This window comes from Streptomyces sp. NPDC034111, assembly GCF_055575375.1.
Map to the genome: position 1 here is coordinate 1 of NZ_JBVIST010000022.1, position 55,035 is coordinate 55,035.

Consider the following 55,035-nt stretch of genomic DNA (forward strand, 5'->3'; position numbering starts at 1 on the left):
CTTGCGGATCTCGCGTCCGGCAGGACGGATGCGCAGGGCCACGAAGCGTGAGTACATGCGTTTCACCCCGCTGCGGCCGCTGCCGGGCCGGGAGCTTCCGCCCCATAGCCGGCCAGCACCAGGGCCGTGGTGGCCAGTACAGGGTGCGCGCAGCGCATCGCGTGAGCGACGCCGAAGGCGCCCTCGACGGGCACGCTCGGCCCGGTCACTGAACGAGCGGGCGGCCCCGGCTCATCGACGGCTCGCCGCTCACTGGTTCTGTCCGCGAGTCTCGGCAGCAGGTGTTCAGGACTCTGGGAGGCACCCTGCCTGGGCCGGAGTCGATGTTCACGAGAACGGGAGGCACCCCGTCGGCAGTACCCCGGGTGTGAGCATTGAGGTACTGGTTATGGAGGTTCACTTCTGTCCGTTGTACGCCGCGTTGAGGTGGACGCAACCCTCCCCCCGCACACACGCGTTTCGCCACCAGCGAGGCGTGCTCTTCTGATTCGGCCCTCTGCGCTGCGTCTGTCGGCTAGCGTCCCAGCATGGAGATGGGGATAGACCCAGGTGAGGCTTGGGAGCGACTGCGTGCCAGCCGTTCGAGCCGGCCAGGAAGAGCTGGCGAGGTGGCCACACGCACCCGCGCGAGGACGTACTCCACGGCGCTGGAGCAGGCGGAGCAGATGTTTCGCGCTGCTCAGGCTGTTGGTCCGCAGACACGGCCCCTGCTGCTCTTCTACGGTCTCAGCCAGGCGGGCCGGGCTATTGCTGCCGCTGCCGTCAGCCTCGAGGATCAGGCCTGGAATCTGAAGGCGCACGGCATCAAAGCCATTGGGCTGGACAAAGACTTCCCGGATATCACCTTCCGCACCGATCCAGCAGGTACAGCAGGGAGCTTTGTGCGACTGAGTGAACTATTGGCCTCGCCGGTCTGGGTCAACGGCGCCTCGGTAAGGCTCGAAGAACTCTGGAATGCCATCCCGGGTAACGAGAGGTACCCACTGGCCGACCGGGAAAGATTTATGCCACTGCGCGCCGAAAGGGTTTTCCTCAGAGGCCCAGGTCTGCACATCGAAGTTGAAGCAACCGATTCAGTGGCGCACAGCGAAAGCGAAGCAGCGGTAGTTAAATTTTTGTCCTTCTATACCGGTGTCGCCGGGTACGCCGGCTTTGAAAAGGAGGGCGCACGGCTCATACTGCGATGGCTCGAGCCGGAAGTACCCGTGGAGTTGCCCCCATCGCTGACCAAGAAGCCGCTCAATCATTACACAGACGAAATTCTGCGCCAACTTTCGCAGGAGAAACGAAAGGATTTCAGCGACTACATTTCACGCATACTTGAGGCGCCTAAGCTGAGGGATGACCGCATGCGGGCTACATTCAACGCCATCGCTCGCAAGTATGCCCAGCAGCGGTACATTTTCCCGGCGCCCGTTGGATTGCCCACATCGTTGCATCCACTGATGGCGTGGTGGGCAGTGCTATACGCACTTTCCATGCTTGCCCGCTATCAGCCTGCCCAGTGGGCCAAGCACATCAACGTCGACGATAGTCGACGCGCCGTAGCGATCGAAAAGTTCTTAGAGCGGGCCATGGAGCATCTCCCGGTTCTGATCGCCGATGCTATTGACGCGGTCGCGATTTCGGAGTAGGTCTGGCGGTGACAGTCGCGGCGTATCGTGAAATGGTCGCGGATGCATATGCCTGGAAGTCCCGGCAAGAATTATCTTCGAATCCCTCGGCAAGGTTAGCTGTGACGGGCGAGCTTGCACACAGCTCTCGGCGAGTTCCTCCTCGCCGTCAAACCCTTCGCTCAGGGCCACACGGTCCGTCCGTCCCGAACCGTCAGCGGATTGGGCCGGTCCTCTTCGTAGAACCTGATCCAGCCGATGTGGACGGAGCCGTCGAACCGCCTGTGGCGATCACTGGTCTTGGTCGCCAGCCAATCGAGCAGCTCACCGAGCCGGCCGCAGTCGTCCGGGTGGATCTCCTGTCGAGCGGTCAGTGCCCAGCCCTCGTCCCGCCGGGCCAGCACGGAGGTGAGCGCTCCGCCCACCTTCCACGCCGCGCCACGGCTGCCCAGGAGCGGCGCAGGGTGGTCCTCCGTGACGAGTTCGCCGAGGTCGTTCTCCACCACGATCGGAAAACGGGACACGATGCTCAACCGCTCCGGCTCCGGACCCAGCCCGAGATGCCATTGGAGCTCGGCGACCTCCCTCTCGGAGAGTTCGTCGCGCAGGTCCATCGCAACCGAGACTTCGTAGATGTCCGCCATAACGGCACCGTACCGACGGGGTACGACACTCCAGCCGCCGCAAGCACGGCGGCGAGGACGACGGGAGAGTCGACGGCCTCGTGAGGGCCTGAGGGGCCCCAACGTGCCCCAGCCTTTGCTGGGCTGGTGCCATTGAAACGGCGACAGCCGAGCGTCCCCGCGTGGATCGCGAACGGGCTGCCGCAGACCGGCGGGCACTGAGAGGCGTGGGTACCGGCGGGGTGACAGGGGATTCGGGCTCCCCGGCGAATTCGCGCCGGCACCCTGGGCTCGTATCGGGCGACGGGCCTGGGGTCAGCGAGGGCCGCCGTCGTGGCAGCGGTGTCAGCGCTGCCGGCGCGAGGCGGCGGGGAGGACCGGTGTGGTGGGCCCCGCAGCTGCTGCGTGCCGGACGGCTGGGACCTTGCTGGGGAGAGAGGCGTGAGGGCTGCGTGCCAGGGCAGCTGCGGTGCGCGGGGCTGGCCGGGCACGGTGCGGGAGTTGGACGTCCACGAGGAATCGGTGACGGTCGGGGATCTGTTGTGCCTGGCGGACCACCGGGGTGGTGTCGGTGAGTGCGGCGGCCGAGGCGGTGATGAGGTGCTCGGGGGTGTAGCTGCTGAAGTACGCCTGCCAGCTCGGCCCGGAGATCGGGTCGGGGGCGGCGGACATCCGCCACAACGACTTCTAGGTACGGATCGCGGCCGCACCAAATGACTTCATGTGACACAGCACGGACTTACGGCCTGTCATGGTTGATCGGTGAGATGGCCAGCAACCAAACAGCTGGGTGACACATGGCGATCATTGCGCCTGCTAATGCGGTGTGCGGCTTGTTCATCCACGCCCTGGTGCCTGGAGTCAGCACCGATTCAGCACGACGGACCCCAACGGACCGCAAAGGGCGGTAGCGGAAGTCAGCACGAAGTCAGCACGGCCTGGCTTGGGCTCGTTCAGAGTGAACGAGCCCAAGCCGTTGACCTGTATGTTTGTCATCAGCTTCGGCGTCTGCTAATGGCCTGCTTCCCAGTTCGAGAACATCTGGCTCCGCACCAAGCGCATGAACGCCGAGGGCAAGATCGTCAGCGGCTCGGGCGGCGTCTGCTACCTCTACTGGCCCGCCAGACCCACACCGAACCAGCACCGCGTACTGCGGGAGCTGGGGATTCGCTGAGAGTGTGCCCGTTGAAGGTGGCCGCGTGGATGGGGCGTTCGGCGTCGGTGAGGGATCAGGTACGAGGCGGTGTTCGACGCCGGACGTAGAACAAGCTCACGCCGAGCGCCGCCACCGTCAGCACTTGGGTACTCGGTCGGGGGACACCTCGCCGCCGTCGCTCATGATGGAAGTGCTTTTGTCGATATAGCCGGATCCGCCGTCATAGGAGATCTTGTACGTCGCGCCGTAGCCGAATCCGGTCGCATCCACGTCGCCTGGGGTGTAGCACTCGACTGTTACCGGCGTGAGCGTGGTCAGCTCGGCGATCGGGTTCTGGCCCCGGGGATCAGCGTCCGGCCAGACCGAGACCTTGCCGTAGTTTCCGATCTTTCCATCGACGCCGCCGCACCCTGCCAGCACAGCCGTCGCCAAGCCGGCTGCTACCACCGACACCACCATGCGCCGTTTGCGATTCACTCGTGCCCCCGTCCTGTCCGCCCGCGCGGAATCCGTTGCGTAAAACCACTGGGAGTTCGATGCCTTGCCCACGGCACGGCCGCATCTTGTCGTTCAACCCGTGCGTCGGGTTCGGGTGCTGCCGTGGATGGGTTCCGGTAGGGCCGGCCGGTGGCGAGTTCGAGGTCTGAGGTGGAACGACAAGCTAGTCGCCCCCTCCTCCGCCACAGGAAGAGCCGCACGACGAGCCACAGGAAGAGCCACAGGACGGACTGGAACAGCCGCCGCCTGGATGGGGCCGCCGCCTGCACCTCGCCCCCGTCGGGACCAGTGCGCTTGTCGGCACCGTCCACAGTTCCTTGTCCGCGCTGAACCCCGCCTCTTCGATCACGGCCACGGTCCGCAGATGTGCGTCCGGGTCGTGATCGGGGGTGTCCGGCCCGTCGGGGTGGTGGTGTACGAAGTGTCCGAGCCGGGCGCACAGTTCGGCGTACAGCGCCGTGTGCAGAATGAGGGCGTGCCATCCCTCGTCGACCATGCGCGAAGGCCGGATGGACGTCGTCGGGAACTTCGCGGCGGCCACGACGAACTTGAGGGCTTCTTCCACGACGCGCCTGGCCGTAGGCTCGTCCATGCCGGGGTTGTTGTCCATGACGGTTGCGACGACACCCCTGAACGCGTCAGGAGCGAGTAAGTCACGTACTTCGTGCATGTCGTGTCTTCCTTCCTGGTGTGTTTCCTCGGGCGCCCGCTTCGGCCGTTCGACTGCCCACTGCCAGGACTGATCCGGCCGGGGCGAGAGTCGCTTCGCTGGGTCAGCCCACTGGCCGACCACTGCGTTGCGAGCTGTCCGCCGCGCTGGGCAGGGATGACTCCAGATGGTGCTTGAGGCGCTGAAGTGTGGTGCCGATGTTGGTGTGGTTGGCGTCGATGCGGTCAAAGACGCCGGTGATCAAGAGGGCGAGCGGGATGAACCACAGGGGCACCCGCATCCAGGCGGTCTCGGTGACGGTGCAGCCCTCCGCTGTGGGGGCGATGTCGTACTGCCAGCGGGAGATGGGGACTCCGAGCGGCGCCGTCACCTCGTAGGCGAAGCACCGGCTCGGATCGGCATCCGTGATACGGCAGGTGGTGACCCAGCGACGCAGGCCGTTGCGGTTGTGGCCGCGGAAGCGGGCGCCCACCGCCGGTGCGGTGGCTCCGTCCAGCCAGCGGGCACGGTGGGCCTCTTCGGCGAGACGGATCATGACGGGCGGATCGCTGACAACGCGATACGCATCAGCCGGGGTTGTCCTGATGGCCACCGTGCCGGTGGCTGCGGGGTCCGGGAATCGCGGAATGCGCGACAGGCGCAGCACGGGCATCGGAGCCTCCTCGACTGATGTAATCAGTGATTACATCAGCGCGCGGAGGGGCGGTCAATACCCTGCACAGTCCGGTCAGTTGGCGATGCCGAGGCCGAGGGTGTCCAGAACCTGCTCGGTCAGCTGCTCCGCCTGATCCGGCGGCAGATACCCATCAACGATCATCTGTGACAGGCCGTAGACGATCGCCTGACCCGCGAGAGCCACGATCGCGGGATCGCCGGGACGCAGCACACCGGCCTTCTGGTCGGCGACGATGATGTCGGTGAGAGACCGCTCGATGTCGGAGAGACGCTGGTGCAGTTCGGCGGGCCGACTGTCGCTGAACACCCTGGTCTTGATCAGCTCGAAGCGGCGCGGGTGGCGTATCGCGTAACGGACGAAGCCCAGGCCGAAAGCGCGCATCACAGAACCCTCGACGTCTGCGACCATGCCGAGCTGCCACTCCCCGAAGTCGACCAGGATACGGTCGGCGACCGCTGTCAACAGCGCCTGACGGTCGGCGAAATGCCGAAACGGCGCTCCTGGCGACACCCCTGCCCGGCGCGCGACTTCACGTACGGTCACATGCTCCGTCCCGCGCTCGTCCAGGAGCTCGATGGCCGCGGCGGTGAGAGCGGCGGGGAGGTCGCCATGGTGATAACCAGCGCGTTCAGTGGGCTTGCCCTTCATGTACGCAGTGCTACCACACGCGGAAGCGCGACTGACCGGCGCCCTGGAGCCGTCAAACGCTCCGACCTGGCCAGCTGGGCTGCCTACTCCTACTGCCCCTCACATTCGCGCTTCTCTTGCGGCTTGCGCCTCCAGCTGAGGTAGTCCTGCTTCGCCGGGGGAAGGCCGGCAGGCCCGCCAAATTGTTCGTCGGGCTCTCGACCGCGCCCGCGCGTGACCCAGCCACGGGGACCAGCGGCACCACCCCCGCCGGACCGTCTCGTACCCGGCCGCCCGCCCGGCCCACACGGGACGACACGAAACGATTGCCCTCTGGAGCTGAGGCGTGCCCCCGGGGCGGGGCCAAGAGTTATCAGCGTGAGCTGGCCGAAATCTTTCGGTGTCGAGCAGAATGCTGGGCATGACGGAGGACGCGCCCGAGGAAGACATCATCGAAGCCGCATGGCAGAAGCTGCTTACTGCCCATCGCGTGGACGGCCGGTTGCTTCGCGCCGCCTACGCCGAGCCCCGACTACGGCAGCTGTTCCCCTGGGTCGGCATGGGAGAACTGCACTTCAGCCGGTGCACGGAGATGCGTTGGACCTGGGACGTCCCGTTCATCGCCCCGATGATGGGCGGCGGCTTCTTCGTCAGCGGGCCGTCACGGTCCCAGAGCGTCGGCCCCGCCCCGACCGCGGAGGCTGCCATCGCGATGGTGGTCGAACGACTCCCGCCGGGCTGCGGTCGCGCCTTCGTCGGCACGCCGGAGGAACTGGCCGAAAAAGAACAGTCGGAGTAGTCAGGGCGGATGCTGCTAATAGACGTCAAGCCGTAGGAGCAAGGTCGGTTTGCGGGATTCGCTCGGTGCGTGTGCTGAGCGTCTTCGTGTGGAAGAGAGCACCGCTGCGGGGTACCGACGGAGCTCGCTGGTCAGGGCCTACCACCCTGGAGATTGAGACCTGGCGCCCTCGGCGGCTCTTCGCGCTGGCCTTGCGGCCACCCTGGACAGCCCTGACCGGTCGGGCTGGACTCGCTGCTGACCGAGATCACCAAGCTGACCGATGTGCGGAAACTCGGGCTACCCGAGGGGGTTCGCGGACCGTTCGGAGAGGGGGGTGGCCGCGTGGCGAGCGCGGGCGATCAAGATGTACCCCTCGGGCTTCCGCGACACGAGCGAGGACGTGCGACCCACCCTGCTGGCTGCGTTGAGCTTCTCCCGCCAGGCGGAGATCACTGACGCCTTGGTGGAACTGCTGGTAGCCCTGGTCCCACAAGATCAACGCCCGTGCCGAGCGGCGGGTGGAGAAGCGGCTCACGGCGGAACTGAAGAAGGTCCGCGGCAAGGAACTTCGCCCGCAAGAAGCGGCCGAAGTCGGCCCGCCGGCTCCGCGACGAGCAGATCGTGCCCCTGATCGAGCAGGTTCACGCCGAGTCGGGCGGCACATACGGCACCCGCCACCCTGAGCCAACGCAGGCCGTTCAAGATCTGCTACTGGGAGGACGACGGCCAGGACGAGCACGATGCCGACCAGGCACGCGGAGAGAAAGTGGTTCTCGCCGTGCGGCCTGTGCCGAACAGCGGAGGTGGACGGCCGCAACGAACGGATGCAGGCAGGCGCATACTGGGGGCAATGACAAAGCCGAAGCGTTATTTGCCTACCAGCCCCTTCAAGGCCCCGGTCACGCCGCCTCCCAAGCAGTTCGCCTTGGGCGACCGGGTCACACACGACATGTACGGTCTCGGCCGGGTGATCGGCATCGAGGATGGGATCGCGGTGCTTGTGGATTTCGCTCCCGCGCAAGAGCGGATCATGAGGCCGTACGCCAGGATGAATAAGTTGTAGGGCCGCCGTGCCCGGTCATGGCACGACAGATCCGCACCATGTACCTGTAACGAATGGGAGACCTCTCATCGACCTGACCTCGCTGTTCTCCACCCCGGACGGGGCGCCCCGCCGTGCCCCTGGAACGTCGCCGCCTCCGACGACGAACCCGTTCCTGGCTCCGGATTTTGGGGAGAACGAGAATTTCCTGCTCATGGATGCGCAAGCATCCGTTTCGAGCAAGGGCGCGGCACAACGCAATGGAGGCTAGCTCCGACCAGTGACAGTGGCTTCGGCAGCCGGCCACGAGCCGTCTCCGCTTCCGTTTCCGCGTCATTCGTGCTCCGCGCGCCTCACCGGAGACCACGCCGCAGGCCGTGTACGACATCAGCCGGCCGGTCTTCGGGTGCACGCGCTCACCGAGGAGCTTCAACGCCTCGACGGTTGACGAGGTCGAGCAAGCGCGTCCGGCGAGACCGCTCAGTCGGGGCAAGCCGGCGCGGCCCTTCCAAGCGATGGCGTATCAGCAGGGTGCCAGCGCTGGCGAGGCTGTTCTCCGCGGACGACACCGGATCTGGTACTAGCGGCAAGCGGCTTTGTCGCCCTTCACGTTGGCCGGGGCGACGGCCGTGCTTGTGCGCCCGTCGGCTGCCATTTGTGTCATCCACTGACGGAACTGGGCCTGGTCGTGCGGAGAAAGGTGGGGGTATCGGCTGCTGGGTTCGGGAGGGAGTGGCGGGAGGCCAGGGGTGACACCGGTCGCCGCCGCCAGGGTGAGCCTCGGTCCCGCCGCGCAGAGGTTGTCGCCGTCGACGAGCTCCATGACGATCCACGGCGCCTGATCCTCGATGACCACGTCGTGTACGGCGACGATGTGCGGATGCGACCGCAGCCGGGCGGCATTGCGGGCCTCGCGCTCGGCGCGCTGTAGCCGCTGCGTGTGCTCCTCATCGGATGTGGCCGGCGGAAGCCAGACCTCCTTCACCGCCACACCCACATCGAGGGTCTCGTCGCGAGCCTTCCAGACCCGGCCGAAACCCCCGCCTCCCATAACCGACTCCAGTCGGTACCGTCCGCCGATCACACGTCCCGGTTGTGTCTGCGCGGCCACGAACCCCCACTCGTATGCCCCAACGGCTCCAGCAGCTTACCCATCTGAGCCCCGCGAATCTCGCGCCTGGCGCAGCTCGGCCCTGCCCTGTGAACCTGCCAAGAACCCTGGAGCACAGGCGAGTTGGGACCGAGACTTCTGCTCTGGCCAGCCTCCACCGCCAGAGAGGGCGGTAAGCCTGGAGGCACGTCGTGCGGCGCCTCCACCTGCGGATAGTGGTCGACGGGAGGCGGGCCGCTCAGCTCCTCGACCAGCGACCTGCGGCATTCGTTCTGGCACCCAGGTGAGCCCCCAGGATCCGCTGATCGAGTCGGCTGGTCCCCACACGACAGGGCAGATTACGGGAACTGTTCGAGGGCGGTGATCCAGCGCGAGCGGCTGGCTGTGACCTGGTGTTTCGTGAATGCTGGGTAGTGGTGGGAGGGGCTTGTGACCGACGATGGCCTGGAAGGGAGGTGGTCGGGGTGTCTCATACCCGCCGCGATCTGGGGCCCGAGGATCTGGTGAGGGCCGCGCGCGCCTCCGGCGTGAGGGACGAGCGTCTGCTGCGCGCTCTCCGCGCGACCCCGCGCTCGGCCTTCGTCCCGGAGTCACGCCGTGCGTCGGCGTACGCGGACGCGCCGATTCCGATCGGTCATGGCCAGGTGACGACGCAGCCCTCCCTTGTGGCGATGATGGTCGCCGCACTCGGCCTCACAGGGGACGAGCGGGTGCTGGAGATCGGCAGCGGCCACGGCTTCCAGACCGCGCTGCTGGCACGCCTCGCGTCGTACGTCGTCGGCGTCGAGCGGTGGGCGGACATGGCCGAGCAGGCCCGGGCCAACCTCGCCGGCCAGCGCATCGAGAACGTCGAGATCGTCGTCGGCGACGGCACCCTGGGGGTGACCGGCCGGGCTCCGTTCGACGCGATCGTGATCTCCGCCGCCTTTCCGGAGGTGCCGCCGCCGCTGGCCGCACAGTTGCGGGCGGGCGGCCGTCTGGTGCAGCCGATCGGGCCGGGTGGCCAGGAGCGGGTCGAGCTGTACGAGAAAACGGACCAGGGGCTCGTTCGTCGCCGGACCGTCGCACTCGCTTGTTTCGTCCGCCTTTACGGTGCGCACGGCTATCCCGCGACGGCCCCGTTCGAGGACGCCGGCTGACATGGTGAGCGTGCTCGGCATCGACGCGTGTCCGGCCGGATGGCTTGCGGTCGGGCTCCACGACGGCCGTTTCGCGGAGGCACGGGCCGTCACCACCCTGCGCCCCCTCCTGGCCGGAGCCGCGGCCGGCGAAGTCGAGGTCGTGGCCGTGGACATGCCGCTGGGGCTCCTCGACACCGGGTGGCGGCGGGCGGACACGGAGGCGGCGGCCCTGCTGGGACCGCGGAGGGGGAGTGTCTTCCGGGTGCCGCCGCGCGCGGTGTGGCAGGAGGAGGAGTACGACGACGCGCGGAGCCGGTGCCGCGAGCTCACCGGGGCCGGGCTGAGTCGCCAGACCTGGGGGCTCGCCCGCAAACTCCGTGAGGCGAATGCTTGCTTGGCGGAGCCTGGGGGAGACCGGCTCTTCGAAGTGCACCCCGAAGTTTCGTTCCGGGCCCTGGCGGGCGGGACGGCGCTGCTTCCCCGTAAGAAGAGCTGGGCGGGGCAGACGGCACGGCGCTCGCTCCTCGCCGCGGCCGGAATCGTCCTCCCGGACGACCTGGGGGACGCGGGGCGTATGCCGCCGGACGACGTGCTGGACGCGGCCGCTGCCGCGTGGTCGGCCCACCGGATTGCCCGCGGGCGTGCGCGCTCCCTCCCGGATCCGCCCGAGCGCGATGCTGGCGGGCGCCCGGTCGCGATCTGGTACTGATCTGCGGCGTGGATGTGAGCCCGTCCACGACCGTCCACGCATGCGCGGGACCGGTCATTCGCGTCGGCGGCGTTCATTTCGGCGAGCGGGATGCGGTGCAGCCGGTCGAAGAGCCGCGCCTGCTGCCACCGCTCCAGGCGGCGTCAACAGATCGGTTGGTTTGGAGTCGAACTCCCTCTGGGGCAGCAGTAGTTGCCAGTCGAAGGCTGGGGGATCCTCGTGGGCTGCCAGTACCGCTGTACGCGGTGCGCGCCGCCGATTCGCGAGGAGGTGGTCCGTCCACAGAGGACCAGAAAGGTAAAGGCAAGGAGGTTACCCACTCCTTGCCACTCTCAACTTATAGCGCACTGGGGGCCTTGCGGCAAGGCCCCGGTCATGCCGCAGAATCTCCGGCCGAAGCCAGAATCTGCGGAAACGGGGAGTCGCACAGTGCGTGTGTTGTTGTCGACGTATGGGTCGCGCGGGGATGTCCAACCGCTGGTGGGACTCGCGCTGCGGTTGCGGGCCCTCGGCGCGGAGGTGCGGGTGTGCGGGCCGTCGGACGAGGAGTTCGCGAAGTTGCTGGGCGGTGTCGGCGTGCCGCTGGTGCCCTTCGGTCAGTCGGCGCGTGCGCTGACGACCGTGGCGCCGCCGCCGTCGTCGGCGGAACTGCCCAGGCGTGCGGCTGAGTTGATGGCCAGTCAGTTCGACGTGGTCACCGCGGCGGCCGAGGGATGTGATGTGCTGGTGGCGACCGGCGCGATGCCGGCCGCGGCCGGTGCACGGTCGGTGGCCGAGAAGCTGGGCATCCGCTCCGTGTCCGTGACCTTCCAGCAGCTCACCGTGCCGTCGCCGTACCGTCCGCCGCTGGCGTATCCGGGCCGGCCGTTCCCGCCGGAGGTGACTGACAACCGGGTGTTGTGGGACCTGGACGCCCGGAGCATCAATGCGCTGTTCGGTGAGGCGCTCAACACCAACCGGGCGTCGATCGGCCTGCCCCCGGTGGACAACGTCCGCGATTACGTCATCGGCGACCGGCCGTGGCTGGCGACGGACCCGACCCTGGACCCGTGGCAGGAGACGCCGGATCTCGACGTCGTGCAGACCGGCGCGTGGGTCCTGCCGGACGAACGCCCGCTCCCTGACGAGCTGGTGGCGTTCCTGGAGGCCGGCGAACCACCGGTGTATGTGGGCTTCGGCAGCATGCCCATGCGCGAGTCGACGGATGTTGGCCAGGTGGCCGTCGAGGCGGTGCGTGCGCAGGGCCGCCGGGTACTCGTCGGGCGCGGCTGGGCGGACCTGGCCCTGGTCGACGACCGGGACGACTGTTTCGTCGTCGGAGAGGTCAACCAGCAGGCGCTGTTCGGCCGGGTGGCGGCCGTCGTGCACCACGGTGGCGCGGGCACCACGACGACGGCTACCCGGGCCGGCGCGCCTCAGGTGGTGGTGCCCCAGATGGCGGACCAGCCGTACTGGGCCGGCCGGGTGGCCGAGTTGGGCATCGGCGCGGCACACGGCGGTCCGACTCCGACCACCGAGTCCCTGTCGGCCGCGCTCAAAACGGCCCTGGCACCTGAGACCCGCGCACGAGCGGCCGCCGTGGCCGGCACGATCCGCACCGACGGGGCGACGGTCGCCGCGAGGCTGCTGCTCGACGCGAGCAGCTGAGAAGGGCTGTCTGTGCTCGCGTGCACCACGCGGGATCGTCGAGCCAGGACCCAGACCACCAGAAGACCAGAACCCCAGAACCCCAGAAGATCAGAAGACAGACCAGAACCCCAGAGCTCCAGAAGACCAGCACGTCAGAACACGAGAACTTGCAGATCCTGGCGGTCTGAACCGGCAAAGGCCCGGGGCCACATCAGACGGAGCGTTGCCCGTCTTGGCCACCGGGTTCGTCACGCCGGTCCAGACGCCTTGCCGCGCGCAATGGTCGCAAGCGACCCCAGATCGGAGCCAATCGCCGTGAACCCCCTGACCACCAGCGCGTTTGACCTTCCCGACCACCTTTCCCCCAAGGCCGACCCGGCGCTGATCGCCGGCGATGAGCAGCACTTCGCGGCCATCGCGGAGTGCCTTGAGCAGTCGATCGCCGAGCTGTCCGACCGCCTCGATGCCGAGCGCAGGGCGCCCGGCGGCCTGGGGCGGCAGGCGATGGACCGGGACGCGGAGATCCACCGGCTGACCGCTCGTCTGCGCGCACTGCGTCGCTTCGGGTTGGACCTGTGCCTCGGACACATGGTCAGCGCGGACAACCCCGAGCCCGTGTACGTCGGACGACTCGGCCTCACCGACAGCGCGGGGCGCCGGCTGCTGCTCGACTGGCGTTCCCCCGCGGCCGAGCCGTTCTTCGGGGCCACCCACGCCAACCCGATGGGTCTGGCGAGCCGCCGCAGGTACCGCTGGACCGGCGGGCGGGTCAGTGACTACTGGGACGAGGTGTTCACCCCGGACGGGTTCGTCGGGCACGCCGCGCTCGACGACCAGTCCGCCTTCATCGCCAGCCTGGGCAGCAACCGGTCGGCACGGATGCGAGATGTGCTCGGCACCATCCAGGCCGACCAGGACGCCATCATCCGGGCGGGATCCCGCGGTGCTCTCGTCGTCGACGGTGGTCCGGGTACGGGGAAGACCGTCGTCGCTCTGCACCGCTCCGCCTATCTCCTCTACTCCGACCCTCGCCTCGGTCACCGCCGGGCCGGCGGCGTGCTGTTCGTCGGTCCGCACCAGCCCTACCTGGGTTACGTCGCCGATGTCCTCCCCAGCCTCGGAGAGGAGGGCGTGCAGACCTGCACCCTGCGGGACCTCGTCGCCGAGGGCGCCGGAGCAGCGATCGAGACCGACCCGGACGTGGCCCTTCTGAAGGCGTCCGCGGACATGGTGAAGGCGATCGAGCCGGCCGTCGGTATCTACGAGGAGCCACCCACCAAGGGGATGACGGTCTCGACCCACTGGTCCGACATCTGGCTGAGCGCCGACGACTGGGCCGCGGCGTTCGAGGCGGCAGAACCCGGCACTCCGCACAACGAGGCGCGCGACCAGATCCGGGAGGAGCTGCTCACGATCCTGATGGACAAGGACGACAGCGACGCCCCGCCCGCCCTGCTCCGCAGGTCGCTGTTGCAGAACAGAGAGCTGATCAGCACCCTCAACCGCGCGTGGCCGATGCTCGAAGCGGCCGACCTCGTCGGAGACCTGTGGTCGGTACCCGCCTACCTGCGGAAGTGCGCTCCCTGGCTCAGCCTCGACGACGTCCGGAAGTTGCAGCGTGCGGACGCCCAGGCCTGGACGGTGTCCGACCTGCCGCTCCTGGACGCGGCACGGCAGCGGCTCGGCGACCCGGAGGCGGACCGGCGCAAGCGCCGGCACGAGGCCATCATCGCCGCCCAGCGCGAGCGCATGGCGCAGGTCGTCGACAACTTGATCGACGCCGCAGCCCACTCCGGCGCCGACGGTGACGACGGCGAAGGCCTGGTGATGATGCTGCGCGGCCAGGACGCGCAGGTCAGTCTGGTCGACGACTCCGAACTGCCCACCGTCGACCCGGACCTCCTCGCCGGCCCGTTCGCGCACATCGTCGTCGACGAGGCTCAGGAACTGACCGACGCGGAGTGGCAGATGCTGCTGCTCCGGTGCCCGTCCCGCAGTTTCACCATCGTCGGCGACCGCGCCCAGGCCAGGCACGGGTTCACGGAGTCGTGGCAGGAACGGCTCGAGCGCATAGGCCTCGACCGGATCAACCAGGCCTCCCTGAGCATCAACTACCGGACACCGGAAGAGATCATGGCGGAAGCCGAGCCGGTCATCCGGACCGTGCTCCCGGACGCCAATGTGCCGACCTCCATCCGCAGCGGCGGCATCCCCGTCCTCCACGGATCTGCCGCGGATCTGGAATCGATCCTCGACACCTGGCTCGCCGCACATGCCGACGGGACCGCCTGCGTCATCGGCGATCCCACATTCCGGTCGACGTCCCGCGTCCGGTCGCTGACCCCGGAGCTGTCGAAGGGGCTCGAGTTCGACCTGGTCGTCCTCATCGACCCGGAGGAGTTCGGCCAGGGCATCGAAGGAACGGTCGACCGCTATGTCGCGATGACCCGGGCGACCCAGCAACTCGTCATCCTCACGAGCTGCTGACGTCGGACGGACGCGTAGGTCCGCTTCCGGACGCGTAGGCCCGCTTCTGGCCGAGTGGGAGGCGTTCCTGGCCGAGTGGGAGGTGTTCCTGGATTGCCGGCCACACCACGGTGTACGTCGGCTCTGGCAGCAGCACCCCCACCGGACCGGGAACGGCGGCAGCGGAAGCCGGCACGAACTCGGGCCGGGCCCCGGACTGGCCGCCGGGGCCCGGCACACAGGTCCTCAACAGGTCCTCAACAGGTCCTTACGCTGCGGCTCCCGTGCCGTCGCCGGAGCCGGCAGTGGCCTTGCGGCGCCGTACGCTGATGATCGCGCCCGCTCCCACGGCCATCGCCACGCCGCCCACCAGGGCGATCGTCGGCAGCGCGGAGGACGAGCCGGTCGCGGCCAGATGGCCCTCGCCCGAGGTCTCCTTGATGCCGCCCTGCGGCGTGCGGCCGTCCGTGGCGCCACCGCCGGGCTCGGCGCTCTCACCGGGCTTGCCCGGTGTGCCGGGCGTGGTGCCGGGCTTGCCACGCGCCGGAAGGATCTTGAAGTTGTACTGCTCGTGGTTGGAGAGGCCGCAGGAGCCGTCCCGGTTGGAGAACGTCCCCTCCACGATTGCGTAACCGGCTCCGGGCTTCGCCGAATTGATCGCGCGGACGCGCAGCGGAAGCGTGACGGTGCGGTGCGCGGCGACCGGGAATCCGGTGAACTCACTGTCGACCGTGGCGTCTTCGAAGCTCAGCCACTTGCCCGTCACGGGATTGCGGAACTGCGCCTCCAACTCTTCGTATTGACGGTCGACGATCTCGGAGGAGGAGATGTACGGCCGCGGCCGGACCTTCTCCATGGCCTTGTCGGAGGCGTTGGTGACCGTTATGGAGGAATGGCTCCAGCCGGCACCGGCGACGAACTCGGACTGTAGCCCCTTGATCGCCATCCGCAGGTGCTTCGGCGCGATCGCGCATTGCTCGTCCGGGGGAATCTCCTCGGAGGAGGTCCCGCCGGGCGTGGTGCCGGGCTGGGCGCCGGTACCGGTTTCCTTACCGGGCGTGGCGTCGGGAGCGGGCTTGGTGTCGCTACCCGCACCGGGCTTCGTGGACGACGGGGTCGGGGCCTCCGTGGCTAACGCGGCGGCGGGCGCGGCCAGTACGGCGGCGGGCGCGATGACGGCCGCTGCCGCGGCGACGGTCAGGGCTTGGCGGAACTTCATCAAGGAGACCTTCCTGAGCTTCCTGAGATGGGCACCTGAGCTGTCAGGCGCTTGCGCATGCATGACTAATGGCAGGGCGAACGGTTGCCCCGTATGGCCAGTTATGGAAGGAAGATCACAGCGCGCTGCCGACTGATCGGCTCGCGAGACCGGTGTTTCGTCAGTTGCCGCGGCATACCCTCACGCGCTGATCCGCTGCTCGGGATACGAGCTGATCCGCTGCTCGGAGACGTGAGGCAGCCACCGCCAACCAGCTGAGGCCCGACCCGTCGGACTACTCCTTGCCCGGCTGCTTCGCCTCCCGGTCCCGCAGGGTGAAACCACCGTCGACGACCGCCATGTCGGCGGCGGGCGCCATGCACTTGGTCAGCAGGGGCGCGCCCTTGGGCGTTGCACCGGACAGCCCCGCGCGGGCCTCCCCGGTCTTGGGGACGTAGAAGCTCACGCCCATGCGGGTGTGCGGGTCCAGGTGCGTCTGCCACGGGTGGCCGGGGCTGGTGCGGACGAGCCGGCCGGTCACGGTGGCGGTGGGGCCGCCAGTGGTGAGGCAGTCGACCTTGAAGTCGCCCCAGTAGTCACGGCCATCGATGATGTGGGAGATGCGGAAGGTGCCCCAGGAGCGGGTGGGAATGCTGCCCACCGTGTAGGTGGAGTGGGCGTCGACGGTGACCCGCACCTTCTCCTCGGCGACGGGGTAGCTCAGTCGCGCCTTCCCCTTGAGGGCGCTTGCGTGGGTGGCGGCCGGGGTGCCGGGTGCGGCTTCGGGTGCGGGTGCGGCGACAGCGGCGGATGCGGCGACTGCGGAGACGAGGGCGAGAACGGTGGTGGCGCGCAGGGTCTGCTTCAGCATGGTGAGGCTCCAGGTGGGCAGGTGAGGAAGACACGTCGATCGTCCTCAACTGCCCTGTGCCTGGGCGTCCTTCGAAGGGCGCTACCGCATCCGCCTCATGGGCGAGGCGTCCTTCTCAGCGTTCATCCCACGGGAGTGCCGGCGGTCGTCGGTGCAACAGGGCGTCACTAGTGGCTGTTCATGGCGGCACGCACCTCCGCGAGGGTGCTGTCAGCCACGGCTGTGGCACGTTCGTTGCCCTCACGCAGGATGTGCCGGAGGTGGGCGCGGTCCTGCGCGTACTCCCTTCGGCGGGCCCGCATGGGAGTCAGGTACTCGTTGACCGCCTCAGTCACGGTCCTCTTCAGCGCGGCGGCTCCCGCAGCGCCGATGTCGGAGGCCACCTGATCGGGTGTCCGATTCTGGCAGAGGGCCGCCAGGAGGAGGAGAGAGGACACCTCGGGGCGGCCGGCCGGGTCGTAGGTGATGTGGCGCTCGGAGTCGGTCTTCGCCCCCTTGATCAGACGGGCGGTCTCGTCGGCGTCGGAGGCCAGGGTGATGGCATTGCCCCGGCTCTTGCTCATCTTGCCGCCATCCGTGCCGAGCAGGAGAGGCGCGCTCGACAGCAGGGCTTCGGGCTGGGGGAACACGACGGAGCCGGTGCCGTAGCGGTCGTTGAAGCGGCGGGCGATGGTGCGGGTGAGTTCCAGGTGAGGGAGCTGGTCCTTGCCGACCGGGACCAGGTTGGCCTTGCAGAACAGGATGTCGGCGGCCTGATGGGCCGGGTAGGTGAACATCAGGCCGCTGACGGTGGACTGCCGGGAGTGGGTGATCTCGTCCTTGACGGTGGGATTACGTTCGAGCTCGGCGACCGAGACCAGGCTGAGGAAAGGCAGCAGCAGCTGGTTGAGGGCGGGAACGGCGCTGTGCGTGAAGATCGTGCTCCGTGCCGGGTCCACGCCGATGGCGAGGTAGTCCAGGACCAGTTCCTCGACGTGTCCGGTCAGGTTGTCCGCTACGTCGCGGTCCGTCAGGACCTGGTAATCCGCGATGACCACGAACATCTCCACACCGAGATTCTGGAGACGTACACGGTTGTGGAGAGTGCCGAAGTAGTGGCCCAGGTGCAGCCGCCCGGTGGGCCGGTCACCGGTCAGCACCCGGAATTGGCCGGGGTCTTTGAGGATCTGTTCTTCCAGCACCGCACCGCGGGCCCGTGCGGCGGACATCCCGAGCGTGTCGGTGAGGGAAATGGAGGCGAGGGTCTCGGGGCCTACGACGGGCTGGGGCGTGGTGTTCATGAGGTCTCCTGGTGAGTCGAATATCGCCGTCAGGACGACACGACCCCTGATCCAGGGGACACAAAAAAGGGCCGTCCGTCCGAACGGCCCGGTTCATGCATGAGAGGCGGCCGCTCCTACAAGGAGCGCCACAAGCTCAGACACGATGAGAAACGCATGCGCACATCGTACCGGGCACCTCACCTCCGAGAAGGCGTGAGAGGCGATCGGCAGTGGTCGGCTACCGCGACAGGCGCGTCGCTTATCTCCTCCGGCTCCCAGCACCGATTCGGTTCCGGCTGGGGTGTTGGGCCAGTGCGGTGTTGGCGGCGTCGAGGATGTTGCGGAAGGTGCGGGTGATGACGGGTCGCGCGAGGAGACGGGTGAGGAGGGCACCGACCAACGGGACGGGGATCTCGGCGCGGGTGGTCCAGCGCACCTGGATGCCGCCGTCGACCTCGGTGAACGTCATGCGGCCGAGTTCGTGCCTGGACGGCGGCAGACTGCGCTCGACGAGGTACTCGGTGGCGTACGGCGGGTCGTAATGGGTGATGCGTTCCCGGAACCAGCCGATCAGCCAGAGGTGCTTGCGCACCGCGCCGACGCCGTAGGGTGCGGCCTCGCCGCGTCGGGTCAGGCGGCAGCGCAGCACGAGGGGCGAGCTGGTGTAGTTGGTGGTCGTGGTGAGCCAGGCGAATACGTCGTCGATCGGGGCGTCGATGACGCGTTCAACGGTCATGGTTTCCATGGCAGATGTCCTCCTCTGTCGAGTGGGTGCACCGTCTCGGCGCGGTGCAGTTTGTCCGGATTGCGGATGCCGTAGAGGCCGGTGATCCGTCCGTTGTGGATCTCGAATGCGACCAGCCAGTCGAGTTCACCGCCGGTGAGGAACCGTGCTGCGGGCATGCCGTTGTACGTGGCCGGCTCGACGTGGGTCTTCGCGGCGCTGGTGCGGATCACGCCGAGGACGAACCGGGCGACGTCGTCGCGGCCGGTGATCGGGCGGCGGGCGGCGACCGCTTTCCCGCCGCCGTCGGAGATCTGGACGACGTCGGGCGCCAACAGGTCCATCAGCGCCTGCACTTCACCGGTCGCTGCCGCGAGCAGGAACCGCTGGACGATCTCCCGGGTGGCATCGGAGTCAGGATCGAAGCGGCGCCGTCGCGCGTGAACGTGCCGGCGTGCGCGGTGGGCGATCTGCCGGACGGTGACCTCGGTCTTACCGATCGATGCGCCGATCTCGCCGTGGGTGTAGCCGAACACGTCGTGCAGCACGAACACCGCGCGCTCGGCCGGGTTGAGCGTCTCCAGGACGAGCATCATGGCCATCGACACCGACTCGGCCAGGATCGCGTCTTCGCTCACCTCGGGCGCGGTGCGGATCGGCTCGGGCAGCCACGTGCCGACGTATTCCTCGCGCCGTGCCCTGACCGCGCGCAGGTGGTTGAGGGCCTGCCGGGTCACCACGCGGACCAGGTAGGCGCGCGGATGGTCGACCGTGGCCGGATCGACCGCGCTCCACCGCAGATAGCTCTCTTGCAGCACATCCTCGGCGTCGGTGGCGCTACCCAGCAGCTCGTAGGCAATGGTGAACAGCAGCGGACGGTGCTCGGTGAAGGCGTCCTCAGCCATGGCCGACCACCACTCGTTCCCTGGAGCGATGATGACCGATGCACAGTCGCAGTACGGCGGACCGGCAGGCCGGTTTCCCGGTTACCCGCGCCGTCGTCCCCGTGCCCGCCCCTGCTACCAGCACGTTTCGGCACCCCGTCACCACACCCGGCTCCTCTCCTCGGACGCTCATCGAGACACCGCGCACCGGCGAACCGTGACAGTCCGCCACTGTGATTCACCTCATGTGGTGGAGGTGGGTTCGATGGGGCCTGCGTCCTGTGACAGGGAGCTGCGAAGCGAACTGCGACAGCGGACCTTGACCGTTTGCCATCCAAGTTGGACCGGTGGGCTCCCTTGTTGAGCAGCCGGCCATGGGGCGGTGGCCGCGCTTGTAGTCTCCGTCGCATGGCTGAAGCAGACAGCGGGGGACAGCCTGCAACGGGAGGCAGCGAGCCCCCTGATGACGACGCTCCTGCCGACCCCACAGTGCCCTCGCCCACCTGGGCCGAGATCGGGAGGTCAGTGGGTGCGGTGATCACCGTCATCGCAGCGCTCGGAGGGCTGATTCTGGGCATCAGAGCTGAGCAGCGAGCCGATAGGGAGGAGCAGCGGGCGGCCGAGGTGAGCCGGAAAGCCTCCGCCGAGCAGGTCGACTTCTACCGGACTCCGTCCGCAGTGGTTGTGATGAACGGCAACCCGCACGCTGTGTCCATGCGGCTGTTCCTGCCAGGAAGGCAGCTTCGGTGGCAGTTGCGGGGAGTGGCGCCGTGCAAGCAGATCGAGATCCCTCATGCTTCTCTGCGCGGCAGCATGCGTGCTCGGATTCCGTCCGTACGGATCACAGATCGCGAACTGTCCTCGCTGTTGCTCGAGTTCACGGACCCGGAGGGCAGGAGGTGGACCCGCAGTGGCGGGGGAGCGCTGACCCCCTCCGGGAGGGAAACGCGGAAAGCCGGCGGGCGGACAAACGGGGCGGGCGGAGACACCATGGTCGACCTCGGAGAGTCCTGGAACAAGGCCCCGCAGGACTCGCCCAGGTGCGGTGCATCCTGAGAGCGTGCAGCTGCTTCGCCGATTTCGTGCCTGTGTGCCGAGCTGACGTGTGCGTCGTGCCGTCACCGGTAGCGCTGGGTCCTCCTTGCCAAAGGGGCCGGTCCCGGGGCCCTGTTCACCGTGCGAACGGTCATACCGTGCGGTGACCACGTGGCCCGGGACGGCCCCGGACGGCTCGTCACTTGGTGCAGGTTCCGTTGCACTGGTAGAGGCCCAGGAAGCCGCAGCCCGAAGTCACGCTACAGAAGCAGCAGTTGCAGTGCGGGCCCTCCCATACGGTGCACCACACCGACGTGGTGCTGCAATTGCAGGTGGCCTGTGGTGCGGCGGCCGCCTTGCCGCGCTGGGCGGGAGGCGTGTCGGCGGGGCCGAGGGTCACCAGGAGCGCGGCGCTGTCCGTGGTGCCGAAGGCCTCCTTCGCCGCCGACTCCACGGTGGAGATGCGGCGTTGCAGCGCCGAACCCTTGCCCGGCTCGCCGCCCGCGAAGGTGGCCTCGGAGCCCGCCAGGGCCAGTGCGTCCTGCACCACCCGGCTCTGCTGGGCGGTCAGGGACGGGTGCTGGGAACGGAACGCCTCCAGGTGCTCGGTCCACACCCGGCTGCGCTCGGTGGGGGACAGCTCCACCAGTACCGCCTGCCGCACCGCGGAGGGCAGTGGCGCGATGCCGGCGTACGTGCGCGGCAGTTCGTCGCGGTGCGCGGCGACCCAGGACCGGGCCTCCGTCTGCGCCGAGCGTGCGAACGCCGGGGTCTGCCCCGTCACGGTCATCCCGACCGCCGTGCCGACGCCGCCCGCCAGCAGCAGGAAGCGTTTGCGGCTCATCCCGGGGCGGGCCTGTTCCGCGGGCCCGTCAGCGGGCAACGGCCGTCCGGTGCGGGCTGCGTGGCGCAGCTCGCCCAGGGCCATCAGTACCCGGCCGGTCGCCCGCACCCCGAGCCGCCGCAGCATTGGCGGGGTCATCCGGGGGCCCGTCCAGGCGCGCACCGTGCCGTCGGCCACCCGGAGCAGGGTCGGCGCCCACACGGGGTCGGGGCCCACGGCCTCCTCGCGCCACCGCTGCACGTCCGCGTCGGTCAGCGGTAGTACTTCCAGCTTGCCTCCGCTGGCCCGGGCGACGGCGGACGACACCGTCGTACAGGTCCCGCAGGAGGAGTCGAACGCCAGGATCCATCGTGTCGTGGTCAGCATTTCCTGCCCTCTCGTCGGCCGGGTGAGGGGAGCAGCCGCCGGGACGACCGGGCCGGAGCGCCGCGCGGGTGCCGCCCGCGCTGACGGGGCACGGCCCTTCTCAGGAAGAGCCGCGGCAGCGGTAGGTCGCAGAAAGTAGGGAACGGCAACCGCATTCGGACAGTACGTGACTGTGTCGTGCATCCCCGACCGAGAACAGGGGGATTTTGGACATCTTCTCCATATCCACTCAGAGGCTGAGTGAAGGGATAATTGATCAATTTGGGATGCGACGTGCACCGTCCGGGGCGGCGATCAGGTGCGTGGTCGCGGAGCGGTGCTGCGGCCGGAGTTCGGTCCGGCAGTGGGCCGGCCCGGCGGGCAGGGCCCAGGGAGTCAGCCCGCTGCCGTGTTTTCCGCGCGGGACAGGGCGACTTCGAGGACGACCAGCAGTGCGTCCCGGACCGAGCCCGTGTTGCGGGCGTCGAAGACGGTCACCGGTACGTGGTCGGAGACGTCCAGCGCCCAGCGCACCTCGTCGAGGTTGTGGTGGACCTCCCCGTCGAACGCGTTGACGGCGACCGCGAACGGAATGTCCTTGTGCTCGAAGTAGTCCACCGCGGCGTAACAGTCGTCCAGGCGGCGGGTGTCCACGATCACCAGGCCGCCGAGCGCGCCCTCGACCACGTCGTCCCACATGAACCCGAACCGGTCCTGGCCCGGTGTGCCGAACAGATAGAGCTTCAGCGTCGGGTCGATGGTGATGCAGCCGAAGTCCATGGCGACCGTGGTGGTGGTCTTGCCGGGGGTGTGGGAGAGGTCGTCCACGCCTGCCGCGACCTCCGTGATGGCGGCCTCCGTGGTCAGTGGCCGGATCTCGGAGATCGCGCCCACGGCCGTGGTCTTGCCGACGCCGAAGCCACCGGCGATGACCAGCTTGACCGGTACCGGCGGCTGTTCAACCGCTGTCACGGAGTGTGCCCCGTGAGTCGGGGACGGTACGGAGACCATCAATCACCCTTCGCAGTACGGAGATGTCCTGGGCAGTGCCGGCGTTCGGGACGTGCACCGCCAGATGCCCGGCGGTGCACAGGTCCTCCGCCAGCACCCGGACAACGTTGAGGTGGAGGCGCAGCCGGGCGGCCAGTTCCGCCACCGACTGCGGCCGTCGGCAGGCGGCGACGATGTCGTGTTGTTCGAAGGCGAGCGAGTTCAGGACGGAGAGCCCGGACGACGTCGCCACGACCTGGGTCTCGATCGGCAGCGGGGGACCGGTGCCGCCCCCCGCCACCCGGCCGGCGGTCAGCAGGAAGGGCCGGATCGCGGGAGCGCGGCCGGCCGGCTCCGACGGACCCGGGGCGCTGCCCTCCCCCAAGCTCTCGGCTCGGCTCGAGCAGGGGGGACCCCCACCCTCGTCCGGTCCTGGTTCACCGGCGGCCATCATGCTCCTCTTCTCGAACCCTGCATCCCTGCCTCCGCGGTGTGGGACGGGTCAGCGAGCCGGTGCCGCGCCGGCGCTCTTCTTGAGCTCCAGCACCAGTTGGGGGGTGAGTGCGCTGCCGGCCCGGTTGGCGAAGAGGGTCATCTCGTAGGCGATGTTGCCGAGCTTCGCCTCCTTCGAGGTCACCACGCCGAGGACGGCACCGCAGCCGATGGCCGACACCAGCACATGGCCGCCCTCCAGGTCGATGATGACCTTGTTGAGGCCGCCGAGGCCGTAGTTGCCGGACGCACCGGCAGCCAGACTCGTGACGCCCGACACGATCGCTGCCAGCCGCTCGGAGTCGGCCTGCTCGCGCAGCTGGGAGACGGCGATCAGCAGGCCGTCGGAGGACACCGCGATGGCGTCGACGACGCCGGCGGTCTGGGTCGCGAACCGGTCGAGCAGCCAGGTGAAGTCGGCCGCGGCGGCGGTCAGATCAGTGGCTTCCGCCCGCTCGGAACTGCTCTTACCTGTCGGCGTGGTCACTGCCCGACTCCTTCCGGGGTTGCTGGTGTTGCGAGGGTGCTGGATCCGTCGGGGCTGCGGCACTCTCTTGCTCTGCCCTGCGTACGGCGGCCTCGAATTCGTCGAGTTCCGAACGGACCGCATCGGCGTCGACGGGCCGGCGCACGGCCTCGGCCCCACGGTCGGCCGCGGGGGCGGTCATATCGAGCGTCGCGCCCCGTACCCGCCGTCGCAGCGGCCGGCCGGACTGCCCCGGCCGCGGCTCGGACGCGGCGGCGGTGGGCTCCGCGTCCGTGCGGTCCGGCAGGCGCCGGGGGAGTGCGCCCAGCGGGGAGGGGGTGGCCGGGTGCCGTGCGGACGGGGTGCCGGGGGTTCGTACCGGCAGGGGGGTGGCGGTGGCCGGTGCGGGCCCGGGTGCGGGCGCGGTGGGCTCCTGCTCGGGCGTTGCCGGGGGCTCTGGCTCGGCGTCGGCCTCGGGCTGTGCGTAAGTCTCGACCTCGGCGTCGGCCTCGGCCGCGGCCACGGCGGGGGAGGGTGTGGCGGCGGGGCCCACGGCCAGCAGCAGTGCGGAGGGGAGCCAGACGGTGCCGGTGACCCCGCCGCCCGGCGTACGGCTCAGGGAGACCCGTATGCCCGAGCGCCGGGCGAGGTTTCCGACCACGAACAGGCCGAGGACCTTGGTCGGGACGAGGTCGAGCCGTTCCCGGCGGACCAGCCGGGAGTTCTCCTCGTCGAGGCGTTCCGCGCTCATCCCGAGGCCGTGGTCGATGATCTCGATCAGGGCACCACCGTCCGAGGTGACGTCGGTACCGGGCCGGACGACCACCTCGACGGGGGTGTCGGACGGGGAGAACGAGACCGCGTTCTCCAGCAGTTCGGCGAGCATCAGCGTCAGATCGTCGACGATGTCCGGCGCGACGGTGACCTCCGTCTCGGACCGCAGGGACACCCGCTGGTACCCCTCGATCTGGCCGAGACCGGCCCGGATGACGTTGACCAGCGTGGTGGGCCTGGCCTCCATCTCGGGGTCCCGGATGCCGGCGAGCAGCATCAGGCTGTCGGCGTTGCGCTGGAGGCGTACGGCGATGTGGTCGATCCGGTACATCCGCTCCAGGACGTCGGGGTCGGTCTCCTCGCGTTCCACGGCGTCGATCAGCATGAGCTGGCGGGTGGTGAGGTTGCTGACCCGGCGTCCGACGTTGCCGAACATCTCGGCCACATTGCGGCGGCTGAGCACCTGCCGCTCCAGCAGGGCCGCGGCGGTGACCTGCACCTGGTTGAACGCCTCGGCCAGGTGGCCGATCTCGTCGCGGACCGGGACGGGGATCGGCTGCGGCCGCAGCGGGGTGCTGTCCGGCGACTCGTCGTCCTCGACCTTGGCGAGTTCCTCGCCGGCCACGTCGACCACCTGCTGTGCGGCGCCGGTGAGGGCCGCCAGCGGGCGTACGACCGAGCGCCGCACCAGCACGGAGAAGGACAGCCAGGAGGCGAAGCCGAGCAGGGCGAGGCCGAGCATCAGCAGCGCGTTGTGCAGGGCGTTCCGGGAGAGACTGTCGGCCCGGGCGGCGATCTGCTCGATCAGCGACCCGGTGATGTCGAGGCGGGCCTCGGCCTGCCGGGTTCCGGCGGCGATCGCCTTGCGCAGCTGGTCCGGGCTCTGGCCCTGGAGGGAGCCCGGGTCGATCTGGAGCTCCGCGAACTGGGCCTCGATGCCGTTCTCCTCGGCTTCCCGCTCGATCCCGCTCAGGCGCAGGACCTGGTCCGGGTCGGCGATCCTGCCGAAGCGTTGTGTCTGTTCCTCGTAGAGCTTGTGGGCGCCGGTTGCGCGGGTGTACTCCGTGAGCGCGTTGGCGTCCCGGGTCTGGGCGGAGAACACCCCGCTCTCGAAGGCCGCATGGGCGGCGTCGGCGCGCAGCACCGTGTCGAGGAGATGGGTGACCGAGGACGACGAGGTGCCGACGAAGCGGTCGAGGCCGATGCCGTCGATCAGGTAGCCGACCGCGGCGGCGTACGCGGGGTCGATGCCGGCGGCCGGAACCGAGCCCCGCTCGACCTTGTCGCGCAGGACGGCAAGGCCCCGGATGTACTGGAGGGCCCGCGTCTCCTGCTTCGGCAGGCCCGCCCCGAACGCGGAACGCACGGCGCTGACCTGCTCATCGGTGTCCTGCTGTGCCTGGCGGTAGGCGGCGGTCGAGGGCAGGGTGGTGCCGGGCCGGGCCGACTCCTGCTCCACGGACAGCAGGAGCGCCTGCCGGTGTTCGGCCTGTACGTCGTTGATCAGCCTTGTGACCTGCTCGCTGTCACGCACCAACTCCGCGGTCCGGCTGGCGTCCAGGGCCTTGTCCACCTGCGTGTTGACGCCGATGCCCAGCAGTACGCCGACGACCGCGACGGGCGCGATCACCAGGACGTTGAGTTTCCGCCGGAACGGCCATCGGTCCAGGAGCGCGCCCGCCCTCTGGCGGAACCGCGGCCTCAACGGTGAACGCCCGGACAGGTCCGGTTCGTGTGGCGGGTCCGCTGTGTCCGCAGACACCCAGGCCTCCTTACGACGTGCTCCTGAGCGGTGACCGAGGTGTTGTTGGTGCCGACCGCCGACGACCGGGGGCATGACGCTTGCGAAGTTCGCCAAGTTCGCCCGAAATGCGAGCGAAAGGATTGCGCCACACGCCCAACCGGCCGTGAACATTACCGCTTGTGCACGCGCATGCAACACATGACCATCAACGGCCAATCGGTATTCAACTCTTTGTCACATTTGGCCCGTCAGCCCCTGTCGAGCGCCATCGCCCGGCCGGCGGACCGGTGTTCGCAGGGGAGAGCGCGCTGTCCGGATTGTTACGTACGGGGTCGGGCGCCGGCGGCTACGCCTTACCTGCCGGAGGTGGATGCCCCGCGGACCATCGCCACCCGTAACCTGTCTCCCCCCACCCCAACCCGTATCCTCATCCTGCGCTGCGAGGAGCCCCGTGCACCCCACCCGCAAGGCGGTCGTGACAGCCGCCGCACTCCTGGTCATGGCCACCGCCGGCTGCGAGGCCGGCTCCGGCACCACCGCATCCCACAGGAACTCCTCCAAGCCCGGATGCCCCACCGTCCTCGCCAGGGCCAAGCAGGCCGTCAAGAAGGCCGAAGAGGTCAACGCCCCCTGGAGGGGCCCCACCACCGGACCCAAGGCCGTCCACGACAAGAGCGTCGTCTACATCGCCCAGACCCTGACCAACCCGGGCGTCGCCGGCGTCGCCCAAGGTGTCCAGGAAGCCGCCAAGATCGTCGGCTGGCATGCCCGCACCCTCAACGGCCAGGGCACACCCGACGGTCTCCGGGCCGCCTTCAAGCAGGCCCTCCGCCTCAAGCCGGACGGCATCGTGATCAGCGGCTTCGATCCCGGGATAGCCGCAGAGGACGTCAAAAAGGCCAATGCGGCCGGGATTTCGCTGATCGGCTGGCACGCCACCGCGGCTCCCGGCCCCAGTAAGGATCCGCAACTCTTCACCAACATCACCTCCCGGGTCGAGGACGTCGCGAAGATCAGCGCCGACTGGATCATCGCCCGGTCCAACGGCCGTGCGGGCGTCGTGTTGTTCACCGACGCCTCGGTACCCTTCGCGAAGCACAAGTCCGATCTGATCAAGAAGGAGCTCGTCACCTGCTCCGGCACCAAGCTGCTGAGCTACAGCAACATCCCCATCCCCGAGGTCAACCGCCGCTCCATCGGGGAAGTCCGCTCCCTGCTGTCCCGTTTCGGCCGCAAGTGGACCTATTCCGCGGCCATCAACGACCTGTACTTCCAGCACGCCGCGCCCGCCCTGCGCGCCGCGGGCAAGGACGGGGCCGGCGCCCCGTTCAACATCGGTGCCGGTGACGGGGACCCGTCGGCCTTCCAGCGCGTCAACGGCAAGGAGTTCCAGGCCGCCACCGTGCCCGAGCCCCTGTCCGAACAGGGCTGGCAGATCGTCGACGAGTTCAACCGCGCCTTCGCCGACGCCCCGGACAGCGGGTATGTCGCCCCCGTCCACATCGCGACCGGCGCCAACAGCGGCGGCGCACTGTCCTGGGACTCCGAGGGCTACCGCCAGGCCTACCGCAAGATCTGGGGCGACTGACGTGGCCTCGCCGTCCGGGCCGGGGTCGGGGGACGCCGACGCCCGGTCGGTCAGGCCTTGAGCAGACGGTTGAAGAAGGACCGGTAACGCTTGAGGGCGACCCGCAGGTCCTCCGTCGCGACCTCCTCGCCGCGGCGCCACTGGCTTTCGAGCCCCTGCTTGTGTTCGGAGAAGGTCTCGGCGAGCGCCTGCATCACGTCGGCGACCAGCGTGTCCGCTTCACCGACGGCGGCTCGCGGTTCGTCGACGAAGTTGCTCTGGATCTTCTGCCACCTGTCACGGAACTCCTCCTGCTCGCTGCCGAGCAGGGGTTCGTCCGCCTCCTCGGTCCCGGGGGCCCGCTCCTCACCGAGCGGGGAGGCCCGGCCTGCGCCTTCCGCCGGAGCCGGATGCCGGGTACCTGTTGCTTCGCCCGGAAGCGTGGGCGGCGTTCCGGCCGGTGCCTCTTCGGCCGGTGCTTCTCGGGCCGGTGCTTCTTCGGCCCGCGCGTCCGAGGTCCGCCGTGCGCGGGCCAGGTCCTCGGTGGACAGGCCGCCGGTGCCGGGCCCGGGCCGGTCAGTGCTCGCCATCTTTCCGCCTCCGTTCTTGTGCGGGCGGCGGGACGTACGGGTCCGCCGGCGTCCGCGGCGTGGACTCCGTCTCCCGGCTCGCGCCCGGCCGTTCGTGCTCTATCGCTGCGGCCGGTGGCCGTTGTGCAGGAGGTCGTCGAAGAGCGCGCGGTAGTGCACCATGGCCCCCCGCAGCTCCTCCGTGGTCGCCTCGTGCCGGACGCTGCGGCCATTGACCTCGTGGGCGGAGCGGTAGTGCTCCAGGGTGCGCCCGTGTTCGACGGACAGGTCCTTGAGCTGCTGCTCGAACCCCTCGGTCGGATAGCCGCGTTCGCTCATGAGCGCCGTCACCAACCGGTCGGCCTCATGGACCGCTTCGTCGGGCTGGTCGACGAACCGTTCTTGCACATGGCGCCAGTCGTCGGCGTACCGGTCCCGGACCGGCGCCGGCAGCGGCTTGATCTCCAGGGCATCGTGGCGCTCCTCGCGCTCACGCAGCTCGCGCTCGGCCGCCAGACGGCTGTCCTCGGACTCCATGGTCCGCTCGTACTCCGGGCCGAATCGTGCTTGCAGATGCCGGCGGCGTCTCACCATCCAGGCTGCCAGCGCGCACGCCAGCAGCACGACGACGACGGCCACGATGATGGCGATGAGGGTCCCAGTCGACATCGGGTCCTCCGCTTGCAGTCGCTGAGGCTGGATCGATCGGCCGCGGCTGCCGCCTGCGGTCGCGGTTGCCGTGGACCGGCACGTCCTCGCTTTCCGGGAACTGCGCAGGTACGCCCCTCGGGAGCGCCCCGCGCTTCGCTCTCGCACAAGGGTTCCCTTATTACTCTGATCCCCGCCGGTCACGGCGGCAACTGCTGCCGCACCGGCCGCCGCGCCGGGCCGGCGGATCAACCGTCGAGGGCTTCTGCCATGCGGTCGAGGTCGGCGAGGAGGGCGGCCAGCCGCCGCTGCGGGATCGCGTCGACCATCCGCCGCTCGATCGCATAGACGGCGGACCGGGCCGCGTCGAGGCGCCCGCGGCCCTGCGCGGTGAGGTGCGCGGGTAGCGCGCGCCCGTGGTCGGTGGTGGCCGGCCGGGAGATCAGCTCTGCGTCCTGGAGGCCGCGGAGGACGACGTTCATGGACTGCCGGGTGACGAAGGCGCCGCGGGCGAGTTCGGCGTTGGACAGGCCGGGCCACTGGTCGAGGAGTTCGAGGCAGGCGTACTGCGGCACGGTCAGGCCGTGCTCGCGCAGTGCCCTGTCCATGGCGCCGCGTAGCGCCGCGGCGGAGCGTTTGAGGCGGTATCCCACATGCGCGGTGACGTCCTCGGCGGGGTGGGGCGGTTCCACGGACTTCCGTTCTTCCATGTCAGCATTTTGACATAGAGGGTCACCGTGGCTATGTTCTCCTATGTCAAAGTCCTGACATCAAACTTCGAGGAGGATCCATGACTGTCACCGTCGACGGCCCTGACTTCATCGCTCTGCAAGTACGCGATGTCGAGGCGGCGGCCGCTTTCTGCGAGGAGCACCTGGGGCTCCGGCGGGCTCCGGCCTCACCTCCTGGTGCGGTGGTGTTCGCCACCGAGCCGATCCCGTTCGCCGTCCGCGAGCCGCTGCCGGGGGTGGACCTCGACGGTGTCCCGCGGCCCGGTCTCGGCGTGGCCCTGTGGTGGCGCACCACGGACGTCCAGGAACTGCACGACCGGCTCGCCGCCGCCGGGGTGCCGATCATCGGCCCACTCAAGGACAGCCCCTTCGGCCGCGCGTTCACCTTCGCCGGCCCCGAGGGCTACGCGATCACCGCGCACGGAGGCTGACCATGACCGCCGTCGCCCTCACCCCCCGCGGCCCCTTCTCGCTCGCGGCGAGTGTGCGCTTTCTGGAGGGCTTCACCCCCGCGAGCTACCACGACGCGGCGGACGGGATCCTCCGCCTCGCCTTTCCCGCGGACGACGGCCACTCGACGGTCGCCGCCGCGGTACGGCAGGAGGAGGCGGCAGAGGGGGCCGCGGGCCGGGTACGGGCCGAGTTCGCCGTGTACCCCGGCGACGGGGGCGACACCCCGGCGGACCATGTGCACGCCGGCTCCGGGCAGGGCGAGGCCGTCCGGGCCCAGCTCGCCCGCATCCTCTCGCTCGACGTCGACGGCAGCGGCTTCCCCGCACTCGCCGCCGCCGACCCCGTGGTGGCCGGGCTCATGGCCGAGTATCCGGGGCTTCGGCCGGTGTGCTTCCACTCGCCCTACGAAGCGGCCGCATGGGCGGTCCTCGGCCACCGCATCCGCATGACCCAGGCCGCCGCGCTCAAGGCCCGCCTCGCCCGGCAGTACGGACAGCGCGTCGAGGTCGCGGGCCGGACCCTGTACGCCTTCCCCACCCCGCCGGCCCTGCGCGCGATCACCCACGTCCCCGGCCTGCCCGGCGTAAAGACCGAGCGGCTGCACGCACTGGCCGAGGCGGCCGCCGCCGGTGAACTCGACGCCGTACGGCTGCGTGCGATGCCGGCGGACGACGCCCTCGCGATGCTGCGTACCCTTCCCGGCATCGGCCCCTTCTCCGCCGAACTCATCCTCATCCGCGGCGCCGGACACCCCGATGTCTTCCCCCGCCACGAACGGCGCCTGCATGCGTCCCTCTCCGACGCATACGGCCTCAGCGCGACCGGGCCCGACGCCATACGCCGGATGGCCGGGATCGCCGAACGCTGGAAGCCCTACCGCAGTTGGATCGCCCTTCTGCTCCGCGCCCGCGCCGAGCACAAGACCTGAGCAGGCTCCGTGGCTCCCGTAGGGGCCGCGTGCGCCGGAGTCATACGCCCCGGACCGCGCCCTCCAGGCGCGACCACCGCCTCCTCAAACCCCGCCTGCCGGGCGGAAGTTGCGACGTCCGCTGCGCACGCCGTTTTCCCTCATCGGGGTGGTTTCGCCCCGCTCGCGGCGCGCTGTCGCTCTTCGTCCCGTTCACTCTCTGGAGCCCGCATTGTGCGGACCAGCAGACCATAGGGCGATACACGCGGAGGAGCCACCATGGGAGACGGGACAGTCCTGTTCGCGGTACCGGAGCTCCCGGAGAGCGGAGGCACCGGAGCCGAGCAGCTGCGCAGAATCGGCAAAGAGCTGGAGACCGGCGGTTTCGAGGTGCGCTGGGCATCCACGAGCGAGGACGCCCAGGCCGTGCTGCGCACCGAGGCGGGCCTCGCGGCCGCCGTGGTGGACTGGGGGCTTCCGGGGGACGGCAAGGACATCGGCGAGCCGGGCGGGGCCGACGTGCTGCGCCAGACCGACCGGCGCTTCCAGAATCTGCCGGTCTTCCTGGTGACGGCCGGTGAGGACCTGGAACATCTGCCGCTGTGGGTGGCGGAGAGCGTGATCGGCTATATCTGGCCGCTGGAGGACACCCCACGCTTCATCGCCGGACGGATCGCCGGCGCCGCACGCAGCTACCAGGAAGAGCTGCTGCCGCCGTTCTTCAAGGCCCTGCGCCGCTTCGACAACGCGCACGAGTACTCCTGGCACACCCCTGCCCACTCCGGCGGCGTCGCCTTCCTCAAGTCCCCGGTTGGCCGGGCCTTCCACGACTACTTCGGGGAACGGCTGCTGCGCAGCGACCTGTCGATCTCGGTCGAGGAGCTCGGCTCGCTGTTCGAGCACACCGGCCCGGTCGGCGCCGCGGAGCGCAACGCCGCCCGTGTCTTCGGCGCCGACCGCACATACTTCGTCCTCCACGGCGACTCGACCTGCGACCGCATGGTCGGGCACTTCAGCGTCACCCACGACGAGATCGCGCTGGTGGACCGCAACTGCCACAAGTCGGTCCTGCACGGCCTGGTCCTCTCCGGGGCCCGGCCGGTCTACCTGGTCCCCACCCGCAACGGCTACGGGCTGGCGGGCCCCCTGCCGCCCTCCGAGATCCAGGCGGACTCGATCGCGTCCCGGATCGCCCGCAACCCGCTCGTACGGGGCGCGGTCGCCCCGCAGGCCCAGTACGCCGTCCTCACCAACTCCACCTACGACGGCCTGTGTTACGACGCCCTCCAGGTCGCCCGGGCCATCGCCCCCAGCACACCGCGGCTCCACTTCGACGAAGCCTGGTTCGCGTACGCCCGCTTCCACCCGCTCTACGCCGGTCGCTACGGCATGGCGGTGGGTCCGGACACCTTCCCCGGACCCGACCGTCCGACCGTCTTCTCCACCCAGTCGACCCACAAGTTGCTGGCCGCGCTGTCGCAGAGCGCCATGGTGCACGTCAAGTCCGCGCCCCGGGCGCCGGTGGAGCACGACCGGTTCAACGAGGCGTTCATGATGCACGGCACCACCTCGCCGCTGTACCCGATGATCGCCTCCCTGGACGTGGCCGCCGCCATGATGGACGGCCCCCAGGGGCGCTGGCTGATCGACGAGGCGGTGACCGAGGCCGTCCGCTTCCGGCAGACCGTCGTACGCGTCGGCCGGCGCATCGCGGCCGCCGGCGACCGGCCGGGCTGGTTCTTCGGCGTCTGGCAGCCCGAGACCGTGGTCGATCCCGCCTCGGGCGAGCGGCTGCCCTTCGCCGACGCCCCGGCGGAGCTGCTGCGCACCGAACCGTCCTGCTGGCAGCTGGAACCCGGGGCCGAGTGGCACGGCTTCGACGGTCTGACCGAGGGCTACTGCCTGCTCGACCCCGTCAAGGTCACCCTCACCTGCCCCGGTATCGACGCCGACGGGCAGATGGCCGACTGGGGCATCCCCGCGCGCGTCCTGACCGCCTATCTGGCCACCAGGAACATCGTCGTGGAGAAGACCGACAGCTACACCACGCTCATCCTGTTCTCCATGGGCATCACCAAGGGCAAGTGGGGAACCCTGATGGATGCCTTGATGGACTTCAAGACGCTCCACGACCAGGACGCACCGCTGGAGCGCCTGCTGCCCGAGCTGGTCGCCGCCCACCCCCAGCGCTACACCGGCCAGACCTTGCGCGGACTGTGCCAGGAGATGCACGACCATCTGCGCGAGGCCCGCCTGGTCGAACTGCTCGACACCGCCTTCCAGGAACTGCCCGAGCCCGTCACCCCGCCGCAGACCTGCTACCAGCGCCTCATCCGTGGCGGCACCGAACGCGTCCGGCTGGCCGAAGCGGCCGACCGGACCGCCGCCGCCATGGTCACCGTCACCCCACCCGGGATCCCCGTCCTGATGCCCGGCGAGAACACCGGTACCCCCGACGGCCCGCTGCTGCGCTACCTGACCGCCCTGGAATCCTTCGACCGGCGCTTCCCCGGCTTCCACAGCGAGACCCATGGCGTCACCCTCGACCCGGACAACGGCGACTACCTCATCGAATGCGTACGCCGTATCCCGGCCCAGCAGTCCGGAGCTCCGGCCGCGGAGAGCCAGGCGGTCACACCGGTACCGACTCCGGTCAGTTCCCAACTGTCCGCAGACTGACACCGGGGAGTGTGGCGGCACCCTCCTGTCGGGGTGCACCACATGCTTCACGGGCGAGTGGCGCGCAGGTGCCGCGCCGCGTCACTCGCCCCTCCTGCCAACGCCCCGTAAGGCCTGCTACGCATACGAACTCGGCGGGCAGGGCGGCAGGTTGTGCGTGGTTCGCTTGCGACGGCCCCGTGGTGCCGGAGCAGTCGGGCCGGGCTCACACGGAACGTTCCGACCCCGACAACCGGCCACGCCATGCTTCCAACTGCGCCACGGTCCTCAGGAGTTCGTGAATCACCCGGTCGAGCTCGGGGACCGTGGGCGCCTCGAAGCAACCCGTTTCACTGTCGACCTCGACGTAGGGGCCCTTCTGCCCGCCCCCTGGCTCGTCGACCCTGACCAGGCAGAACACCGGGGAACGGAAGTCCATCGCCGTGGGGAGCGTCCAGGTCAGCGGCTCCGCCTCGTGAATGACGCCGTCGCCGTGGCCGTCGCTGTCGGTGTCGATGACCGGCCGTCGCTCCGGCTCGTCATGTCTGATGACACACCAATCCGGGCATGCCCGGTCACTCCCTGTGCCCGTGCGCGGTTCCTCGTCCATATCGGCCAAAATATCGGCTTCTGTCCGGTCGGTGGAGCTCGCGGGCCGTGGTTCGGCCCGTCTTCCGCTGTCGGCCGGTCGTGCAGGCGGGGCTGTGACGGTCCGCGCGTGGTGCGCTGCCGGGTGAAATGGCGATCCGGTGGAGGACGTTGGGCTTGAGCCGCTCCCCTGTGACGGCCCGGGGCCCGTTCCTCCACCGGATCGCTCCGGAGGCGTCAAGTGCGCGAAGGAGCGCACTTCACTGTGGTGCCTGTGGTGCTTGTGAGCTCCGCGATTCCGTGGTCCGGCCCTCGTGGAGAGCCGGAAGGCCGTGAGGCGCCGAGGGGTGCGAGCCGTGTCAGGCGGTGCACACGTTCACGTCTCCCTCCGGGCGGCGCACCCGTAGTCAGTTGTCATGCGCGAAGCGTCCAATATATTGGCACTCTGTCAAGTGTAGGGTCAAGTAGGCTTGTGTAGTGGCCAATCAGTCACTACACAGGGGGCTGACACAGGGTTGACGGGCGGTGCCGGCCGGGGAGCGTGGGCATGGTGGCAGAGGATGGCCGAGGCAACGGGCGCTCGCTGGCCGAGCGGCTGAACGCGTTGTTCGCGAGGGTGCGTTGGGTTGACGCCCATGGCCGCCAGCGGGAGTACTCGACCGCCGAAGTGGCCAAGGCGGTCACCGCCGATCCGTCGCACCCGGCGACGCTGTCGCGGAGCTATCTGGCGATGCTGCGCAACGGCTCGCACACCAACCCGACGTTGAGCGTCCTCGAAGGGCTGGCGAAGTTCTTCGACGACCACCGCGAACCGGAATCGCTCCCCATCACGGTGCAGTGCCTGGTGGCCCAGGAGGACCCCGAAGACGAGCTGTTGCGCCAGCGGCTTGCCGGTCAACAGGTCCGGATGATCGCGATGAGGGCGGGCGCGATGACGCCGGCGATGCGCGAGGAACTGCTCAAGATGATCGACACATTCGACCAGGACGGAACTCCCGACCCCGGCGCGGGGGCATGAGAAAGGACGCCGTGGCCGTACGCGAACGTGAACTCCGGCGCTACTGCAAGCATTTGCTGCGCCAACTCGACATCCAGCCTCCGCTCCAGGTGTACGAGTTATGTCATCGGCTCGGTGAACTCCGGGGCAAGCCCATCCGGTTGATTCCCTGGGCGCTGCCGATACCCGGCCCATTCGGAGTGTGGATGTCCCGGCCGCAGGATGACAGCATCTTCTACCAGGAGGAAACCACCCGCGTACATCAGGACCACATCATCCTGCACGAGGTCGGCCATATCCTCGCCGACCATCAGGACGACGGCGGCGCGGGCGAAGAACTTCCCGACCTCGGCCCGGAATACCCTCGCGATGTGATCCCGCGGGGTTTTCGTCGCACCTGCTACACCGAGGACTATGAACGCGAGGCGGAACTGGTCGCGACGATCATCCAGGAGTGGGCGGTGGTCATCGACTACGCCACCCCACGGACCCCCGAGGATTCCGACCTTCGCTCGCTGCGTTCCGCGCTGAACCCCCGCTGGGGGTGGACGTAATTTTCCAGGAACCAGTGACGATCATGCTGATCGTCGGGGCGATATGGAAGATCTTCGATCTGACCCACGCTCCCCATGACCGGGTACTGCGCACGCTGGTCGCCTGTCTGATCCTGCTGGCCTCCGGCCAGATCCTCAGCTTTCCCGAAGTCAGCCTTGGGATCGATGCGTTCACGACCGCCGGGGTCGGGAAAATCGCTTTCAACGCGGTCCATATGTGCGGTCTCGGGGCGCTCATTCTGGTCTTCACCTTCTCCATGCCGGCCGCGAACGCCACCTACCGGCGACAGCTGCGCCTCAACGCGGGCCTGCTCGCCGGTGTCCTCACCGCACTGGCCATCGCCATGGCCGTAACGCCGCCGGCACTGCGCAGCCACACCTTGACCACTCCGCACATGGCGCAGCCCGCCATCGCCGGTTTCTACCTCATCGGCAATGCCTACTTCGTCTACGCCTATCTGACCTCGGGGCTATGGGCGTTGCGTTATGCGCGCAGGGCGACCCGGCACCTGGCGGTCGGCCTACGGACCATGGCACTCGGTCTGCTCGTGCTGGCGGTCACCTCGGTCAACCGGGTGGTCTGGGTATTCCTGCGGATCGACGCTCCCGGATCGCATGAAACGTTCAACACGGTGAACTGGTCGATGAACGACTGGGCACTGGGTCTCGTGCTGATCGGCATCACATACTCCGCGGCCATGCAACTGGCCGCGCACATAAGGTCGGTGGCGTATCACCGCCGTATGTATCGCGAGCTCACTCCGCTGTGGACCGCCCTCGCCGCGGCCTACCCCGAACTCGTCCTGAATGAGGAGCCGACCGGTTCCCGGTGGTATCGCTTTCGCTTCCGCGGTACCCATGAGCGGTTCTACCGCCGGCTCATCGAATGCCGCGACGGGCTGGTGCGCCTGAGCCCCTATCTGGCACGCGTCGCCCCCGAGGCGGATCTGGCGCGCGGTCCGGCCGATCAACTCGCCGGGCATATCGCCGAGGCGCTTGCGCTGAAGCCGACCATCGAGGACCCCGATACCGCATTGCCGGCCACCCGTATCGCCTTTCCCACCGACAATGATGTGGGCGCCGAGGCCCGTGAACTCACCGCCATATCCCGTGCCTATGCCCAAGGAAAACGTGAACAAGGTACTGATAACCGCTGACCACCTCCTCACCGGGCGAGCCGACCAGATGGTCCACGAGGGCGCCGTACTCGTGGACGACGGCGTGATCACCGCTGTCGGTACCGCGGCCGAGCTGGAGACGACGGTCGATCCGAGCGTGCCGCGACTGCGGTGCCCCGGGGCGACGGTGCTGCCCGGGCTGATCGACTGCCATGTCCACCTCGCCTTCGACGCGGGGCCGGACCCGCTCCACGCGGTCGCCCACGCCGACCCGGCGGAGCTCGCCGCCGCCATGGCGGACCGCGCCGCGCAGCTGCTGGCCGCCGGTGTGACGACCGTACGGGATCTTGGTGACCGCGACGCCCTCACCACGGAGTTGCGTGCCTCCATCGCGTCCGGGAAGACGGCCGGGCCGCGCATTCTCGCCGCGACCGCACCACTGACCCCGCCCGGCGGACACTGCGGCTTTCTCGGCGGTGAAGTCACCTCCGACGACGACATCCGCACCCAGATCGCCCGCAACGCGGCAGCCGGAGCCGACCTGATCAAGGTGATGGCCTCCGGAGGCGCCCTCACCCCCGGGGGCCCGCGCATGTGGGAATCGCAGTTCACCCCGGCCCAACTGCGTCTGATCGTCGAGGAAGCCGCCCGCCACGGCCTGGCCGTGGCCGCACACGCCCATGGCACCGACGCCATCGCCGACTGCGTCGCTGCCGGTGTCCGGACCCTCGAACACTGCTCCTGGCGCACCGCGGGCGGTGTCACCTACGACCCGGAGATCACCCGCCGGATCATCGAGAACGATATCGCCGTCTGCCGCTGTGTGTCCGGGGACTGGCGGCTGTTCCTCGAACAGCTCGGCCCCGAACGCGCCGAAGCGATGGCCGGGGTCATCCGGGACATGCGGGAGGCCGGTGTCCGGTTCATCGCCGGCACCGACGCCGGCGTGCCGGGAGCCCGGTTCGGCGACTACGTCGGCATGCTCGAATTCTTCGCCTCCCTCGGTTTCACACCGGCCGAAATACTCGACATGGCCACCGTCAACTCCGCCCGTGCCCTGGGGCTGGCAGATACCGGCACCCTCTCCGCCGGCATGCGCGCCGACCTCCTCGTCGTCGACGGAAATCCGCTGGCGGAGCTGGACGCCCTCCGCCGCATCCGCCATGTCTTTACGAACGGTCGCCACGTGAGCGCCTGAAGAGTGCCTGCGATCAGCCCTCCCGCCTCCCCACGGGGTCTGTTGGGGGAGGGCCCGTAGGTACGGCCGCAGCCGGCCCGGCCCCGAGGTTCGGGTTCAGGCCAATGGCGGCAGCGAATGTTGCCGGTTGAGTCGGTTTCCACGTTCAATCGATCTTGATCGCGGCAGCCCGTGACCATGGCTGCCGTGCACCCCCCAATGAGGAGCAACTGCGTGAACGCCGAGACACCGCACATAGGTCAGGGTGACTCATACACTTCCTCCGGCCGTTCGGAGAGTCCCGTGAGGTCCTTTACGGAGTGGGACCCGCTGGAGGAAGTGATCGTCGGAATTGTTGACGGGGCGAGCTTCCCCACATGGCACATGGCGCTGCCGCCGGTGCTCCCCGGTGACCAGCACGAGACCTTCCGGCAGAAGGCGGGGCAGCCGTTCCCGCCCGAACAGGTCGCCGCCGCACGGGCGGAGCTGGAGGAACTGGTGCACATCCTCGAAGGCGAGGGCGTGCGGGTCCGCAGGCCGGAACCGATCCCTCAGCGCACGCCGTACACCACGCTCGACTGGACCAGTACCGGTATGTACGCGGCCATGCCCCGGGACGCGATCCTGGTGGTCGGCGAGGACATCATCGAGTGTCCGATGGCCTGGCGCTCCCGCTATTACGAGAACCTTGCCTACCGGCCGCTGCTGAAGGAGTACTTCCACGGCGGAGCGAAGTGGACCGCGGCACCGAAGCCGGAGCTGACGGACGCACAGTTCGACCAGGACTGGACCGACCCGGGCGAGGACGGCCCGCAGCGGCTGGTGGTGACCGAATTCGAGCCAACCTTCGACGCGGCCGATTTCACCCGTTGCGGGCGCGACATCATCGCGCAGAAGAGCAATGTCACCAATGACTTCGGCATCGAGTGGCTGCGCCGCCATCTGGGCGACGAATACCGCATCCATGTCTTCGAGTTCAAGGACTCGCACCCGATGCATATCGACGCCACGCTGGTGCCGATGGCCCCGGGCAAGCTGCTGATCCACCCCGAGCGGGTGCCCGAGGTGCCGGGGCTGTTCAAGGGCTGGGACGTGATGACCGCCCCCACTCCCGTCATCCCCGATGGGCATCCGCTGTACATGACCAGCAAGTGGATCAACATGAACATCCTGATGCTGGACGAGGAGCGGGTGATCGTCGAGGCGCAGGACGAGCCGATGATCGCGACGATGAAGAAGTTCGGCTTCACACCGATCCCCTGCAACTTCCGTAACTTCAACAGCTTCGGCGGCTCGTTCCACTGCGCGACGGTGGACGTGCGGCGCCGGGGGACGCTTCAGTCGTACTTCTAGCAACCAGCGCTCCCCGCTGAAGAGTTGGCCGCCTCCTCCGCCCCCGAACGGCGCCGACGTACGCCGAAGCGGCGATGTCTCCGGCTCAGAGGCCGCGTTCGACCATGTCGATCAGGTGCTGGGCCGCGTCATGGGCCTGGATGGGGTGGAGGCCGCGGAGCGGGCCGTCGATGAGGAGGACGGCCAGGCCGTGGACGGCGGACCAGGCGAGGAATTCCGCGCCGGGGCGGCGGTCCTCGGGCAGGAGCCCGGTCTCCACCAGGTCGTCGAGGGCGGCGCCGAGGAGTTCGAAGGGGGTCTTCCCACCGGCCCCGGCGGCGGATTCGGCGGCGGCGTGCGCCATATCGCCGGGGACGTGGAAGGCGGTGCGGAACAGCCCCGGTTCCTCCTGGGCGAAGCGGAGGTAGCCGGTGCCGACCGCGCGGAAGCGGGCCCGGGCGGCGCCCGCCGCGTCCGGGGCCGGTGGCAGGGCGGCCTGTTCGGCCTCCATGGCGCGGGCGACCTGGGCCATGGAGGCCTGCGAGACGGCGTGCAGCAGGGCGCCGCGGTCGGCGAAGTGGCGGTAGGCGGCGTTGGGCACGACCCCCGCGTGGCGGGTCGCGGCGCGCAGCACGACGGCCTCCGGCCCGCCCTCGCGGGCGAGTTCGAGACCGGCCTCGATCAGCGCGTTGCGGAGGTCGCCGTGGCGGTAGGTCTCCCGCTTCGACTTGCCGTCCCCGGACACACTCATCAACTCCAATGTGGACAGCATCCACTTGTCTCGTCTAGGCTCCTGCTTGATCAATCGGGGGCCGCGGATCGCCGCACCCTCCGAATGTGGACATCGTACACAAAGGCCGGTCGGCGCCCTTCCGGGCCCTCACGCATCAGGAGACTCCGCTTCCCATGGGCAAGATCACCCACTTTGTGCACCAGTCACTGGACGGCTACATCGAAGGCCCGGACGGCGCATTCGACTGGCCCGTCATGGGCGACGAACTCTCCGCCCACTCACAGTCCCTGGCCGCCGGCGCCGACATCTTTCTCTACGGCCGCGCCGTGTGGGACATGATGTCCGGCTACTGGCCGCGCGCCGAAGAGTTCTCCACCGACGCGCACGACCTCGCGTTCGCCCCCGTCTGGCGCAACACCCCCAAGGTGGTGGTCTCCTCCACGCTGGAGGAGGCCGACTGGAACACCCGCGTGATCAGGACGAACGTGGTCGAGGAGCTCACCGCCCTCAAGCAGGGCGGCGCCCACCTGCTGCTGTTCGGCGGTTCCGAGCTCGCCGGGTTCCTCACCGAGCACGGGCTGATCGACGAGTACCAGATCTTCGTCCACCCCGTGGTGCTCGGCGGCGGCAGGCCCGTCTTCCGTACGCCCCAGCGGCGATTCGGTCTGACCCTCATCGAAACCAGGACCTTCGATTCCCAGGTGGTCCTCCTCCGGCACCGGCCGACCGCACACAATGAGCACGGAGACCACTGACGTGACTGTCATGGTGAAGGGCGCCGAAGACCGCGCGAAGTGAAACACTCCGCCCCGGAGGAAGCCGCGGACTCCGCCTCACCTCTGCACCATCGCGCGCGGCGATGATTCCGGAGCCGCGCGGTCGTCTGTACTGACGTACCCCGAAGGCGGCCCACCTCAAGACGACGTAGTCCCATCCCAAGAGCCGTAACCCGACCCAACGCATCACCCCTCCCCGAAACCAGGAAGAGAAGCGAGTCCTATGCGCATCGTCATCAGCGAGTTCATCAGCCTGGACGGCATCGTGCAGGCGCCGGGTGGCGCCGAGGAGGACACCGACGGCGGCTTCGCCCACGGTGGCTGGTCGCACCCGTTCTTCGACCCGGAGGCGGTGGGCGGGGCCTTCACCGAAGCGCTGACCAAGGCCGAGGCGCTGCTGTTCGGGCGCCGCACCTGGCAGACGATGGCCGCGGCGTGGCCCGAGCGGGCCGGCGACCCGTTCGCGGACATGATGAACACCATCCCGAAGTACGTGGTGTCCAAGACGCTGGGCGACGACGAGCTGACGTGGGACAACACCACCCGCATCCCCGGCGACGAGGCCGTCGCCCGCATCCGCGAGCTGCGCGGGGCCGAGGGCGGCGACCTGCTCGTCATGGGAAGCCCCACGCTGGTGCGCACGCTCCTCGGCGAGGGAATGGTCGACGAGCTGCGGCTCATGATCATGCCGGTGCTCCTCGGCGGCGGCAAGAAGATCTTCCCCGACGACGGCGCCCTCCGCACGCTCGAACTGGTCTCCACGGTCACCAGCAAGACGGGCGTGCACGTATGCACCTATCGGCCGGCGGCCGAGAAGTAGACCGCCCGCTACGCCACGACGGGCAACCGGTTTTCGCCGTTTGCGGCTGGGCGGAGGCGATTCTTCCGGATTCGCCCGGGGCGGGGTCCTGTCGAGACGGAGGCGATCAGGAGATATCTTGATGTCGAGCAATGTTGCAGACGTGGAGCGGAGCACCCGGTGACTGACTCGACCATCATCTATACCCACACTGACGAGGCCCCGGCCCTGGCGACGTATTCGTTCTTGCCTGTGATCCAGGCATACGCGTCGACGGCCGGTGTCGGCGTGGAGACCCGTGACATCTCTCTGGCCGGGCGCATCATCGCGAGCTTCCCCGAGCGTCTGGAGGAGGGCCAGCGTCTCGACGACGCCCTCGCCGAGCTGGGCGCGCTGGCCAAGACGCCCGAAGCCAACATCATCAAGCTGCCCAACATCTCGGCCTCGATCCCGCAGCTCAAGGCCGCGATCGCGGAGCTCCAGGAGCAGGGCTACGCGCTGCCCGACTACCCGGACGACCCCAAGACCGACGCGGAGCGCGACATCCGCGCCCGCTACGACAAGGTCAAGGGCAGCGCCGTCAACCCGGTCCTGCGCGAGGGCAACTCCGACCGCCGCGCGCCCGCCTCGGTGAAGAACTACGCCAAGGCCCACCCGCACCGCATGGGCGAGTGGACGGCCGGATCGAAGACCAATGTCGCCCACATGGACAACGACGACTTCCGCTCCACCGAGAAGTCCGCGGTCATCGCCGACGCCGGCTCGCTGCGCATCGAGCTCGCCGGTGACGACGGCTCCACCACCGTGCTGCGCGAGTCGGTCCCGGTCCTCGCCGGTGAGGTCGTCGACGCCTCCGTCATGCGCGTCGCCGCGCTGCGCGAGTTCCTGACCGCGCAGGTCGCCCGTGCCAAGGCCGAGGGCGTGCTGTTCTCCGTCCACCTCAAGGCCACGATGATGAAGGTCTCCGACCCGATCATCTTTGGCCACGTGGTCCGGGCGTTCTTCCCGAAGACCTTCGCCAAGTACGGCGAGGCGCTCGCCGCCGCCGGCCTGACCCCGAACGACGGTCTCGGCGGCCTCTACAAGGGCCTGGAGTCGCTGCCCGAGGGCGCCGAGATCAAGGCGTCCTTCGACGCGGAGCTCGCCGAGGGCCCCGAGCTGGCGATGGTCGACTCGGACCGCGGCATCACCAACCTGCACGTGCCCAGCGACGTCATCGTCGACGCCTCCATGCCGGCCATGATCCGCACCTCCGGCCACATGTGGGGCCCGGACGGCCAGGAGCACGACACCCTCGCGGTCCTGCCCGACAGCAGCTACGCCGGCATCTACCAGGTCGCCATCGACGACTGCCGCGCGCACGGCGCCTACGACCCGGCGACCATGGGCTCGGTGCCCAACGTCGGCCTGATGGCGCAGAAGGCCGAGGAGTACGGCAGCCACGACAAGACCTTCGAGATCCCCACCACGGGCACCGTGCGGGTCCTCGACCAGGCCGGCAACGCCGTTCTGGAGCAGGCCGTCGGCGCCGGCGACATCTTCCGGATGTGCCAGACCAAGGACGCGCCGATCCGCGACTGGGTCAAGCTCGCCGTCACCCGCGCCCGCGCCACCGGCACCCCGGCCGTCTTCTGGCTCGACGAGGACCGCGCGCACGACGCGCAGCTGATCCAGAAGGTCAAGACGTACCTCGCCGAGCACGACACCGAGGGTCTCCAGATCGAGATCATGGCGCCGGTGCACGCGATCAAGTTCTCCCTCGACCGCATCCGCCGGGGCGAGGACACCATCTCCGTCACCGGCAACGTGCTGCGTGACTACCTGACCGACCTCTTCCCGATCCTGGAGCTGGGTACCAGCGCCAAGATGCTCTCGGTCGTTCCGCTGATGAACGGCGGCGGGCTCTTCGAGACCGGCGCCGGCGGCTCCGCCCCCAAGCACGTCCAGCAGCTCGTCAAGGAGAACTACCTGCGCTGGGACAGCCTGGGCGAGTTCCTGGCGCTGGCGGTCAGCTTCGAGCACCTTGCGCAGAAGACGGGTAACGCGCGCGCCCAGGTGCTAGCCGACACCCTCGACCGGGCGACCGGCTCCTTCCTCAACGAGAACAAGTCGCCCAGCCGCAAGCTCGGCGGTATCGACAACCGCGGCAGCCACTTCTACCTGGCGCTCTACTGGGCCCAGGAGCTGGCCAAGCAGACCGACGACGCCCAGCTCGCCCAGGCCTTCTCGGGCCTCGCCAAGACGCTCGCCGAGCAGGAGCAGACCATCGTCGACGAGCTGATCGCGGTGCAGGGCTCGCCGGCCGACATCGGCGGCTACTACCGCCCCGACGCGGCCAAGGCCGCCGCCGTCATGCGTCCGTCGAAGACCTTCAACCAGGCCCTCGACACCCTCGCCTGACGCGCCGGACGCACCACCACTCCGCCCCGGACGGCCATGCACCGTCCGGGGCGGAGCGCTATCCGCTGCCACCTTCATCACGCCATAGGGGGAACCAATGGAAATCGCCCAGATCCGCCTGCTCGTCACGGACTTCCGCGGCTGCTACCGCTTCTACCGCGAGGTGCTCGGCCTCACGCCGCAGTTCGAGGCGGAGGACGGTCCGTACGCCAAGTTCACCTGCGACGAAGGCTCCGCGGGCCTCGCGTTGCAGCAACGCGAGCAGCTTGCCGCGCTCCTCGGCGAACTGGCCGCGCCGCCCGCCGGCCACCGCTCCCTCATCGCACTGCGGGTCGATGACCTGGACTCCTACTGTGCGCAGATCACCGCGCGCGGCGCCGTGCTCGCCCATGGCCCGGCGCCGATGACGGACCGGATGCGGGTCGCCCACCTGACGGACCCGGAGGGCAACCTCGTCGAACTCCAGCAATGGCTGGCGCTGCGCCCCGCGGAGTGAGACCGCCCGCCGCTCAGCCCACGAGATCCAGCACCGGCCGCAGCCCGTCCGGGCGGCGCTGCACCGGCAGCGGGTCCACGGGCAGGAAGGCGCAGCCCAGGGCCGTGGCGCCGCCGTCCGCCCGGCGGTCGTCGCCCACCATCAGGACGGCGGACGGGTCGAGCCCCAACTCCCGGCACGCCAGGGCGAAGAGCCGCGGATCCGGCTTCTGGAGGCCGTGCTCGTAGGACAGCACCGAGGTGTCCAGATGGCGCTCCAGATCATGGGCGCGCAGCACCGGCCGCAGATCCCACCCGATGTTGCTCAGGACGCCAACCCGGACGCCCCGTCGCCGCAGCTCCGCCAGCACCTCGGCGGCGTCGGGGTACGGGTGCCAGGCCTCCGGCGTCTTGTGGCGGTCGTACAACGCGTCGTACAACTCAGGCCGGGGGAGCGGGACTTGACGGGCCAGCCCGGTGTACACCGCCCGGTGGTGGCGGGCGTCGCGGTCGCGGTTCTCCCACAGCGCGGCCAGTTCCGCGGGGAGCTCGACGGGCGGGGAGCCACCGGGCAGCGCCCCCGCCCGGTCCAGCTCGGCCGCCCGCAGGGCGATCTCGGCATCGTCCATGTCCGTGCCGGTCGCCCTCAGCGCGGCCCGCAGCCAGGAGTCCGGGGACTCGATCCGCAGCAGGGTCCCGGAGAAGTCGAAGAGCACACCCTTGATCGTGGTCATGAGGTCATCCTGACCGGTGTGCGGGGCCGAGCCAATGGGGCCCTCTGGACGGGTACGCGGAGTACGCCGCTGCCGCCCCGGCCACCAGGGCGCCGCCCAGCAACCAGCCGCCCAGGACGTCCGAAGGCCAGTGCACCCCCAGATACACCCGGGTGAAGCCGACACCGACGGCCGAGAAGCAGACCAGCGCCCGAGCCGTCCACCGCCACGACGCCCGCGCCCCGTACAGACGCAGCAGCCACAGCAGCAACGCACCCGCGACCACCACCGACATCGCATGACCCGAGGGGAACGCCGCGTAGTGCGCGGAGTCCACCGGATCAGGCCAGACCGGGCGCGCCCTGCCCACCAGCCCCTTCAGCGTCTGCTGGAGCACCGTACCGGCCAGCGCGGTGGCCGCCACCCAGACCGCGAGCCGGCGCGCACCCCGCCGCAGCAGCAGCCCCACCGCCACCGCGATCAGCACACGCATCGCCCAGGGGTCCCACACCCGGTCGCTGAACACCTGACTCACCCGGGTCCAGCCGGGCGAGGTCACGGCCGTACGGTGCAGCGCGCCCGCCACGGCCGCGTCCAGTGACAGCAGCGGCCCCCAGCGCAGCACGACCAGGCCGAGCAGTAACAGGAACAGGGCGGTACAGGGGCGAAGGACACGGGACATGGCCCGGACCCTACGTCAGTGCGGTCAGCCCCGGCACGAACGTCACCAGCAGCGGCACCGCGGGCACCAGCGCCGCGACCGCCGTCATCCGCAGCCGGCGGCCGGGGCTGAAGCGGGGAGGCGGGGACAGCAGCCGGTCCACCCGCTCGGGGACCTGGGCGAGTTGCGCCGGACAGGGGCCGAACACCCCACGGTCCTCGTTGAGTTCGACCAGCGCCAGGGCGAAGGTCAGCCGGCCGAAGCGGCGCGAGGCGGCATCGTCTGCGGCCAGTTCGACCAGCCGGTGCACCTGGTCACGGAACGCGGCGAAGACCGGGATCTGCGGATGGCCGGCGGCCAGCGCCGAGGCGCAGTAGAGCAGGAGGTCGTGCCGGGCCCGCACATGGCCCTGCTCATGGGCGATCAGCGCATCGAGCTGACGCGCCTTCAGTCGCCGCAACGCCGAGGTGGTGATGACCAGTTGGGGAGAGGAATGAGCGAGCCACCAGGCCTCCGGGCGGTCACCCTCCAGCACCACCAGCCGCTCCCCGGAAGGCTCCTCACCGGGCAACAACGGCGCCCGGCGCAGCAGATCGGCCCGGCGCTGCCGACGGCGGGCCCGCGCCGCCCGTACCTCGCGGGTCAGTGCCACCGCGGTCCAGGCCCCGCCGCCCGCCAGAAGAAGCGCCAGCAGCCCGGCCCAGGGCCCGTGCGCCTGGAGCGCGTACGCCTCGACGACCACCCGGGGGGCAAGGCCGAACACCGGGCTGCGGACGGATTCCCAGGCCGCCGCCGCGCTCAGCGACATCGCCAGCACACAGCACAGCAGGACACCGGCGACCACGCACTGCCACACCCACAGGGCGAGCACCGGCTCACGGTCGGGCCAGTCGGAACGGGCCATCAGCCGCGGCGCCATCGACGCGGCCAGCACGCCGAGAACCATCAGCGCGATCGGGACCATCATGCCGTCACCCTATGAGCGCACGGCTACTCGTTGGTACGGCCGTGCGCCGGAAGTGACACACGACACCCTCGTCACACGTGTGAACGGCTCACAGCGCCAGCAGCATCGCCAGCATCCCGATGCCCATCGTCACCCGGCACGCCTGGAGCACCCCGGCCGCCACCGGCCCGTCCACCACCGGCAGCCGGATGCCCGCCGCGATGACGTACACCGTGTAGTACGCGAGCAGCAGCCCCGTCAGCAACGGCACCCCGGCCGGCGCCGAGTGCGCCATATGCGCCATGGCGTCCGCGGGCATCGCCACCGCCATGTACACCATCGCCAACGCCCCCACCGCATGATGCACATGCCGCCGTACGAGCGCCCACAGCCCCGTCGCCCCGAAGACCGCGCTGAACAGCCACGGCGACCACACAGGCGGCGCCACCGCGGACGCCGGCAGCGCCATCGCCGCCATCCCCAGCGCCATCAGCCCCTCGCCGCGCGCCACCGTCCGCTCCGCGGCCGGCCCCCTGCGCGCCCGCACCAGGCAGTACGTACCGGCCCCGGCACACAGCAGCACCAGCAGCCAGCCGGCCCACGTCGGTCCGTGCACAAAGCGCCTCCCCTGGGGTCCCCGCTACCCGTACGCATCGGCTGCTTGATGCCCGTCCGACGCCCGGCACACGGGAGCGCACGGACGCACGCGGGGAGCACGTACCACGCGACCCGGAACACCCACCCCGGGGAGCAACGGCGACAAGCGACCACGGCGGGAGAGCCGAAATCGTGGGACAACGGACCAGCGCAGCCCAGCGCAGCGGACCGTCAGGCCCGATACCGCAACGGGTGATCCGCCGGCACCTCCGTCAGCACCAGGCGGTGCCCGTCCGGGTCGGCGATCCACATCTCGATCAGGCCCCAGGGCTCCTGGACAGGCGGCCGCAGCACCTCCACCCCGTGCGCCACCAGCTCGTCGTGCGCCGCCGCCACGTCCGCCACCTGGAGCCACAGCTGGAGGGTGTCCGCCGGAGGCTGCGCGGCGCGGCCGGAGACCTCCAGGAAGCCGCCGCCGAGGAAGTAGACCGTGCCGCGCTCGGGGCCGCTGCCGAACTCCCGGTAGATCTCCAGGCCCAGCGCCCCGCCGTAGAACGCCCGGGACCGCTCGGGGTCGGACGGCCGCAACAGCACCCTGCTGCTCAGTACGTGCACCATGCCAGGACCCTACGCCGCACCCCCGCCCGGCCCGGTGAAAGACCCGGCCACGGCCCTGACATGCCGCGCAACTCTCTTGTTAGCCTCACTTTCGCCCGCCAAACCGCTCATACACCAATCCATCCGTCCAGCCAGCCATCCACCACGCACCTGGCCCGGCGCAGGCCGGCCCCTCCGCCCGGACCGAGAGGACATTGCACCGTGCCCACCACCGAGCTGACCTTCCGTACAGCCCTGGACACCGATATCCCCGGCCTCGTCGCCCTCATAGAGTCGGCGTACCGCGGGGACACGAGCCGGGCCGGCTGGACGACGGAGGCGGATCTGCTGGAGGGGCAGCGCACCGACCCGGAGGGCGTCGCCGCCGTGGTGCACAGCGAGAGCAGCCGGCTGCTGATCGCCGAGCGGGACGGTGAGCTGATCGCCTGCTGCCAGCTCGAACACCGCGAGCACCACGCGTACTTCGGGATGTTCGCGGTACGCCCGGACCTCCAGGGCGGCGGCCTCGGCAAGATCATCATCGCCGAGGCCGAGCGGACCGCCGTGGCGGCCTGGGGTGCCCGCGAGATGCACATGACGGTCATCCGGCAGCGCGCGGAGCTGATCGCCTGGTACGAGCGCCGTGGCTACCGGCGCACCGGACAGCTCAGCCCGTTCCCGTACGGCGACGAGCGGTTCGGCATCCCGCAGCGCGACGACCTGGAATTCGAGCTGCTGGTCAAGCCGCTCGGCTGACACGACGCGAGGCCGGCTTGATCGGGAGGACACCCCCTACAGCCGCCCCGCCTGGATGATCCGCTGGAGGAACTGCCGGGTGCGGTCGTGCTGCGGGTCACCGAAGACCTGCTCGGGGGCGCCGCGCTCCAGGATCACCCCGTCGTCCAGGAAGCACACCTGGTCGGCGACGTCCCGTGCGAAGCCCATCTCATGGGTGGCGAGGACCATGGTCATGCCCTCTTCCTTGAGGTCGCGGACCACGCCCAGCACCTCGCCGACCAGTTCGGGGTCGAGCGCCGCGGTGATCTCGTCGAGCAGCAGCAGCCGGGGCCGCCCGGCCAGCGCGCGGACGATCGCGACCCGCTGCTGCTGGCCGCCGCTGAGCCGGTCCGGGTACTCGGCGGCCCGCCCGCCAAGACCCAGCCGCTCCAGCAGCTCATGGGCGCGCGCCTCGGCCTCGGCGCGCGGCACCCCGTGCACCCGGCGCGGCGCCAGCGTGATGTTGTCCAGCACGGTCATGTGCGGGAAGAGGTTGTAGGCCTGGAAGACCACACCGATCCGGCGGCGCACCGCATCCGGGTCGGCCCGCGGATCGGTGATCTCCGCACCGTCCAGGAAGATCGCCCCGTCGTCGATCTCCTCCAGCAGGTTCGCGCACCGCAGCAGCGTGGACTTGCCCGACCCCGAGGCGCCGATCAGCGCGGTGACGGTGTGCGGGGCGACGTCCAGGTCCACGTCCCGCAGGACGACCGTGCCGCGCCCGTACGTCTTGCGTACGGACTCCAGCCGCAGCACCGGTCCGCCGCCGGGCCCCCCGGCCGCGCCCTCGGCGGCCGGCACCGGTGTGTTCTCCGTCGTGCTCATACGAGGCCTCCTTGGGCGCGCCTGCGGTCCATCCGGGCCGTGACCCAGTCCGTGAAGCGCGTCATGGGGATCGTCAGCGCGACGAAGACCAGCCCGGCCACGACGTACGGGGTGAAGTTGAAGTCCTTGCCGGCGATGATCTGTGCCGCGTAGACGGCGTCCACCGCGCCCGCGATGGAGACCAGGCCGGTGTCCTTCTGGAGCGACACCAGATCGTTCAGCAGCGGCGGCACCACGCGCCGCACCGCCTGGGGCAGGACGACGAAGCGCAGCGCCTGTCCGCCGGAGAGCCCCAGCGACCGGGCCGCGGCCCGCTGTGAGGGGTGCACCGACTCGATGCCCGCCCGGAAGACCTCGGCCACATACGCCGAGTACGTCAGCACCAGCGCGGCGCCGCCGAGCACGACCGGATCGGTGGTCACCCCTTGCAGCCGCAGCGCCGGCACCCCGAAGACCACCATCAGCAGACAGATGATCAGCGGCAGTCCGCGGAAGAAGTCGGTGTACGCGGTGGCCAGCGCGCGCAGCGGGAAGAACACCGGGCCGCGCAGCGTCCGGGCCACCGCCAGCAGCAGGCCGAGCACCAGCACCGCCGCCCCGCACACCACCAGCAGCTTCAGGTTCAGCACCAGCCCGTCCAGCACCTTCGGCAGCGCCTTGCGGGCGTACTCGGCGCTGAAGAAGGTGTCGCGGGTGCGCGGCCAGCCGGGGGAGCGGGTGATGACGAGGTAGAGGACGGCGGCGGTGACCAGGGTGCTCAGCGCGGCGACGGCGGTGGCCCGGCGGGCCCTGGTCCGCTTGAAGCGCTCCCGTTCGGTCCGCCGCGCCGAGGGCACGTACCCGTCCTCCGCCGGCTGCGGCGCCGGCGTCCTCAACGTCTGCTTCTCGTACGTCACTTGAGCACCGGGGCGGCCACGGCGTCGCTCAGCCACTTCTTCTCCAGCGCGGCGAGCGTACCGTCCTTGCGCAGCGCATCGACCGCGGCCGTCACACACCCGGTGATCGGGCTCTGCTTGTCCAGCACCAGCCCGAACTGCTCCTTCTCCGTGCCGGTGGCGGCGAACTGGCCGACCACCTTGGCGTCCTTCACCTCGGCGGAGGTGATGTAGAAGGCCGTCGGCAGATCGGTGACGATCGCATCGACCTGCCCGTTCTTCAGGGCCGACTTGGCGAAGTCGTTCTTCTGGAAGACGGCTGCCGGGCGGTCCGGGCGGATGGTGTCGTTGACGACATCGAGGCTGGTGCTGCCGACCTGCGCGCCGAGCTTGATGTCCTTGAGGTCGGCGAGGGACGTGGCGCGTGCGGCCTTGGAGCCCTTGAGGGCGATGACCGCCTGCCGTACGTCGTAATACCCGGAGGAGAAGGCGACGGCCCGCTTGCGCTCGGTGCTGACGGAGATCTGGTTGATGTCGAAGTCGAACTTCTTCTCACCGGGCGCGAAGGCGTTGTTGAACGGCACGGTCTGCCACTCCACCGCACCCTTGCCGTAGCCCAGCCGCTTGGCGACGGCATAGGCCACCGCGGACTCGAAGCCCTTGCCGCTGGCCGGGTCGTCGTCGATGAACCACGGTGCGTACGCGGGTTTGTCGGTGCCGACGGTGAGCTTGCCGGCCGCCACGGTGGCCAGTTTGCCGCGGGCACAGTTCCGCTTGCCCTGCCCGGCGGCCCGCGGACCACCGGGGGACTCGTCCTGCGGGGCACAGCCGACGGCCGCGGTGAGCAGCGTGACGGAGGCACAAATGGCAAGGCGGAGAGTGCGGTTGACGAGGCGCATGGCGGGAGAGTGGCAGTGCGCACGGCCGTCTGTCGAGATCACCGGGGCAAACGTCCGCATGGTGGAAGCCGATTGCAGGCGTATGAACTGCGGATTTCCCCGGCCGCCTGTTACGCGGTGAAGCGCACCGCCCGGCGGATCTCCGGCAGGTCGGTGACCACCCCGTCCAGGCCGAGGCCGCGCGCCAGTCGCAGCTGATCGTGGGTGTTGACGGTCCAGGCGACGACCTTCAGATGGGCGGCGTGCGCCCGCTCGACCAGTTCGAGGGTGAGCCGGCGGATGTTCAGCGAGAGCATCGTCGCGCCGACGGCCTGGGCGCGGTCGACGACGTCGGCGCCGTAACGGCTGCCGACCAGCGCGGTGCGCACCCCGGGCAGCAGGGTGCGGATCGCGGCCAGCGCCTCGTCGTGGAAGGAGATCACATCGACCCGGCCGACCAGGTCGTGCGACCGCATCACCTCGGCCAGCGCCTGCGCGGCCGCCACGTCCTTGATCTCGGCCTGGAGCGGCGCCTTGACCGCTGCCACGACCTCCTCGAAGACGGGGATCCGCTCGCCTTCCCCGGCGTCCAGCTCACGCAGTTCGGCGAGGGTTCGCTCGGCGATCGGGCCGGTTCCGTCGGTGGTCCGGTCCACGTCCGCGTCGTGCATCACCACGAGTGCGCCGTCCTTGCTCAGATGCAGATCCAGTTCGATGACGTCGAGGCCTTCGTGTTCGGCACGGACGAAGGAGCGCAGGGTGTTCTCGGGCTCGACGCCCATCATCCCGCGGTGTCCGATGGTGAGAAAGGACAAGGCTGCCTCGCTTCTGTCGGCTCGGTACTGCTGTCGGCTCGTCATCAGTGTCGACCGTCGGCCGTCGGCAACGGCGGAACGAAATGGCGCTCAGCCTAACGGGCAAGGGGGGCGATGAACCGGTTGTGGAAGGGACCGCGGTGTGTCCAGTACGGGTACCCGCCATATCCGGCCGCAGGCACCTCACCCGTGCGTGGGCGCGTCCGCCGCGGGCTGACGCCGCGCCCCGCGAGGCAGGCCCGCGGGGCAGGCCGGTCGAGGGTCCGGGGTAGTCGTGTGGCATATGCCATACGACCGTCGCGGGCTGTTCTCCGAAGGGTCCGGACGCCGGAGGAAGCGCGGAATCCCTTGGCATTACTGGCAGGAAGTGTCGTCGGACGCACAGACCACAGGAAAAATATGCGTGAGAGCGGGGTGCGGGCAGAATAATTTTCGGCGACCCCACTTGAGCGGACGAACCCTGGCTGGTTACCGTGTGCTGACAACACGATCTACCGCCGGAGGGCAGTCATGACGGAAATTCTTTCGCCTGTGGGTGTCCCGGGAGGCACTCCGACCGCAGAGCGTGTGATCGAGCACCCGGCATGGCCGGTGCTCAAGGACGCCGTCGAGACCATCCGCCCCTGGCAGTCCAAGGACGGTTCGATCGACCTGACGGCACAGGGCGCGCCGAGCGCCGACGCCGTCCGCGCCGAGGTCGACCGCCTGATAGCGGCCGTCGGTGAGCTCGCCCCGCTGCTCCCGCACAACGCCGCCTACCACCAGGCGCTCACCGCCGACCTGCGCCGCTGGGCCGACGAGGGCTTCGGCGTGCCGGACTTCCTCGACTCGCTGCTCGCCTTCCAGCCCGCCCAGCAGCGCGCCGAGGGCCTCCAGCACCTGGTGCTGTTCCCCATGTACACCCAGAACGGCAACCCGGACCGCAACTTCGAGGCCGTCGTGCTGCGCATGGTGTGGCCCGACTGGCTCGCCGAGCTGGAGCGCACCCGCTACGACAACCCCCTCTTCTGCGGTATCGCCTTCGAGGACTTCACCGCCGGCTACGACACCAACTCCGCCGTACTCTTCCCGGAGACCATCGCGGTGCGCGAGGCCCCCGAGCGGTTCACCTGGGGCGGCATCTTCTGCGACCGTGAGGCCGCCCGCTTCCGCCGGGTCAGCGTGGCCGCCGTCGAGACGCTCGGCCTCGAACTCCCGAAGGACATCCGGGAGATGCTCGACGACCAGGAGCGCTGCCAGGAGGCGTTCGTCCTGTGGGACATGGTGCACGACCGTACCCACAGCCACGGCGACCTGCCGTTCGACCCCTTCATGATCAAGCAGCGCCAGCCGTTCTGGATGTACGGCCTGGAGGAGCTGCGCTGCGACCTCACCGCCTTCAAGGAGGCCGTGAAGCTGGAGGCCGAGGGGTACTCCCAGGCGCGTGATGTGCAGTTCGCGGTGATCTTCGACCGGATGTTCCGCTTCCCGGTCACCGGCGACCGGGTCCGCAACTACGACGGCCTGGGCGGTCAGCTGCTCTTCGCCTACCTGCACAAGCACGACGTCGTACGCTGGACGGACAACACACTGCACATCGACTGGGAGCGGGCGCCCAAGGTCACCAACGAGCTGTGCGGCGAGATCGAAAAGCTGTACCGCGACGGCATCGACCGGCCGAAGCTGGTCCACTGGTTCGCCGCGTACGACCTCGTCTCGACCTACCTCGCACCGCACCCGGGTTCGGTCTGGGCCAAGGGCCCCGACGCCCTCGACCTCGACCAGCCGCCGCGCAAGCTCGTCGACGACGTGCTCCCCGACGAGTTCCCGCTGAGCATGTTCTACGAGGCCCTTGCCAAGAAGCTGCGTACGGTGATCGCCTCGACCAAGGGCATCACGGCCCACAGCGACACGCTGGCGGCGGCATGAGTACGGAACGGAACACCCGGCCACAGGCCGTCCAGGCGCAGGACGAGGAGGCGACGGAGATGGTTACTTCGACGGGCGGGCAGGGGCCGCTGGAGGGCCGGGTCATCGCGGTGGCCGGAGCGGCCGGACCGGCCGGCCGCGCCACCCTGCTGCGGCTGGCCGAGGCGGGAGCGGTGGTCGTCGGTTCGGACTCCAACCCCGAGCGGCTGGCGGAGGCCGTCGACGCGGCCCGCTACGCGCACGGCGGAGCCACGGTCATAGGGGAGACCGTCGACCTGCTCGACCTGGACCAGGCCCGGGAATGGGCGGCCCGTACGGAGAAGGAGTTCGGCCGGGTCGACGGCCTCGTGCACCTCGTCGGCGGCTGGCGCGGCTCCTCGACCTTCGCGGAGACCGACCTGGCCGACTGGGACGTCCTGCACAAGCTGCTGATCCGTACCGTCCAGCACACCTCGCTCGCCTTCCAGGACGCCCTGGAGCGCAGCGGAAACGGCCGCTTCGTGCTGATCAGCGCGGCCGGCGCGTCCAAGCCCACCAGCGGTAACGCTGCCTACGCGGCCGCCAAGGCCGCCGCCGAGGCCTGGACGCTCGCCATGGCGGACGGCTTCCGC

General features: G+C 69.4%; 56 protein-coding genes and 2 pseudogenes (1 of these 58 only partly in view). 25 read left to right on the forward strand and 33 right to left on the reverse strand.

Annotated elements, in window-relative coordinates; genetic code table 11:
• Positions 1–62 precede the first annotated feature (62 nt).
• Positions 63–209 carry a hypothetical protein gene (locus ACZ55A_RS32205; protein ID WP_468847630.1) on the reverse strand — a complete coding sequence of 49 codons (147 nt, stop codon included), beginning with the start codon at positions 207–209 and terminating at the stop codon, positions 63–65.
• A gap of 399 nt (positions 210–608) precedes the next feature.
• On the opposite strand from ACZ55A_RS32205, the gene ACZ55A_RS32210 reads away from it, so the two are divergent.
• On the forward strand, positions 609–1,634 hold the full coding sequence (locus ACZ55A_RS32210; protein ID WP_468847632.1) for a YaaC family protein: 1,026 nt from the start codon (positions 609–611) through the stop codon (positions 1,632–1,634).
• A 161-nt stretch (positions 1,635–1,795) separates the two neighbouring features.
• Here the strand turns inward: ACZ55A_RS32210 and ACZ55A_RS32215 are convergent, their stop codons facing one another.
• The gene (locus tag ACZ55A_RS32215; protein WP_468847635.1) at positions 1,796–2,257 is read right to left on the reverse strand and encodes a hypothetical protein; all 462 of its coding nucleotides are present in this window, start codon (positions 2,255–2,257) and stop codon (positions 1,796–1,798) included.
• A gap of 324 nt (positions 2,258–2,581) precedes the next feature.
• Positions 2,582–2,908, reverse strand: coding sequence for an SPDY domain-containing protein (locus ACZ55A_RS32220; RefSeq protein ID WP_468847638.1), 327 nt, complete (start codon positions 2,906–2,908; stop codon positions 2,582–2,584).
• Between the two features lie 355 nt (positions 2,909–3,263).
• Between ACZ55A_RS32220 and ACZ55A_RS32225 the strand changes: the two are divergent.
• A pseudogene (locus ACZ55A_RS32225) lies at positions 3,264–3,410 on the forward strand (peptidase C39 family protein); the annotation flags it as partial.
• Positions 3,411–3,527: 117 nt separating this feature from the next.
• On the opposite strand, the gene ACZ55A_RS32230 reads toward ACZ55A_RS32225, so the two are convergent.
• The 4 genes from ACZ55A_RS32230 to ACZ55A_RS32245 form a co-directional block, all read right to left on the reverse strand.
• On the reverse strand, positions 3,528–3,941 hold the full coding sequence (locus tag ACZ55A_RS32230) for a hypothetical protein (protein ID WP_468847640.1): 414 nt from the start codon (positions 3,939–3,941) through the stop codon (positions 3,528–3,530).
• Between the two features lie 112 nt (positions 3,942–4,053).
• Entirely contained in the window at positions 4,054–4,560 is a 507-nt protein-coding gene (locus ACZ55A_RS32235) for a glycine-rich domain-containing protein (protein ID WP_468847642.1), read from the reverse strand.
• Between the two features lie 103 nt (positions 4,561–4,663).
• Positions 4,664–5,212 carry an SRPBCC family protein gene (locus ACZ55A_RS32240; RefSeq protein WP_468847644.1) on the reverse strand — a complete coding sequence of 183 codons (549 nt, stop codon included), beginning with the start codon at positions 5,210–5,212 and terminating at the stop codon, positions 4,664–4,666.
• Between the two features lie 75 nt (positions 5,213–5,287).
• Positions 5,288–5,884 (reverse strand): TetR/AcrR family transcriptional regulator, encoded by a 597-nt coding sequence (locus tag ACZ55A_RS32245; RefSeq protein ID WP_468847647.1) that lies wholly within the window; start codon positions 5,882–5,884, stop codon positions 5,288–5,290.
• A gap of 400 nt (positions 5,885–6,284) precedes the next feature.
• On the opposite strand from ACZ55A_RS32245, the gene ACZ55A_RS32250 reads away from it, so the two are divergent.
• Both ACZ55A_RS32250 and ACZ55A_RS32255 read left to right on the forward strand, forming a co-directional pair.
• Complete coding sequence (locus ACZ55A_RS32250) at positions 6,285–6,662, forward strand: DUF6193 family natural product biosynthesis protein (RefSeq protein WP_468847649.1); 378 nt, start codon at positions 6,285–6,287, stop codon at positions 6,660–6,662.
• An 832-nt stretch (positions 6,663–7,494) separates the two neighbouring features.
• The gene (locus tag ACZ55A_RS32255) at positions 7,495–7,707 is read left to right on the forward strand and encodes a hypothetical protein (RefSeq protein WP_398739963.1); all 213 of its coding nucleotides are present in this window, start codon (positions 7,495–7,497) and stop codon (positions 7,705–7,707) included.
• Positions 7,708–8,026: 319 nt separating this feature from the next.
• On the opposite strand, the pseudogene ACZ55A_RS32260 reads toward ACZ55A_RS32255, so the two are convergent.
• Together ACZ55A_RS32260 and ACZ55A_RS32265 are read right to left on the reverse strand one after the other, a co-directional pair.
• Positions 8,027–8,140, reverse strand: a pseudogene (locus ACZ55A_RS32260) (NUDIX hydrolase); the annotation flags it as partial.
• Between the two features lie 126 nt (positions 8,141–8,266).
• The gene (locus tag ACZ55A_RS32265) at positions 8,267–8,797 is read right to left on the reverse strand and encodes a protein kinase domain-containing protein (protein ID WP_468847651.1); all 531 of its coding nucleotides are present in this window, start codon (positions 8,795–8,797) and stop codon (positions 8,267–8,269) included.
• A gap of 464 nt (positions 8,798–9,261) precedes the next feature.
• On the opposite strand from ACZ55A_RS32265, the gene ACZ55A_RS32270 reads away from it, so the two are divergent.
• The 4 genes from ACZ55A_RS32270 to helR all read left to right on the forward strand — a co-directional run bounded on the left by ACZ55A_RS32270 (position 9,262) and on the right by helR (position 14,743).
• A complete protein-coding gene (locus tag ACZ55A_RS32270) occupies positions 9,262–9,936 on the forward strand; it encodes a protein-L-isoaspartate(D-aspartate) O-methyltransferase (protein WP_468847653.1) in 675 nt (224 codons plus the stop codon).
• A 1-nt stretch (position 9,937) separates the two neighbouring features.
• Positions 9,938–10,627, forward strand: a complete 690-nt coding sequence (locus ACZ55A_RS32275; protein ID WP_468847655.1) for a DUF429 domain-containing protein — start codon at positions 9,938–9,940, stop codon at positions 10,625–10,627.
• 429 nt (positions 10,628–11,056) lie between these two features.
• The gene (locus ACZ55A_RS32280; RefSeq protein WP_468847658.1) at positions 11,057–12,274 is read left to right on the forward strand and encodes a glycosyltransferase; all 1,218 of its coding nucleotides are present in this window, start codon (positions 11,057–11,059) and stop codon (positions 12,272–12,274) included.
• A 297-nt stretch (positions 12,275–12,571) separates the two neighbouring features.
• Positions 12,572–14,743 (forward strand): RNA polymerase recycling motor ATPase HelR, encoded by a 2,172-nt coding sequence (helR, locus tag ACZ55A_RS32285; RefSeq protein ID WP_468847661.1) that lies wholly within the window; start codon positions 12,572–12,574, stop codon positions 14,741–14,743.
• 247 nt (positions 14,744–14,990) lie between these two features.
• Here helR and ACZ55A_RS32290 read toward each other — a convergent pair whose 3' ends face one another.
• From ACZ55A_RS32290 to ACZ55A_RS32310, 5 genes are all read right to left on the reverse strand, one after another.
• Positions 14,991–15,941 (reverse strand): LPXTG cell wall anchor domain-containing protein, encoded by a 951-nt coding sequence (locus ACZ55A_RS32290; protein ID WP_468847663.1) that lies wholly within the window; start codon positions 15,939–15,941, stop codon positions 14,991–14,993.
• Positions 15,942–16,215: 274 nt separating this feature from the next.
• Positions 16,216–16,791: a hypothetical protein gene (locus ACZ55A_RS32295; protein ID WP_468847664.1), complete on the reverse strand. Its 576-nt coding sequence runs from the start codon at positions 16,789–16,791 to the stop codon at positions 16,216–16,218.
• A 167-nt stretch (positions 16,792–16,958) separates the two neighbouring features.
• On the reverse strand, positions 16,959–18,071 hold the full coding sequence (gene trpS / locus ACZ55A_RS32300) for a tryptophan--tRNA ligase (protein WP_468847667.1): 1,113 nt from the start codon (positions 18,069–18,071) through the stop codon (positions 16,959–16,961).
• A gap of 241 nt (positions 18,072–18,312) precedes the next feature.
• Positions 18,313–18,798: an SRPBCC family protein gene (locus tag ACZ55A_RS32305; RefSeq protein WP_468847669.1), complete on the reverse strand. Its 486-nt coding sequence runs from the start codon at positions 18,796–18,798 to the stop codon at positions 18,313–18,315.
• Complete coding sequence (locus tag ACZ55A_RS32310) at positions 18,786–19,682, reverse strand: RNA polymerase sigma-70 factor (RefSeq protein ID WP_468847672.1); 897 nt, start codon at positions 19,680–19,682, stop codon at positions 18,786–18,788. Before ACZ55A_RS32310 ends, ACZ55A_RS32305 begins: the two co-directional genes overlap by 13 nt.
• Before the next feature lie 387 nt (positions 19,683–20,069).
• Here ACZ55A_RS32310 and ACZ55A_RS32315 point away from each other — a divergent pair, with 387 nt between their 5' ends.
• The gene (locus ACZ55A_RS32315; RefSeq protein WP_468847674.1) at positions 20,070–20,717 is read left to right on the forward strand and encodes a hypothetical protein; all 648 of its coding nucleotides are present in this window, start codon (positions 20,070–20,072) and stop codon (positions 20,715–20,717) included.
• A 178-nt stretch (positions 20,718–20,895) separates the two neighbouring features.
• Here ACZ55A_RS32315 and ACZ55A_RS32320 read toward each other — a convergent pair whose 3' ends face one another.
• The 5 genes from ACZ55A_RS32320 to ACZ55A_RS32340 all read right to left on the reverse strand — a co-directional run bounded on the left by ACZ55A_RS32320 (position 20,896) and on the right by ACZ55A_RS32340 (position 26,237).
• The gene (locus ACZ55A_RS32320) at positions 20,896–21,906 is read right to left on the reverse strand and encodes a bacteriocin fulvocin C-related protein (protein ID WP_468847677.1); all 1,011 of its coding nucleotides are present in this window, start codon (positions 21,904–21,906) and stop codon (positions 20,896–20,898) included.
• Positions 21,907–22,281: 375 nt separating this feature from the next.
• Positions 22,282–22,896, reverse strand: coding sequence for a GTP-binding protein (locus ACZ55A_RS32325; RefSeq protein ID WP_468847680.1), 615 nt, complete (start codon positions 22,894–22,896; stop codon positions 22,282–22,284).
• Positions 22,844–23,260 (reverse strand): DUF742 domain-containing protein, encoded by a 417-nt coding sequence (locus ACZ55A_RS32330; RefSeq protein WP_468847683.1) that lies wholly within the window; start codon positions 23,258–23,260, stop codon positions 22,844–22,846. Before ACZ55A_RS32330 ends, ACZ55A_RS32325 begins: the two co-directional genes overlap by 53 nt.
• 117 nt (positions 23,261–23,377) lie before the next feature.
• Complete coding sequence (locus ACZ55A_RS32335; protein ID WP_468847685.1) at positions 23,378–23,854, reverse strand: roadblock/LC7 domain-containing protein; 477 nt, start codon at positions 23,852–23,854, stop codon at positions 23,378–23,380.
• The gene (locus ACZ55A_RS32340) at positions 23,835–26,237 is read right to left on the reverse strand and encodes an ATP-binding protein (protein ID WP_468847933.1); all 2,403 of its coding nucleotides are present in this window, start codon (positions 26,235–26,237) and stop codon (positions 23,835–23,837) included. The genes ACZ55A_RS32335 and ACZ55A_RS32340 overlap by 20 nt, the downstream gene beginning before the upstream one ends.
• 565 nt (positions 26,238–26,802) lie before the next feature.
• Between ACZ55A_RS32340 and ACZ55A_RS32345 the strand changes: the two genes are divergently transcribed.
• Positions 26,803–27,939 carry a substrate-binding domain-containing protein gene (locus ACZ55A_RS32345; RefSeq protein ID WP_468847687.1) on the forward strand — a complete coding sequence of 379 codons (1,137 nt, stop codon included), beginning with the start codon at positions 26,803–26,805 and terminating at the stop codon, positions 27,937–27,939.
• Positions 27,940–27,989: 50 nt separating this feature from the next.
• Here ACZ55A_RS32345 and ACZ55A_RS32350 read toward each other — a convergent pair whose 3' ends face one another.
• The 3 genes from ACZ55A_RS32350 to ACZ55A_RS32360 form a co-directional block, all read right to left on the reverse strand.
• Complete coding sequence (locus ACZ55A_RS32350) at positions 27,990–28,508, reverse strand: hypothetical protein (RefSeq protein ID WP_468847689.1); 519 nt, start codon at positions 28,506–28,508, stop codon at positions 27,990–27,992.
• A gap of 99 nt (positions 28,509–28,607) precedes the next feature.
• Positions 28,608–29,156, reverse strand: a complete 549-nt coding sequence (locus ACZ55A_RS32355) for a hypothetical protein (protein ID WP_468847692.1) — start codon at positions 29,154–29,156, stop codon at positions 28,608–28,610.
• A gap of 227 nt (positions 29,157–29,383) precedes the next feature.
• Positions 29,384–29,845 carry a MarR family winged helix-turn-helix transcriptional regulator gene (locus ACZ55A_RS32360; RefSeq protein WP_468847694.1) on the reverse strand — a complete coding sequence of 154 codons (462 nt, stop codon included), beginning with the start codon at positions 29,843–29,845 and terminating at the stop codon, positions 29,384–29,386.
• Positions 29,846–29,925: 80 nt separating this feature from the next.
• Between ACZ55A_RS32360 and ACZ55A_RS32365 the strand changes: the two genes are divergently transcribed.
• The 3 genes from ACZ55A_RS32365 to ACZ55A_RS32375 all read left to right on the forward strand — a co-directional run bounded on the left by ACZ55A_RS32365 (position 29,926) and on the right by ACZ55A_RS32375 (position 33,905).
• Complete coding sequence (locus tag ACZ55A_RS32365) at positions 29,926–30,297, forward strand: VOC family protein (RefSeq protein WP_468847697.1); 372 nt, start codon at positions 29,926–29,928, stop codon at positions 30,295–30,297.
• A 2-nt stretch (positions 30,298–30,299) separates the two neighbouring features.
• Positions 30,300–31,247, forward strand: a complete 948-nt coding sequence (locus ACZ55A_RS32370; RefSeq protein WP_468847699.1) for a DNA-3-methyladenine glycosylase family protein — start codon at positions 30,300–30,302, stop codon at positions 31,245–31,247.
• A 258-nt stretch (positions 31,248–31,505) separates the two neighbouring features.
• Positions 31,506–33,905, forward strand: coding sequence for an Orn/Lys/Arg family decarboxylase (locus tag ACZ55A_RS32375; protein ID WP_468847701.1), 2,400 nt, complete (start codon positions 31,506–31,508; stop codon positions 33,903–33,905).
• A 205-nt stretch (positions 33,906–34,110) separates the two neighbouring features.
• Here the strand turns inward: ACZ55A_RS32375 and ACZ55A_RS32380 are convergent, their stop codons facing one another.
• Positions 34,111–34,494 carry a DUF6907 domain-containing protein gene (locus ACZ55A_RS32380; RefSeq protein WP_468847704.1) on the reverse strand — a complete coding sequence of 128 codons (384 nt, stop codon included), beginning with the start codon at positions 34,492–34,494 and terminating at the stop codon, positions 34,111–34,113.
• 525 nt (positions 34,495–35,019) lie between these two features.
• Here ACZ55A_RS32380 and ACZ55A_RS32385 point away from each other — a divergent pair.
• The 5 genes from ACZ55A_RS32385 to ACZ55A_RS32405 all read left to right on the forward strand — a co-directional run bounded on the left by ACZ55A_RS32385 (position 35,020) and on the right by ACZ55A_RS32405 (position 39,671).
• Positions 35,020–35,490 carry a hypothetical protein gene (locus tag ACZ55A_RS32385; RefSeq protein WP_468847705.1) on the forward strand — a complete coding sequence of 157 codons (471 nt, stop codon included), beginning with the start codon at positions 35,020–35,022 and terminating at the stop codon, positions 35,488–35,490.
• Complete coding sequence (locus ACZ55A_RS32390) at positions 35,487–36,023, forward strand: hypothetical protein (RefSeq protein ID WP_468847707.1); 537 nt, start codon at positions 35,487–35,489, stop codon at positions 36,021–36,023. The genes ACZ55A_RS32385 and ACZ55A_RS32390 overlap by 4 nt, the downstream gene beginning before the upstream one ends.
• A gap of 23 nt (positions 36,024–36,046) precedes the next feature.
• On the forward strand, positions 36,047–37,180 hold the full coding sequence (locus ACZ55A_RS32395) for an MAB_1171c family putative transporter (RefSeq protein WP_468847936.1): 1,134 nt from the start codon (positions 36,047–36,049) through the stop codon (positions 37,178–37,180).
• On the forward strand, positions 37,155–38,339 hold the full coding sequence (locus tag ACZ55A_RS32400; RefSeq protein ID WP_468847710.1) for an amidohydrolase family protein: 1,185 nt from the start codon (positions 37,155–37,157) through the stop codon (positions 38,337–38,339). The genes ACZ55A_RS32395 and ACZ55A_RS32400 overlap by 26 nt, the downstream gene beginning before the upstream one ends.
• 282 nt (positions 38,340–38,621) lie before the next feature.
• Positions 38,622–39,671: an amidinotransferase gene (locus ACZ55A_RS32405; RefSeq protein WP_468847713.1), complete on the forward strand. Its 1,050-nt coding sequence runs from the start codon at positions 38,622–38,624 to the stop codon at positions 39,669–39,671.
• Positions 39,672–39,756: 85 nt separating this feature from the next.
• On the opposite strand, the gene ACZ55A_RS32410 is transcribed toward ACZ55A_RS32405, so the two are convergent.
• Entirely contained in the window at positions 39,757–40,401 is a 645-nt protein-coding gene (locus ACZ55A_RS32410; RefSeq protein WP_468847715.1) for a TetR/AcrR family transcriptional regulator, read from the reverse strand.
• Positions 40,402–40,556: 155 nt separating this feature from the next.
• Here ACZ55A_RS32410 and ACZ55A_RS32415 point away from each other — a divergent pair, with 155 nt between their 5' ends.
• The 4 genes from ACZ55A_RS32415 to ACZ55A_RS32430 all read left to right on the forward strand — a co-directional run bounded on the left by ACZ55A_RS32415 (position 40,557) and on the right by ACZ55A_RS32430 (position 44,854).
• A complete protein-coding gene (locus ACZ55A_RS32415; RefSeq protein WP_468847717.1) occupies positions 40,557–41,138 on the forward strand; it encodes a dihydrofolate reductase family protein in 582 nt (193 codons plus the stop codon).
• 244 nt (positions 41,139–41,382) lie between these two features.
• Positions 41,383–41,979, forward strand: a complete 597-nt coding sequence (locus tag ACZ55A_RS32420; RefSeq protein WP_468847720.1) for a dihydrofolate reductase family protein — start codon at positions 41,383–41,385, stop codon at positions 41,977–41,979.
• 159 nt (positions 41,980–42,138) lie between these two features.
• Complete coding sequence (locus tag ACZ55A_RS32425; RefSeq protein WP_468847722.1) at positions 42,139–44,358, forward strand: NADP-dependent isocitrate dehydrogenase; 2,220 nt, start codon at positions 42,139–42,141, stop codon at positions 44,356–44,358.
• A 97-nt stretch (positions 44,359–44,455) separates the two neighbouring features.
• Positions 44,456–44,854 carry a VOC family protein gene (locus ACZ55A_RS32430; RefSeq protein WP_468847725.1) on the forward strand — a complete coding sequence of 133 codons (399 nt, stop codon included), beginning with the start codon at positions 44,456–44,458 and terminating at the stop codon, positions 44,852–44,854.
• A gap of 13 nt (positions 44,855–44,867) precedes the next feature.
• Here the strand turns inward: ACZ55A_RS32430 and ACZ55A_RS32435 are convergent, their stop codons facing one another.
• The 5 genes from ACZ55A_RS32435 to ACZ55A_RS32455 all read right to left on the reverse strand — a co-directional run bounded on the left by ACZ55A_RS32435 (position 44,868) and on the right by ACZ55A_RS32455 (position 48,367).
• Entirely contained in the window at positions 44,868–45,566 is a 699-nt protein-coding gene (locus ACZ55A_RS32435) for an HAD family hydrolase (protein ID WP_468847727.1), read from the reverse strand.
• 4 nt (positions 45,567–45,570) lie between these two features.
• Complete coding sequence (locus ACZ55A_RS32440; protein ID WP_468847729.1) at positions 45,571–46,227, reverse strand: phosphatase PAP2 family protein; 657 nt, start codon at positions 46,225–46,227, stop codon at positions 45,571–45,573.
• 10 nt (positions 46,228–46,237) lie between these two features.
• The gene (locus ACZ55A_RS32445) at positions 46,238–47,173 is read right to left on the reverse strand and encodes a M56 family metallopeptidase (protein WP_468847732.1); all 936 of its coding nucleotides are present in this window, start codon (positions 47,171–47,173) and stop codon (positions 46,238–46,240) included.
• Positions 47,174–47,261: 88 nt separating this feature from the next.
• Positions 47,262–47,768: a DUF5134 domain-containing protein gene (locus tag ACZ55A_RS32450; protein WP_468847735.1), complete on the reverse strand. Its 507-nt coding sequence runs from the start codon at positions 47,766–47,768 to the stop codon at positions 47,262–47,264.
• A 212-nt stretch (positions 47,769–47,980) separates the two neighbouring features.
• Positions 47,981–48,367, reverse strand: coding sequence for a VOC family protein (locus tag ACZ55A_RS32455; protein ID WP_468847738.1), 387 nt, complete (start codon positions 48,365–48,367; stop codon positions 47,981–47,983).
• A 201-nt stretch (positions 48,368–48,568) separates the two neighbouring features.
• Here ACZ55A_RS32455 and ACZ55A_RS32460 point away from each other — a divergent pair, with 201 nt between their 5' ends.
• The gene (locus ACZ55A_RS32460; RefSeq protein ID WP_468847740.1) at positions 48,569–49,102 is read left to right on the forward strand and encodes a GNAT family N-acetyltransferase; all 534 of its coding nucleotides are present in this window, start codon (positions 48,569–48,571) and stop codon (positions 49,100–49,102) included.
• A 36-nt stretch (positions 49,103–49,138) separates the two neighbouring features.
• On the opposite strand, the gene ACZ55A_RS32465 is transcribed toward ACZ55A_RS32460, so the two are convergent.
• From ACZ55A_RS32465 to ACZ55A_RS32480, 4 genes are all read right to left on the reverse strand, one after another.
• Positions 49,139–49,948, reverse strand: coding sequence for an amino acid ABC transporter ATP-binding protein (locus tag ACZ55A_RS32465; protein WP_468847743.1), 810 nt, complete (start codon positions 49,946–49,948; stop codon positions 49,139–49,141).
• Positions 49,945–50,844, reverse strand: a complete 900-nt coding sequence (locus ACZ55A_RS32470) for an amino acid ABC transporter permease (protein WP_468847939.1) — start codon at positions 50,842–50,844, stop codon at positions 49,945–49,947. The genes ACZ55A_RS32465 and ACZ55A_RS32470 overlap by 4 nt, the downstream gene beginning before the upstream one ends.
• Positions 50,841–51,722: an ABC transporter substrate-binding protein gene (locus tag ACZ55A_RS32475; protein WP_468847746.1), complete on the reverse strand. Its 882-nt coding sequence runs from the start codon at positions 51,720–51,722 to the stop codon at positions 50,841–50,843. Before ACZ55A_RS32475 ends, ACZ55A_RS32470 begins: the two co-directional genes overlap by 4 nt.
• A 110-nt stretch (positions 51,723–51,832) precedes the next feature.
• Entirely contained in the window at positions 51,833–52,516 is a 684-nt protein-coding gene (locus ACZ55A_RS32480) for a glycerophosphodiester phosphodiesterase (RefSeq protein WP_468847749.1), read from the reverse strand.
• 510 nt (positions 52,517–53,026) lie between these two features.
• Between ACZ55A_RS32480 and ACZ55A_RS32485 the strand changes: the two genes are divergently transcribed.
• Together ACZ55A_RS32485 and ACZ55A_RS32490 are read left to right on the forward strand one after the other, a co-directional pair.
• A complete protein-coding gene (locus ACZ55A_RS32485; protein WP_468847752.1) occupies positions 53,027–54,424 on the forward strand; it encodes a DUF6421 family protein in 1,398 nt (465 codons plus the stop codon).
• Positions 54,421–55,035, forward strand: the 5' portion of a protein-coding gene (locus ACZ55A_RS32490; RefSeq protein WP_468847754.1) for an SDR family NAD(P)-dependent oxidoreductase. 210 nt of this gene lie beyond the right edge of the window; 615 of the gene's 825 nt are visible here — the first part of the coding sequence; the start codon lies at positions 54,421–54,423; its stop codon lies beyond the right edge, outside the window. Before ACZ55A_RS32485 ends, ACZ55A_RS32490 begins: the two co-directional genes overlap by 4 nt.

Bases quoted from the DNA above. Each gene is read 5' to 3' on its own strand.
- ACZ55A_RS32365 (WP_468847697.1), top strand. From the start codon at position 29,926: ATGACTGTCACCGTCGACGGCCCTGACTTCATCGCTCTGCAAGTACGC.
- ACZ55A_RS32325 (WP_468847680.1), bottom strand. From the start codon at position 22,896: ATGGTCTCCGTACCGTCCCCGACTCACGGGGCACACTCCGTGACAGCG.
- ACZ55A_RS32235 (WP_468847642.1), bottom strand. From the start codon at position 4,560: ATGCACGAAGTACGTGACTTACTCGCTCCTGACGCGTTCAGGGGTGTC.
- ACZ55A_RS32275 (WP_468847655.1), top strand. From the start codon at position 9,938: ATGGTGAGCGTGCTCGGCATCGACGCGTGTCCGGCCGGATGGCTTGCG.
- ACZ55A_RS32465 (WP_468847743.1), bottom strand. From the start codon at position 49,948: ATGAGCACGACGGAGAACACACCGGTGCCGGCCGCCGAGGGCGCGGCC.
- ACZ55A_RS32305 (WP_468847669.1), bottom strand. From the start codon at position 18,798: ATGGAAACCATGACCGTTGAACGCGTCATCGACGCCCCGATCGACGAC.
- ACZ55A_RS32250 (WP_468847649.1), top strand. From the start codon at position 6,285: ATGACGGAGGACGCGCCCGAGGAAGACATCATCGAAGCCGCATGGCAG.
- ACZ55A_RS32385 (WP_468847705.1), top strand. From the start codon at position 35,020: ATGGTGGCAGAGGATGGCCGAGGCAACGGGCGCTCGCTGGCCGAGCGG.
- ACZ55A_RS32350 (WP_468847689.1), bottom strand. From the start codon at position 28,508: ATGGCGAGCACTGACCGGCCCGGGCCCGGCACCGGCGGCCTGTCCACC.
- ACZ55A_RS32440 (WP_468847729.1), bottom strand. From the start codon at position 46,227: ATGTCCCGTGTCCTTCGCCCCTGTACCGCCCTGTTCCTGTTACTGCTC.
- ACZ55A_RS32430 (WP_468847725.1), top strand. From the start codon at position 44,456: ATGGAAATCGCCCAGATCCGCCTGCTCGTCACGGACTTCCGCGGCTGC.
- ACZ55A_RS32455 (WP_468847738.1), bottom strand. From the start codon at position 48,367: ATGGTGCACGTACTGAGCAGCAGGGTGCTGTTGCGGCCGTCCGACCCC.
- ACZ55A_RS32295 (WP_468847664.1), bottom strand. From the start codon at position 16,791: ATGCTGAAGCAGACCCTGCGCGCCACCACCGTTCTCGCCCTCGTCTCC.
- ACZ55A_RS32435 (WP_468847727.1), bottom strand. From the start codon at position 45,566: ATGACCACGATCAAGGGTGTGCTCTTCGACTTCTCCGGGACCCTGCTG.
- ACZ55A_RS32380 (WP_468847704.1), bottom strand. From the start codon at position 34,494: ATGGACGAGGAACCGCGCACGGGCACAGGGAGTGACCGGGCATGCCCG.
- ACZ55A_RS32360 (WP_468847694.1), bottom strand. From the start codon at position 29,845: ATGGAAGAACGGAAGTCCGTGGAACCGCCCCACCCCGCCGAGGACGTC.
- ACZ55A_RS32415 (WP_468847717.1), top strand. From the start codon at position 40,557: ATGGGCAAGATCACCCACTTTGTGCACCAGTCACTGGACGGCTACATC.
- ACZ55A_RS32390 (WP_468847707.1), top strand. From the start codon at position 35,487: ATGAGAAAGGACGCCGTGGCCGTACGCGAACGTGAACTCCGGCGCTAC.
- trpS (WP_468847667.1), bottom strand. From the start codon at position 18,071: ATGAACACCACGCCCCAGCCCGTCGTAGGCCCCGAGACCCTCGCCTCC.
- ACZ55A_RS32355 (WP_468847692.1), bottom strand. From the start codon at position 29,156: ATGTCGACTGGGACCCTCATCGCCATCATCGTGGCCGTCGTCGTCGTG.
- ACZ55A_RS32290 (WP_468847663.1), bottom strand. From the start codon at position 15,941: ATGAAGTTCCGCCAAGCCCTGACCGTCGCCGCGGCAGCGGCCGTCATC.
- ACZ55A_RS32255 (WP_398739963.1), top strand. From the start codon at position 7,495: ATGACAAAGCCGAAGCGTTATTTGCCTACCAGCCCCTTCAAGGCCCCG.
- ACZ55A_RS32410 (WP_468847715.1), bottom strand. From the start codon at position 40,401: ATGAGTGTGTCCGGGGACGGCAAGTCGAAGCGGGAGACCTACCGCCAC.
- ACZ55A_RS32215 (WP_468847635.1), bottom strand. From the start codon at position 2,257: ATGGCGGACATCTACGAAGTCTCGGTTGCGATGGACCTGCGCGACGAA.
- ACZ55A_RS32485 (WP_468847752.1), top strand. From the start codon at position 53,027: ATGACGGAAATTCTTTCGCCTGTGGGTGTCCCGGGAGGCACTCCGACC.
- ACZ55A_RS32445 (WP_468847732.1), bottom strand. From the start codon at position 47,173: ATGATGGTCCCGATCGCGCTGATGGTTCTCGGCGTGCTGGCCGCGTCG.
- ACZ55A_RS32370 (WP_468847699.1), top strand. From the start codon at position 30,300: ATGACCGCCGTCGCCCTCACCCCCCGCGGCCCCTTCTCGCTCGCGGCG.
- ACZ55A_RS32375 (WP_468847701.1), top strand. From the start codon at position 31,506: ATGGGAGACGGGACAGTCCTGTTCGCGGTACCGGAGCTCCCGGAGAGC.
- ACZ55A_RS32315 (WP_468847674.1), top strand. From the start codon at position 20,070: ATGGCTGAAGCAGACAGCGGGGGACAGCCTGCAACGGGAGGCAGCGAG.
- ACZ55A_RS32475 (WP_468847746.1), bottom strand. From the start codon at position 51,722: ATGCGCCTCGTCAACCGCACTCTCCGCCTTGCCATTTGTGCCTCCGTC.
- ACZ55A_RS32220 (WP_468847638.1), bottom strand. From the start codon at position 2,908: ATGTCCGCCGCCCCCGACCCGATCTCCGGGCCGAGCTGGCAGGCGTAC.
- ACZ55A_RS32245 (WP_468847647.1), bottom strand. From the start codon at position 5,884: ATGAAGGGCAAGCCCACTGAACGCGCTGGTTATCACCATGGCGACCTC.
- ACZ55A_RS32395 (WP_468847936.1), top strand. From the start codon at position 36,047: ATGCTGATCGTCGGGGCGATATGGAAGATCTTCGATCTGACCCACGCT.
- ACZ55A_RS32420 (WP_468847720.1), top strand. From the start codon at position 41,383: ATGCGCATCGTCATCAGCGAGTTCATCAGCCTGGACGGCATCGTGCAG.
- ACZ55A_RS32240 (WP_468847644.1), bottom strand. From the start codon at position 5,212: ATGCCCGTGCTGCGCCTGTCGCGCATTCCGCGATTCCCGGACCCCGCA.
- ACZ55A_RS32320 (WP_468847677.1), bottom strand. From the start codon at position 21,906: ATGCTGACCACGACACGATGGATCCTGGCGTTCGACTCCTCCTGCGGG.
- ACZ55A_RS32310 (WP_468847672.1), bottom strand. From the start codon at position 19,682: ATGGCTGAGGACGCCTTCACCGAGCACCGTCCGCTGCTGTTCACCATT.